The 47,599-nt window shown below is 66.7% G+C and carries 49 protein-coding genes and 1 tRNA gene; 20 read left to right on the forward strand and 30 right to left on the reverse strand.

The window, feature by feature from the left end; all coding sequences use genetic code 11:
* Positions 1 to 1,361 precede the first annotated feature (1,361 nt).
* From NA11_RS36490 to NA11_RS36500, 3 genes are all read right to left on the reverse strand, one after another.
* Entirely contained in the window at positions 1,362 to 2,186 is an 825-nt protein-coding gene (locus NA11_RS36490) for a hypothetical protein (protein ID WP_218023448.1), read from the reverse strand.
* A gap of 45 nt (positions 2,187 to 2,231) precedes the next feature.
* Positions 2,232 to 2,756, reverse strand: coding sequence for a hypothetical protein (locus NA11_RS36495; protein WP_069166646.1), 525 nt, complete (start codon positions 2,754 to 2,756; stop codon positions 2,232 to 2,234).
* Positions 2,757 to 2,996: 240 nt separating this feature from the next.
* Positions 2,997 to 3,215, reverse strand: coding sequence for a hypothetical protein (locus NA11_RS36500; protein ID WP_069166647.1), 219 nt, complete (start codon positions 3,213 to 3,215; stop codon positions 2,997 to 2,999).
* Positions 3,216 to 3,679: 464 nt separating this feature from the next.
* Between NA11_RS36500 and NA11_RS36505 the strand changes: the two genes are divergently transcribed.
* The gene (locus NA11_RS36505; RefSeq protein WP_069166648.1) at positions 3,680 to 4,831 is read left to right on the forward strand and encodes a helix-turn-helix domain-containing protein; all 1,152 of its coding nucleotides are present in this window, start codon (positions 3,680 to 3,682) and stop codon (positions 4,829 to 4,831) included.
* A gap of 221 nt (positions 4,832 to 5,052) precedes the next feature.
* Here the strand turns inward: NA11_RS36505 and NA11_RS36510 are convergent.
* Positions 5,053 to 5,125 (reverse strand) — tRNA-Ala (locus NA11_RS36510).
* A gap of 121 nt (positions 5,126 to 5,246) precedes the next feature.
* On the opposite strand from NA11_RS36510, the gene NA11_RS36515 reads away from it, so the two are divergent.
* Positions 5,247 to 6,656, forward strand: coding sequence for a DUF222 domain-containing protein (locus NA11_RS36515; RefSeq protein WP_069166649.1), 1,410 nt, complete (start codon positions 5,247 to 5,249; stop codon positions 6,654 to 6,656).
* Positions 6,657 to 7,542: 886 nt separating this feature from the next.
* Here the strand turns inward: NA11_RS36515 and NA11_RS36520 are convergent.
* From NA11_RS36520 to crcB (NA11_RS36550), 7 genes are all read right to left on the reverse strand, one after another.
* Positions 7,543 to 8,346 carry an SAM-dependent methyltransferase gene (locus NA11_RS36520; RefSeq protein WP_069166650.1) on the reverse strand — a complete coding sequence of 268 codons (804 nt, stop codon included), beginning with the start codon at positions 8,344 to 8,346 and terminating at the stop codon, positions 7,543 to 7,545.
* A gap of 104 nt (positions 8,347 to 8,450) precedes the next feature.
* Positions 8,451 to 9,152 (reverse strand): DsbA family protein, encoded by a 702-nt coding sequence (locus NA11_RS36525; protein ID WP_245746464.1) that lies wholly within the window; start codon positions 9,150 to 9,152, stop codon positions 8,451 to 8,453.
* 112 nt (positions 9,153 to 9,264) lie between these two features.
* A complete protein-coding gene (locus NA11_RS36530) occupies positions 9,265 to 10,638 on the reverse strand; it encodes an MFS transporter (protein WP_069166652.1) in 1,374 nt (457 codons plus the stop codon).
* Between the two features lie 7 nt (positions 10,639 to 10,645).
* Positions 10,646 to 12,286, reverse strand: coding sequence for a phosphoglucomutase (alpha-D-glucose-1,6-bisphosphate-dependent) (gene pgm, locus NA11_RS36535; protein WP_069166653.1), 1,641 nt, complete (start codon positions 12,284 to 12,286; stop codon positions 10,646 to 10,648).
* Positions 12,287 to 12,333: 47 nt separating this feature from the next.
* Positions 12,334 to 12,696 carry a fluoride efflux transporter CrcB gene (gene crcB / locus NA11_RS36540; protein ID WP_069166654.1) on the reverse strand — a complete coding sequence of 121 codons (363 nt, stop codon included), beginning with the start codon at positions 12,694 to 12,696 and terminating at the stop codon, positions 12,334 to 12,336.
* Positions 12,693 to 13,055, reverse strand: a complete 363-nt coding sequence (locus tag NA11_RS36545; RefSeq protein ID WP_069166655.1) for a DUF190 domain-containing protein — start codon at positions 13,053 to 13,055, stop codon at positions 12,693 to 12,695. Before NA11_RS36545 ends, crcB (NA11_RS36540) begins: the two co-directional genes overlap by 4 nt.
* Positions 13,056 to 13,060: 5 nt before the next feature.
* On the reverse strand, positions 13,061 to 13,462 hold the full coding sequence (gene crcB / locus NA11_RS36550) for a fluoride efflux transporter CrcB (protein ID WP_084655380.1): 402 nt from the start codon (positions 13,460 to 13,462) through the stop codon (positions 13,061 to 13,063).
* Between the two features lie 341 nt (positions 13,463 to 13,803).
* Here crcB (NA11_RS36550) and NA11_RS36555 point away from each other — a divergent pair, with 341 nt between their 5' ends.
* Positions 13,804 to 14,979 carry a lipase family protein gene (locus NA11_RS36555; RefSeq protein ID WP_069166656.1) on the forward strand — a complete coding sequence of 392 codons (1,176 nt, stop codon included), beginning with the start codon at positions 13,804 to 13,806 and terminating at the stop codon, positions 14,977 to 14,979.
* Positions 14,980 to 15,058: 79 nt separating this feature from the next.
* On the opposite strand, the gene NA11_RS36560 is transcribed toward NA11_RS36555, so the two are convergent.
* The gene (locus tag NA11_RS36560; protein ID WP_069166657.1) at positions 15,059 to 16,558 is read right to left on the reverse strand and encodes an MFS transporter; all 1,500 of its coding nucleotides are present in this window, start codon (positions 16,556 to 16,558) and stop codon (positions 15,059 to 15,061) included.
* A 118-nt stretch (positions 16,559 to 16,676) separates the two neighbouring features.
* On the opposite strand from NA11_RS36560, the gene NA11_RS36565 reads away from it, so the two are divergent.
* The gene (locus NA11_RS36565; RefSeq protein WP_069166658.1) at positions 16,677 to 17,351 is read left to right on the forward strand and encodes a TetR/AcrR family transcriptional regulator; all 675 of its coding nucleotides are present in this window, start codon (positions 16,677 to 16,679) and stop codon (positions 17,349 to 17,351) included.
* Positions 17,352 to 17,404: 53 nt separating this feature from the next.
* The gene (locus NA11_RS36570) at positions 17,405 to 18,700 is read left to right on the forward strand and encodes a D-arabinono-1,4-lactone oxidase (RefSeq protein ID WP_069166659.1); all 1,296 of its coding nucleotides are present in this window, start codon (positions 17,405 to 17,407) and stop codon (positions 18,698 to 18,700) included.
* A gap of 3 nt (positions 18,701 to 18,703) precedes the next feature.
* Here the strand turns inward: NA11_RS36570 and NA11_RS36575 are convergent, their stop codons facing one another.
* Positions 18,704 to 19,447: an SIR2 family NAD-dependent protein deacylase gene (locus NA11_RS36575; RefSeq protein ID WP_069166660.1), complete on the reverse strand. Its 744-nt coding sequence runs from the start codon at positions 19,445 to 19,447 to the stop codon at positions 18,704 to 18,706.
* Between the two features lie 124 nt (positions 19,448 to 19,571).
* Here NA11_RS36575 and NA11_RS36580 point away from each other — a divergent pair, with 124 nt between their 5' ends.
* The 3 genes from NA11_RS36580 (at position 19,572) to NA11_RS36590 (ending at position 21,713) form a co-directional block, all read left to right on the forward strand.
* Positions 19,572 to 20,483, forward strand: coding sequence for an oxygenase MpaB family protein (locus NA11_RS36580; protein WP_069166661.1), 912 nt, complete (start codon positions 19,572 to 19,574; stop codon positions 20,481 to 20,483).
* Between the two features lie 344 nt (positions 20,484 to 20,827).
* Complete coding sequence (locus NA11_RS36585) at positions 20,828 to 21,241, forward strand: arsenate reductase ArsC (RefSeq protein ID WP_069166662.1); 414 nt, start codon at positions 20,828 to 20,830, stop codon at positions 21,239 to 21,241.
* Between the two features lie 70 nt (positions 21,242 to 21,311).
* Positions 21,312 to 21,713 carry a VOC family protein gene (locus NA11_RS36590; protein ID WP_069166690.1) on the forward strand — a complete coding sequence of 134 codons (402 nt, stop codon included), beginning with the start codon at positions 21,312 to 21,314 and terminating at the stop codon, positions 21,711 to 21,713.
* Here the strand turns inward: NA11_RS36590 and NA11_RS36595 are convergent.
* On the reverse strand, positions 21,644 to 22,450 hold the full coding sequence (locus NA11_RS36595) for a helix-turn-helix transcriptional regulator (protein ID WP_069166663.1): 807 nt from the start codon (positions 22,448 to 22,450) through the stop codon (positions 21,644 to 21,646). The genes NA11_RS36590 and NA11_RS36595 overlap by 70 nt on opposite strands.
* A 117-nt stretch (positions 22,451 to 22,567) precedes the next feature.
* Positions 22,568 to 23,071: a hypothetical protein gene (locus tag NA11_RS36600; RefSeq protein ID WP_069166664.1), complete on the reverse strand. Its 504-nt coding sequence runs from the start codon at positions 23,069 to 23,071 to the stop codon at positions 22,568 to 22,570.
* A 173-nt stretch (positions 23,072 to 23,244) separates the two neighbouring features.
* Here NA11_RS36600 and NA11_RS36605 point away from each other — a divergent pair, with 173 nt between their 5' ends.
* From NA11_RS36605 to NA11_RS36630, 6 genes are all read left to right on the forward strand, one after another.
* Positions 23,245 to 24,015, forward strand: coding sequence for a dienelactone hydrolase family protein (locus tag NA11_RS36605; protein WP_069166665.1), 771 nt, complete (start codon positions 23,245 to 23,247; stop codon positions 24,013 to 24,015).
* Positions 24,016 to 24,228: 213 nt separating this feature from the next.
* A complete protein-coding gene (locus tag NA11_RS36610; RefSeq protein WP_084655373.1) occupies positions 24,229 to 25,620 on the forward strand; it encodes a bifunctional lysylphosphatidylglycerol flippase/synthetase MprF in 1,392 nt (463 codons plus the stop codon).
* Between the two features lie 9 nt (positions 25,621 to 25,629).
* Positions 25,630 to 26,577: a threonine/serine dehydratase gene (locus NA11_RS36615; RefSeq protein ID WP_069166666.1), complete on the forward strand. Its 948-nt coding sequence runs from the start codon at positions 25,630 to 25,632 to the stop codon at positions 26,575 to 26,577.
* Between the two features lie 104 nt (positions 26,578 to 26,681).
* Positions 26,682 to 27,221 carry a thioredoxin family protein gene (locus NA11_RS36620; protein WP_069166667.1) on the forward strand — a complete coding sequence of 180 codons (540 nt, stop codon included), beginning with the start codon at positions 26,682 to 26,684 and terminating at the stop codon, positions 27,219 to 27,221.
* Positions 27,222 to 27,235: 14 nt separating this feature from the next.
* A complete protein-coding gene (locus NA11_RS36625) occupies positions 27,236 to 28,168 on the forward strand; it encodes a hypothetical protein (protein ID WP_084655374.1) in 933 nt (310 codons plus the stop codon).
* Positions 28,169 to 28,224: 56 nt separating this feature from the next.
* The gene (locus NA11_RS36630; RefSeq protein WP_069166669.1) at positions 28,225 to 28,938 is read left to right on the forward strand and encodes an SGNH/GDSL hydrolase family protein; all 714 of its coding nucleotides are present in this window, start codon (positions 28,225 to 28,227) and stop codon (positions 28,936 to 28,938) included.
* Here NA11_RS36630 and NA11_RS36635 read toward each other — a convergent pair.
* The 3 genes from NA11_RS36635 to NA11_RS36645 all read right to left on the reverse strand — a co-directional run bounded on the left by NA11_RS36635 (position 28,932) and on the right by NA11_RS36645 (position 31,403).
* Entirely contained in the window at positions 28,932 to 29,546 is a 615-nt protein-coding gene (locus NA11_RS36635) for a dihydrofolate reductase family protein (protein ID WP_069166670.1), read from the reverse strand. The genes NA11_RS36630 and NA11_RS36635 overlap by 7 nt on opposite strands.
* A gap of 80 nt (positions 29,547 to 29,626) precedes the next feature.
* The gene (locus NA11_RS36640) at positions 29,627 to 30,349 is read right to left on the reverse strand and encodes a class I SAM-dependent methyltransferase (RefSeq protein ID WP_084655375.1); all 723 of its coding nucleotides are present in this window, start codon (positions 30,347 to 30,349) and stop codon (positions 29,627 to 29,629) included.
* Positions 30,350 to 30,446: 97 nt separating this feature from the next.
* Positions 30,447 to 31,403 (reverse strand): GlxA family transcriptional regulator, encoded by a 957-nt coding sequence (locus NA11_RS36645; RefSeq protein WP_069166671.1) that lies wholly within the window; start codon positions 31,401 to 31,403, stop codon positions 30,447 to 30,449.
* Between the two features lie 153 nt (positions 31,404 to 31,556).
* On the opposite strand from NA11_RS36645, the gene NA11_RS36650 reads away from it, so the two are divergent.
* Positions 31,557 to 32,018 (forward strand): hypothetical protein, encoded by a 462-nt coding sequence (locus NA11_RS36650; RefSeq protein WP_069166672.1) that lies wholly within the window; start codon positions 31,557 to 31,559, stop codon positions 32,016 to 32,018.
* 36 nt (positions 32,019 to 32,054) lie between these two features.
* On the opposite strand, the gene NA11_RS36655 is transcribed toward NA11_RS36650, so the two are convergent.
* The 4 genes from NA11_RS36655 to NA11_RS36670 form a co-directional block, all read right to left on the reverse strand.
* Entirely contained in the window at positions 32,055 to 32,438 is a 384-nt protein-coding gene (locus NA11_RS36655) for a ribosomal subunit interface protein (RefSeq protein ID WP_245746465.1), read from the reverse strand.
* Positions 32,439 to 32,526: 88 nt separating this feature from the next.
* Positions 32,527 to 33,183: a VC0807 family protein gene (locus NA11_RS36660; RefSeq protein WP_069166674.1), complete on the reverse strand. Its 657-nt coding sequence runs from the start codon at positions 33,181 to 33,183 to the stop codon at positions 32,527 to 32,529.
* Between the two features lie 121 nt (positions 33,184 to 33,304).
* The gene (locus NA11_RS36665) at positions 33,305 to 33,643 is read right to left on the reverse strand and encodes a hypothetical protein (protein WP_141718047.1); all 339 of its coding nucleotides are present in this window, start codon (positions 33,641 to 33,643) and stop codon (positions 33,305 to 33,307) included.
* Between the two features lie 228 nt (positions 33,644 to 33,871).
* The gene (locus NA11_RS36670) at positions 33,872 to 34,291 is read right to left on the reverse strand and encodes a hypothetical protein (protein ID WP_141718048.1); all 420 of its coding nucleotides are present in this window, start codon (positions 34,289 to 34,291) and stop codon (positions 33,872 to 33,874) included.
* Between the two features lie 148 nt (positions 34,292 to 34,439).
* Here NA11_RS36670 and NA11_RS36675 point away from each other — a divergent pair, with 148 nt between their 5' ends.
* Positions 34,440 to 37,460, forward strand: a complete 3,021-nt coding sequence (locus NA11_RS36675; RefSeq protein WP_069166677.1) for an ATP-binding protein — start codon at positions 34,440 to 34,442, stop codon at positions 37,458 to 37,460.
* Positions 37,461 to 37,525: 65 nt separating this feature from the next.
* On the opposite strand, the gene NA11_RS36680 is transcribed toward NA11_RS36675, so the two are convergent.
* From NA11_RS36680 to NA11_RS36690, 3 genes are all read right to left on the reverse strand, one after another.
* Positions 37,526 to 38,674, reverse strand: a complete 1,149-nt coding sequence (locus NA11_RS36680) for an Rv3169 family protein (RefSeq protein WP_069166678.1) — start codon at positions 38,672 to 38,674, stop codon at positions 37,526 to 37,528.
* 76 nt (positions 38,675 to 38,750) lie between these two features.
* The gene (locus NA11_RS36685) at positions 38,751 to 39,659 is read right to left on the reverse strand and encodes an EamA family transporter (protein ID WP_069166679.1); all 909 of its coding nucleotides are present in this window, start codon (positions 39,657 to 39,659) and stop codon (positions 38,751 to 38,753) included.
* A 199-nt stretch (positions 39,660 to 39,858) separates the two neighbouring features.
* The gene (locus NA11_RS36690) at positions 39,859 to 40,209 is read right to left on the reverse strand and encodes a hypothetical protein (protein ID WP_141718049.1); all 351 of its coding nucleotides are present in this window, start codon (positions 40,207 to 40,209) and stop codon (positions 39,859 to 39,861) included.
* Positions 40,210 to 40,331: 122 nt separating this feature from the next.
* Here NA11_RS36690 and NA11_RS36695 point away from each other — a divergent pair, with 122 nt between their 5' ends.
* On the forward strand, positions 40,332 to 40,742 hold the full coding sequence (locus NA11_RS36695; protein WP_069166681.1) for a pyridoxamine 5'-phosphate oxidase family protein: 411 nt from the start codon (positions 40,332 to 40,334) through the stop codon (positions 40,740 to 40,742).
* Between the two features lie 72 nt (positions 40,743 to 40,814).
* A complete protein-coding gene (locus tag NA11_RS36700) occupies positions 40,815 to 41,213 on the forward strand; it encodes a helix-turn-helix domain-containing protein (protein ID WP_084655376.1) in 399 nt (132 codons plus the stop codon).
* 3 nt (positions 41,214 to 41,216) lie between these two features.
* Here the strand turns inward: NA11_RS36700 and NA11_RS36705 are convergent, their stop codons facing one another.
* Positions 41,217 to 41,810 (reverse strand): ClpP family protease, encoded by a 594-nt coding sequence (locus tag NA11_RS36705; protein ID WP_069166683.1) that lies wholly within the window; start codon positions 41,808 to 41,810, stop codon positions 41,217 to 41,219.
* 2 nt (positions 41,811 to 41,812) lie between these two features.
* The gene (locus NA11_RS36710) at positions 41,813 to 42,415 is read right to left on the reverse strand and encodes a ClpP family protease (protein WP_069166684.1); all 603 of its coding nucleotides are present in this window, start codon (positions 42,413 to 42,415) and stop codon (positions 41,813 to 41,815) included.
* 118 nt (positions 42,416 to 42,533) lie between these two features.
* Here NA11_RS36710 and NA11_RS36715 point away from each other — a divergent pair, with 118 nt between their 5' ends.
* Positions 42,534 to 43,028 carry a GNAT family N-acetyltransferase gene (locus tag NA11_RS36715; RefSeq protein WP_069166685.1) on the forward strand — a complete coding sequence of 165 codons (495 nt, stop codon included), beginning with the start codon at positions 42,534 to 42,536 and terminating at the stop codon, positions 43,026 to 43,028.
* On the opposite strand, the gene NA11_RS36720 is transcribed toward NA11_RS36715, so the two are convergent.
* Entirely contained in the window at positions 43,025 to 44,203 is a 1,179-nt protein-coding gene (locus NA11_RS36720) for an acyl-CoA dehydrogenase family protein (RefSeq protein ID WP_069166686.1), read from the reverse strand. The genes NA11_RS36715 and NA11_RS36720 overlap by 4 nt on opposite strands.
* A gap of 89 nt (positions 44,204 to 44,292) precedes the next feature.
* Positions 44,293 to 45,042: a helix-turn-helix transcriptional regulator gene (locus NA11_RS36725; protein WP_245746466.1), complete on the reverse strand. Its 750-nt coding sequence runs from the start codon at positions 45,040 to 45,042 to the stop codon at positions 44,293 to 44,295.
* 22 nt (positions 45,043 to 45,064) lie between these two features.
* Between NA11_RS36725 and NA11_RS36730 the strand changes: the two genes are divergently transcribed.
* Entirely contained in the window at positions 45,065 to 46,795 is a 1,731-nt protein-coding gene (locus NA11_RS36730) for a recombinase family protein (protein WP_084655378.1), read from the forward strand.
* Between the two features lie 10 nt (positions 46,796 to 46,805).
* Here NA11_RS36730 and NA11_RS36735 read toward each other — a convergent pair whose 3' ends face one another.
* A complete protein-coding gene (locus NA11_RS36735; protein ID WP_069166688.1) occupies positions 46,806 to 47,120 on the reverse strand; it encodes a hypothetical protein in 315 nt (104 codons plus the stop codon).
* Positions 47,121 to 47,599: the final 479 nt, after the last annotated feature.

The following is a 47,599-nucleotide window of genomic DNA, read 5'->3' on the forward strand; positions in this document are numbered from 1 at the left end:
CAACCAGGGTCACCGACCAGGTGGTCCGTTTTGAGTTGCCGCGCGGTGGTCATTTTTCACGTGCTGCCGACAGACTCGACGTTCATCACGGCTCCGCTCGCTCATCGAGAACCATCCGGCGTTCTTCGACCAGCTTGGGTCGAGCACGTCGGCGGACTCGACACCGGTCCACGCTGCACTCCAAGTGCACCTGCATCGCCAGATGGGCTTGCTCGGTGCGTGTGTCCGAAGTTGTCGCTGGAGTCGAGGATCGCGATGTGGCCGACGCGATGGCTGTCCGCGAAGCGCTTCGCGACACCTACCCCACGTAGGCGTTGATGTACCGGTCTGCTCAGGGTGCTTGTTGTCACGCAGTCGCGGTTCGAGGAGCCTCATTGTTCAGGTGCGACACCTGCCGTTAGAGCCACCGCGAGAACGGGATGCAAAGCCCCACAACATCAACCGGATGTTTCATCGACTGCGCGAGAATGCCCATGTGCCACAGGTCCGGGTGCATGACCTTCGCCATTCTTGCGTTGTTCACGAATGGAGTGGAGGGCGGCGACGATACAACGCATCTTGCGGCACAGCGCGATCGGGGTGACCCCGGGCATCTACATGGAGGTGATCGAGTCGGTGAAGCGCGATGCCCTGGACTCGATGGGGGTTCTGTTCGATTCTTCGGCCGACGACCCTGCGATGTGAACTGCCGTCACCGATGTCGTCAACCGGATGAACATGCCACCCGAAATACGAAAAGGCCAGATCCGGAAAATTGCCGGACCCGGCCAGTGGTATGACTTTGCAGCGACCGATCCGAGCCAAAAAGGCCGAGAGATCCGAGACAGCCTCGAGCGTGGCCTTGTGAGGCAAGCCCCGCAGGGGCGCGGCAGCGCTCAAGGACAGACGAGCAGGGATCGGCGACGTCCTAGGTCCGTACCGATGGTTACGAGTGCGATCAGCCGAAGATGAGGCCGAGACGGTCGTGACGAGAGCGGTTCGATCCTCATCCTGGTCGCACACCAGGTGCTGCCCGGAGCGGAGGGCGGGCGCCCTGGGCGGCGCGTAGCGCGCCGCTCTTGATCCAGTAGAGGTGAATTCGGCAAGTTCTCTTAGTTGGGTTTCTGGTTTTCTCTTTTCTTTCTTCTCACTTCCAGGGCTCCCAAACTCTTCATCTGTTCTGCTTGGCCCATCAAAAGGGTTGCGGCACAATATTCTTCGCGAACCCGACCGTGTGCCCACCCCTGTCGCGACGCGACGGGTCAGGACTCTGGCACGTGGGCCGGGATCGGGCGATCCGAATCCCGACAGGAGTTTTGCAGTGCGTGTCCCTACCTTCTCTGGAGAAGATGGGGCATATTCGGGTGTTAGCCGCTGAACCATCACCGCTCGCGCTCTATGCCGCGGGTGTCCCGTCCATCCCTGCCATGGCCTTGAACCCGCGCCGCCTGCCCTGGCTGCGTCTCTACAGCCAGCTCGGGAGCCTGTGCTTGGCCCAACTGATACAGCCGTGCTACCTCGGGCGGCAGCAACGCTAGTTCCGCTGCCCGCCGTTGTTTGGCATATTCTAGTTCCGCGCTTCGTTGTTTTTCGGTCTCAACGCGTTCCGGAGCGGATTTCTCGGGTGCTTTATCGGGCGCTGGTAGACCGATACCGAACCGTTCCTGAAATTGCTTTACTGCTTCGAGGGCGGCTGTGCGCTCGGTTTTCTCCCGCTCGGTTTTCTGCGCTTCGCGAGCCTTAGCTCGCTCGGCTTTTTCCCGTCGCTCTCGGCGGATGACTTCGGGCGCCGCCTGCCTGCCGCGCTGCGCCGCCTCTCGAAGCTGGTTAATGCTATCGCCGAATTCTCGCCGTAGATCCATCAGCAGTGTCCGATACTTCGGCGACATCTGCTCACCAGCAACTGTTCGAACACGGAGCGTTTCGATTACACCCTTTGCAAGAAGTTCGCGATCTTTTTTCAGCTCCCGAATGTCGTTCTTACTGCCGGTTTGACCCGACTTGTCTTCGATGGCATGAATCTTGCCGTACTCGTCTGCCCTGGCCTTGTCGTAGTGCCGTGGGCCGAGCGACGTGGCGTGCCTGTCCGGTTGCTGCACGTAACCGTTCTGACGATCGTGGAATAGGTGTTCTATGCCGTTCTCGAAGACTCTCCCGCGAGTGGGATTATCGTGTGGATCGCGGATTTTGTCGTACTCGTCGGGCATGACGGTGCCCACCCCCGAATGTCAGGTTCGAGCTAGAGTGTTCGACTATGCTCCGTCACGCGACGCAGCATAATCGTCTGCAAATTCACGTAACATATCCGCCATACCGGAGAACATCCCGCCGTCGGCCGGATCGTAGTCCTCGATCATAAGTTTCATCAACCCGAAAGCGGTATCGCCGTCGGTGTCGAATCCGTATTCCAAAAGCGGATTGACGTGGTCATAGAATGAATTCTCGCGGCCGAACCACTCGTAGTCCTCCCAATGAGCGCCCGCGAACGTGATGAAGCATTCGCCTAGAAAGCAGATGAATGCGTCAGCCATATCGGCACGCTCGGGCTCCATCGCGGTAGCCATATCCGGGAACAGGTCAGCGACAGCGGCATCTAGCTTCGCCAATTCCGGATCGCCTTCGTGCCACGGTGCAGCCGGAATCTCACGCAATCCGGCGTAATCCAAGAATTTTCGCACCTGCGCCATGCGCCGATCAGAGTCGACCCATTTACCCCACTCGGTTTGCTCGACCGGAACACCGAGATCCAGCACTATCTGTTGCTCGTCGTGCCCCATGCTTCCGCCTCTCTCGTAGCGGCCCCCAACAGGCCAGTGTCCCGCGTCCACGGGTCAAGGTACAAGCTGATCACGCTGAGCTCCGGTGTTCCTCGGTCGTGGCGTCCGGGCATTGGGCGCGGATGAATCGTTCACGTGCCGTATCGAGTTGATCGAACAGCGGCCCGTGCTGCGGCTCCCCCGCAGCGTTCCACGCTTCTACAGCATTCCGGAACTGCTGTAGCTCGAGCTCGTAGACCTTCATGGCCCTTCGTACAGTCGCTCGTTCGGGAGTCGACGCAAACCGGTTGTGTCGCCGAGGACTACGTCGATCCGATCGAAATAGTGGCACCGGCGCTGCTCCTCGACGAAGAACAGCGCCGAGGTGAGGCAGGCAGCGAAGTCCAACCGTTCGCCCCGCAGAGTGACGGCCAGGTGCACGTCCGGTTCTTCGGGGTGCGGAGACGACTCGACGTTCATCACGGCTCCGCTCGCTCATCGAGAACCATCCGGCGTTCCTCGACCAGCTTGGATCGGGCACGTCGGCGGACTCGGCACCGGTTCACAGTGCATTCCAGATGCACTTGCATCGCCAGATGAGCTTGCTCGATTGTCATCGGCCCTGGGTCGGCGCGACACGACCAAACAGGCGCATACCGATTGTCAACCGTCGGCAATTCCATTGTCGGGCAACCGATGTCACGAGCCATGCGTTTCTCGCGTTCGATCTGGTCAACGGTGAGATTGCTATCAGGCATCGCGTGAGACCCCCTGTGCAGGACGGTTTTTGGTGTACCCGGCCCTCCGGTCATTCAAGGTGCGGCGGCTCTGTCCGAGGAGCGCCTACCGGGTACCAATCCAGACAACCACCGCCAACGTCAGCAGAGGGGCACGTTGGTGTCCACATGCGTCTACAAACCTTTAACGGCCGTTAAGCTGGGACAGTGGAGCCCGACGCCACTATCACCGACGGTGCCCAACTCCGTGCTGCCCGTGAGGCTGCCGGGTTGAGCCTGTCGGCGCTGTCGGCTCGCACGCACTACAGCAAGTCATTGCTCGGTTTGTTAGAAACTGGGCAGCGCCAAATCCACCCCGAGCACGTCAGCGCATACTCGGAAGCGCTGGGCCCTGGCTCGGCACTGTTTGTTGAACCGGCCGATGGCGAACGGGCAGCGGCGGAATGGGTTCACCGGGTTGCAGCGTCAGATCTGGGTCGAGACACACTGAAGCGCTTTGAGCTGTCAGTGGACGACTTGGCTGCGGCATACCCGACTACCCCTCCGGGTGAATTGCTCGTCCGTGTACGCCAGCACCTCGGATACGCCGGACGTTTGATGGCCAGCCGCAAGACTCTGCCACAGCACCGCCGACTACTCGTTACGGTCGGCTGGCTCTCGCTCCTAGCGAGCACATGCCATATCGACCTGGGCGAGTCCTCCGCCGCCGCGGCAAGAGGCCACCTCGCATGGAAACTGGCAGACGAAGCCGGACACCCAGAGATCGCAGCGTGGTGTCTGGAGACGCGAGCATGGCAGCAATTGACCAACGGCCGGTTTGCGGCAGCAGCCGAGTTGTCCCGCTCGGCGCAGACCCTCGCCCCCGAGGGTAGTTCGGCGTTTATCCAAGCGACTGCCCAGGAAGGGCGCACGCTGGCACGGCTAGGCGACAGCAAGGGCACCTACAACGCGCTGCGTCGGGTCGCGAGACTGGTGACCGGACTGAACACTCCCGACCGACCAGAGCACCACTTTCGCTACGACCCTGCGAAGTCGGATGCATACGTGGCCACGACACTGGCGTGGCTAGGTGACCCAGCTGCGGAGTCCTACGCCCGGCACGTACTCGCCGATCTCGCGGGCGCCGAGACTGTCCGGCCTCGTCGAATTGCTTCGGCCAACCTGGATTTGGGGCTCGCCCTAGTAGCGGCCGACAAGCCGGACGAAGCGGCGAATGTCGCGCTTGCGGCTGTCACGTCAGGCCGATTGGTTCCATCGAACTACTGGCGTGTGTCCGAAGTTGTCGTCGGGATCGAGGACCGCGACCCGGCCGACGCGATGACTGTCCGCGAGGCGTTTCGAGACACGTATCCCACCTAAGTGCTGGTTGCGCCCTCTGCTGGGTGTTGCCAGGAGATCATCGCACTGCCCGAATTCGCAATCGAGATACACACTGCGGCAGCAGCAGCATCGGACAGAGCGGTCAACGGCGGCGAGTGAGCGTGGACGCGTCGGTCGGCTTAGTTATGAATTAGTTGGAAGTTCGGCCGTCACGGGGACGGTTCGAAAAGCAAAAATCCCAGCCTAAGCTGGGATTTAAGTGGAGCTAAGGGGACTCGAACCCCTGACCCCCACACTGCCAGTGTGGTGCGCTACCAGCTGCGCCATAGCCCCGAGTGGTTGCTTTCAGGTTTCCCTGACTGCCTGAACGAAGTTACACCACGGGTGTGGCGGCGGCCAAATCGCCATGAATCGGGGGTGGCGGCGGGGCGGGCGGCGTCGTAGACTCGAACGCATGTTCGAAGGAAACGATCTCTCGGCGATGGACTTTCAGGCCATGAGCGACGAGGGGCTGATCGATGCCCTTCGGACGGCACATGGGACTTCGGCGGCCGCGCAGGCTGCGGAGGTGTTCGCGGTGCGCGAGTTGTATCGGCGGCATCGGGCGGTGAGCGCGGAGCCTGGGCCCGGCGGGGTGCGGGCGGGCGAGTTCGCGGCGTCCGAGGCGGCGGTGGCGTTGCGGATCGACGAGGGGTCGGTTGCCGCGATGATCGATGTCGGTCTGGCGCTGGAGGATTGGTTGCCGCGCACGCGAGCGGAGTTCGCGGCGGGGCGGATCGATCTGGCGAAGGTGCGGGTGATCATCGAGAACACACGTGCGGTGGCCAGGGATGTGCTCGCCGAGTTGGAGCCGAGGTTGTTGGAGACCGCGGCGCGGACTACGCCTGCGCGGTTGCGGCAGGCGGCGCGACGGTGGACGGCGCGGTTGGATCCGGCTGGGGCGCAACGGCGTCGGGAGCGGCGGCAGGAGGATCGCGACGTTCGGATTCGGGCGATGCAGGACAGTATGGCCGTTTTCGACGGGGTGTTGCCCGCGCCGGGTGCGCAGACGGTGGCGATGCGGCTGCGGGAGATGAGCTTGCAGGTGTGTGCGGCGGATCCGCGGACGATGCCGCAGCGGCGGGCGGATGCGCTGGTGGCGCTGGCCGATGGGTCTGGGCGGTTGCGGTGTCTGTGCGAGCGGGGTGAGCGCTGTCCGAAACGGGATGTCGCGAGCGAAACGCCGCGCAGGCCGCTGATCCAGATCGGGATACCGGCGGACACGATGCTCGGAATCACCGAGGCGCCCGCGTTTTTGGCCGGGTACGGGCCGATCGATGCGGCGCTGGCGCGGCTGCTCGCCGAACATGCTCGGTTCCAAGTGATTCCGGAGCAGCCGGATACCGGTGCGCTGGCGGCGCAGGTGGATCGGGATGTGCGGGCAATGGATGGCATGTGCCGGTTTCCGGGGTGCACGATGCCTGCCGCCGAATCCGATGTCGATTATCAGGGCCAGTCGATCTCCCGTGCGGGTGTGACGGTGTTGTGCTCGCGGCATCATCGCTTGAAGGTGTTGGCGGACAACAAGAAAGTCCCGTGGTCGGCAACGCAGGCCGACCAGGATCGGCTGCGGTGGACGGCACCGACCGGCGAGGTGCAGGTGACCGTTCGCGAGGGCGCGCGGTATCTGTTCCCGCACAGGGATATTGATGCGCTCGCCGGGACGATCGACGAGCAACCGGAGCGCCAGGCACGCACGCTCCCCGACGATATCGCCTATCCGCTGCGCGGCCACGTCCTGGTGCACCGGCAACTGTGCCGGATCGCGCCGGAAGACGAAATCCCGGACGACGCAACGACTCCCGCGGCCCATCCCGCGTACTGAAAGCTGGCTCGAGATGTGGTCCGAGGAGATGAGGGCATCGGAGACACACCATCGAGCGACCCGGCCGGGTCGTCGACCGTCGGCGGCCCGGCCCACCAGCCAACAAAATCTCGATGCACGGCGGTCCCACCGACTGGGTAGGCGGGACCGCGCCATCGAATGGGCCGAGCCGTCATGTGGTGGACGTGACGGTTCGGCCCGAAGACCAACCGACAGCTCGACGCGCAGCGGACCCGGCCGACCTGGGAAGCACGACCGCGCCATCGAGCGGGCCGGGCCGTCCCGTGGTGGATATGACGGCCCGGCCCACCCGAAACTCGATGTGCGGCAGTCCCGTTGGCTGGGGAAGCGGGAGTGCGGCATCGAGCGTGGCCGAGCCGTCGGCTCGATGGAGTCGACGGCTCGGCCCTCCATCGTCGACTCGGCGTGCGGCGGTCTCGGGGGCCGGGATGTCAGGCCGCGCCGCCGAAGGGGCTGGGCCGTCCGGCGGTGGATGCGGCGGTCCAGCCCCGCTGACCAACCGAATGCTCGGCCCGCGGCGGTCCCGGCTGACTGGGGTAGCTGGATCGCCCGCCGAGCGGGCCGAGTCGTCGACGCGTTCGGTGGCTCGGCCCTCGAGCCGACGCCGCCGGGCACCATTCGACCAACGGAATGCTCGGCGTTCGTGGTCCCGGGGAAACTCGAGGAGTCGGACCATCCGTCGAGCGGGCCGAGCCGAGGCAGGTGGTGTGTCCGGCCCGGCCCCCATCACTCCGCGATGCAAGCACCGGACCATGACCATGACCACGACGCACACGAACTCGAAACCCCGACGGCAGCCTCGGACAAGGAATCGCCCCCGAACTCCATGCGGCCCAGGACAACCGGCGGTCACGCACCGGCGAACTCAGGACTTGACGGCGATCCCGCCGACAATGATCTGTTCGACCAAGCTCAAATTCTCCCGCACGATGCCGTCCGGCCGCCACAGTGTCAGCGGCACCAGACCCGGCTCGACCAGCGGATACCCACGGAACAACCGGGTGATCTCCGCTTCGGTGCGGAAACGCCCGCTGCCGAGGAATTCGATGAACGATTTCTCCAACGCGCGCGACTCCTCGCCCGTGTCGAGGAAGTGCGTGATGAACAGATGACTACCGACCGGCACCGCGTCCAGGTATCCGTCGACGACGTCCTCGGGATTCTCGTCGTCGTGCAGGTGATGCAGCATGCCGACGAGCAAGACGGCGATCGGCTCGCCGAAATCGATGAGCTCCTGCACATCCGGGTGCGCGAGCACCTTGGCGGGGTTACGCAGATCGGCGGTGATGACTCGCGTCTGATCGTTCTCGCCGAGTAGCGCACGTCCATGCGCCAACACGATCGGATCGAAGTCGACGTACACGACCCGGGAACCCGGCTGCAGCGACTGCGCGACCTGATGGGTGTTCTCCATGGTGGGTAGCCCCGCACCGAGATCCAGGTATTGCTGCAGTTTTGCTGTGCCGGCCAGGTAGCGAACCCCACGACCGAGCACCGCCCGGTTCAGTTTGGCGAGTACGTCCACCTCAGGCATGGTTTCCTGCAGGTGTTCGATGACATGTTCGTCGGAAGGGTAGAAATCCTTGCCACCTAGCAGGGCGTCATAGACTCGCGAAATACTCGGCTTGGACACGTCGAAGTCGACTGGCGCCGAATCGGAGCTTGTCATCGTTCACCCTTTACGCGTGGAACTCGGACAGTTGACCGTCTTCGAAAAGCCTAGCTACGCAAGCAGATGACGTGCGGCGCAATGGCCGTTTCTCTCGACCAGGATTACCGGGTGAGTGCGGCTACCCAATCCTCGTTACTCACGTCGATCTTGGTCTTGCCGTCGAACACGGAGGGAGTACCCGCCTTGCCACCCGTCAACACATCGAGTGCGTCGGTGGTGGCCTGCGCCGATGCGCGAGCGCTATCGACCTTGGCGCCGGTGGCGATGCACTGCACCACCGGCTCAGCGGCGCCCGCGACCCGGGCCAGCGCGGCGAGTTCGTCGTTGGAGAGGTCGGCGCCGCCCTCGCTCGGGCGCTTGGTGGTGAACGTCTCGGTGTGGAACTTCGCATACACCGAGCTCGAAACACCTTCGGCCACACACTGATTCGCGGCGACAGCGCGGGTCGAGTAGTCCTTGCTCCGCGAGCGCGGATCGAGGAAGTTCACCAGCCGGTAGCGGACGGCCAGTTTGCCCTCGTCGATCTGCTGGGCGATCTCCTGCCCATAGGTGCGCTCCATGTTCCCGCAGGCCGGGCAGAGCGGGTCTTCGAAGATGTCGATCGTCTTCACCGCACTCGGCTTGCGCAGCAGAATCGAACCGTCCGATTCGAGCACCACGGTCACCGCCGGATCGTGCACCGACCCGTATCCGTCGTTGCGCACCGCGGGCTCGTCGCGCCCCCACGTGATCGCCGCGATCACGATCACCACGATCAATGCGAGGGCCACGGCGCCCAGTGCATAGGTGGTCGTGCTGGACATGGGCCTCGGGGTGTAGTTCGAACGCGATTCGCTCACTCTGCATACTTTGCCGCAACCGCTCGCCGCCATTACTTCCGGCCCGAACAATCGCAGGTCGCACCAGCGGCGCGGATCAGCGGACGATTCGATCGCGACCGGTGGGTTCGGCCTCGACCTGCGTAACCGTCGGCGCGACCGCGGTATCCGCGACCGGCGCACCTGCCACCGCCTGCTCGACCTCGCGGGTCACCAACTGATGCTCGGCACCATCCGCACCACAGATGTGCTCGCACGCATCCGGCACTTCCTCGGTTGCCCGCTGCCGCATCGGCTCAGGCACCACCGCCCATCCCACCGCCGCAACAGCGAGCAGAGCACCGGTCACCGCGAGCGCGAACCCGTACGACGCCTGCTGAGCCAATGCACCGACCGCGACCGGACCGAGCACGGTCCCGAGATCGGCCGCCATCTGGAACCCGGCGAGCACCGGCCCGCCGCGCGCGTTCGGCCCGATGATGTCGGCGACCGCGGCCTGCTGAGTCGGCGTGAACAGGCCTGCCCCAACGCCGGCGACAACCGAGGTGACCAGCAACCACACCAGGTTGTCGGAGATCCCGAGCCCGGCGGTGCCGAGCGCACAGATCAACAATCCGGCGATCAGGAACGGCCTGCGCCCCCACCGGTCGGAGTACCGGCCCGCAAAGAAGAGCACCGCGACATTGCCCGCCGCGAACACGGTCAACGCCACCCCGGCCATGCCGGGCGACTGATGCAGCACCTCGACGACAAGCAGCGGCACCAACGCCATCCGCACGCCGAACACCGCGGCACCGTTGGCGAAGTTCGACAGCAGCACCGCCCGGTACTCCCGCTGCGCCCACCCTTCCCGGAACGACATCATCCGCACGCCGCCCACCGTTTCCGGCGCGGCCAGCCGCGAGTTCCGCAGTGCCAGATAGACGGCCACCGTCACCGCGAGCAACGCCACCGCATAGATCAGGAACGGCACGCGCAGCCCGAGCCCGGACAACACACCACCGACCAGCGGACCACTCACCGACCCGATCAGGAAGCTGGTCGACCACAGTGCCGACACCCGGCCCCGCGCCGCGGGCGGCGACATCCGGATCACCAACGCCAGCGACGACACCGTGAACATGGTCGACCCGATCCCGCCGAGCGACCGCAAAACCATGAGCTGCCAATAACTTTGCGCGAACGCGCAGGCGCCGGTCGACACCGCGACGATCAACAGCCCGCCGAGATAGACCGACCGCTCCCCCAGCTTCTGCACCAGCTGCCCGCTCATCGGCGCGAACAGCAACCGCATCAACGCGAACGCGCTCACGATCGCCGAGGCCGCGGCAACGCCGACCCCGAAGCTGCGGGCGAACTGCGGCAGCACCGGCGCCACCAGCCCGAATCCGATGGCGATGACGAACGCGCCTGCGACGAGAACCCAGATCTCGATGGGTAGCGCCTGCTCGCGTGCCGCCTTGCTGCCCACCGATCTACTATTCACCGGCTAGCGCCTGTCCCACCACTTCCTCCGCGGCCGCCTGCACCTGTGCGAGGTGCTCGGGACCGTGGAACGACTCCGCGTAGATCTTGTACTTGTCCTCGGTGCCGGAGGGACGTGCCGCGAACCACGCGTTCTCGGTGGTCACCTTGAGCCCGCCCAGCGGCGCGCCGTTGCCCTTCGCTCTGGTGAGCACGGACGTGATGGGTTCGCCTGCCATCTCCTTGGTGGTGATCATGTCCGGAGTCAACTTCGCAAGCAGTGCTTTCTGTTCCGGCGTCGCTGCCGCGTCGATGCGCGCGTAGGCCGGTGTGCCGTAGCGACGTTCGAGGTCGACGTAGCGCGCCGACGGGCTCTGGCCGGTGACCGCGGCGATCTCGGCGGCGAGCAGCGCGAGCAGGATGCCGTCTTTGTCGGTGGTCCACACGGTGCCGTCCATCCGGAGGAAGGACGCGCCCGCGCTTTCCTCGCCGCCGAATGCGAGGCTGCCGCTGAACAATCCGGGCACGAAGAACTTGAAGCCGACGGGCACCTCGTGCACGTCGCGGCCGAGCACGCTGACCACCCGGTCGATCATCGACGAGGTCACCACCGTCTTACCGATCTTGGTCAGCGCGTCCCAGCCCATCCGGTTCGCGACGAGATACTCGATCGCGACCGCGAGGAAATGGTTCGGGTTCATCAGCCCACCGTCGGGCGTGACGATGCCGTGCCGGTCGGCGTCGGCGTCGTTGCCGGTGGACAGGTCGTAGTCGTCCTTGATCGCGATCAGCGACGCCATCGCATACCGCGAGGACGGATCCATCCGGATCTTGCCGTCGCCGTCGAGCGTCATGAACCGCCAGGTCGGGTCGACGAACGGGTTGACGACCTCGAGCTCGAGGTCGTAGCGCTGCCCGATCTCTTCCCAGTAATCGACGCTCGCCCCGCCCATCGGGTCGGCGCCGAGCCGGATGCCTGCGCCGCGAACGGCGTCCAGGTTCAACACGTTCGGCAGATCGGCGATGTAGTGGTCCAGGTAGTCGTAGCGCTGGACGTTGGTCGCCAGCGCGTGCGCCAAGGTGGTGCGTTTGATGCCTGCCAGCCCGTTGTTCAGCAGTTCGTTGGCGCGGGCGGCGATGGCGTCGGTGGCGGTGTTGTCGGCCGGACCACCGTGCGGCGGATTGTATTTGAAGCCACCGTCGCGTGGCGGATTGTGCGACGGCGTGACAACGATGCCGTCGGCCTGATTCCGGGTGCCGCCCCGATTGTGGCGCAGCACAGCATGACTCAACGCAGGCGTCGGCGTGTACCGGTCGCGGGCGTCGATCATCGCGGTGACATCGTTGGCGGCGAGCACCTCGAGCGCGGTCGTCATGGCAGGCTCGGACAACGCGTGGGTGTCCCTGGCCAGGTACACCGGACCGGTAATCCCGCGCGTCGCACGGTATTCCACGATGGACTGGGTGATCGCGAGGATGTGCGCCTCGTTGAACGCGGTGTCCAGGCTCGACCCGCGATGCCCCGAGGTACCGAACACCACCTGCTGCGCCGGATCCGACGGATCCGGAATACGGCTGTAGTAGGCCGTGACCAGGTGTGCGATGTCCTCCAGGTCGGTGGGACGCGCGAGTCGCCCTGCTCGATCATGGGCCACGCTCGGGTCTCCCTTCCGTATCGACGGCGCCCTGCTCGTCATCAGGATCATGTCGACAACCACTGCGTTGTCGACGCGGCGGCGAAGACCGCGGCCAGGCTGACCGCGACACTGATCACGATGTTGCCGACGGCGTAGGCGTAGGCGCCGTCCGCCACCAGCCGGATCGTCTCGTAACCGAACGTGCTGAACGTGGTCAGCGCGCCGCAGAAACCCGTACCGGCGGCGGCCAGCAGCCAGTTGCCCGCACCAGCGCCGATCAATCCACCGAGCAACGCCGAACCGACAATGTTAACGGTCAGCGTGCCCAGCGGCAGCACGGAATCGAAACGTGCTGATACGACACGATCTACGAGGTATCGGGCGGGCGCGCCGAGCATCCCGCCGAGCAGGATGAGCAGAACGGTCATCGGGCGGCTCCCTGCCACAGCTCGAGTGGCGAGAGAGCGACGTTGATGGTGGTGAACAGCTCGGCGTTCTGCTCGACGAAGGAGCGCAGCCGCTCCGGTTCGTCGACGAGAATCAGCATCAGGGGCAGATGATCGGCCATGTCGAGGATTCGGGTGGTGTGGATGCGCGAGGACGCGCCGTAGCCTTCGATGCCGCGCCACACGCTGGCCCCGGCCAGTCCGATGTCGCGGGCCCGGCGCACGATCTCGTGGTACAGGGGCGAGTGCCGCCATTTGTCGTCCTCGTCGAGCAGCACTGTCAACCGCGCAGCCGGCTGCCACCGTCCCGCTTCGCTCGCGTGGTCGGTTCGTTCGCTCACTATCCCTACCCCCTTCCGTCGTGCCGTTGCCGTTGCCGCCGAGCAAGTCCAGCTATCCACCGTGTCATGCCCATGGCGAGCGCGACAGCCCCCAGCGATGCCACCACCGATCCCCCGAGATAGCCGAGCGCCTTGGCGACGGCACCCGATTCGAGAAGTCTACGAACCTCGAGGGCGTAGGTGGAGAAAGTGGTGAAGCCGCCGAGCACACCGATGCCGAGAAAGGGGCGTAGCAGTCTGTGGGCTACCCACACTTCGGTGACCAGAACCATCAGGATCCCAATGGCAAAGCATCCCATGACATTGACCGCTAACGTCGACCAGGGCACCTGCCCCTGGCGCACCGGCCAGCACTCGCCGAAGCCGTAGCGGGCCAGCGCGCCGAGCCCGCCACCGAGCGAGATCACCAGGAGCACTGTCGGTTCGACCAATGGGGCACGGCCCACGTGCTGACCTCTCGACCCGAACGCCACCTGCGTAATGCTATCGGTTGTACCGGACGGTCCGTTCAGCAGGACCCGGGCGCGCTACAATAACGAACAGCGTTGTTCGTTGACATATCGTGCAGTTCCGCGTACGAATGCCCTGAAGGTTTGGCCGAAGTTGTCTCCATCCCCCACTTACTCAGGTCGGAGCAATGATGGCGGCACGACGAGCACACTCGACAGCGCACCCGGAGACGGCTGATCCGCGCCGCCCGGGGCGTCAGCAAACGCCCGGCAGACGACAGCTAACCGTCGGAAGGACCTTGCGGCGACTCTCGGTGGTCGCGCTCGCGGCGGCCGCGGCCGGACTCGGTCACCTGGCGCCCGCGGTGGCGGCGCCCATCTACCCGATCCCCGACGGCGACAGCTTCTACTGGGCGCCGCCGGATGTCGGGAACTACCAGCCGGGCGACGTCATGCGCAGCAGGACGGTGCCCGCGGCCGGATTCCCCGGCGCCACCGTGTGGCAGCTGCTGTACCGGTCGAGCAACTCGGCGGGCGACCCGATCGGCGCGGTCACCACGCTGCTGCTGCCGCCCGGCGGCGGCATGAACCGTCCAGTGGTCTCCTATCAGCCCATGGTCAACTCGCTCGGCATGCGGTGCGCGCCCTCGCACAGCATCTTCGACGGAGGCATGCAGGAAGCGCCCGCGCTCAACCTGCTGCTCGCTCGCGGGTGGGCGGTCGCGGTGCCCGACCATCTCGGACCGGTCAGCGCCTACGGCGCCGCGAAGCTCGGCGCCAGGCTCGTCCTCGACGGCATCCGTGCCGTAAAGCGCTTCGGCCCAGCCGATCTCGGGCTCAGCCCGGTCGGCATGGCAGGCTACTCCGGCGGCGGCATGGCGACCGGTTTCGCCGCGGCGCTCGCCCCCGAGTACGCACCGGAGCTGCCCCTCGTCGGCGCGGCCCAGGGCGGCGTTCCGATGAACATCGGCAAGCTGGCCCAGGATGTCGGGATGGCGCCCAACCCGCTGTTCGGCCTCGGCTTCGCAGCGGCCGCCGGCCTCGAGCGTGAGTACCCGAACGAGCTCCAGATGGACCGAATCCTCAAGCCGGCCGGTTTCGCCCTGCGCAACCAGCTCGCCAACGCCTGCACCAAGGAGATCATCGACTCGGGGGCGAACAAGAGCTTCGGCGATGTGTTCATCGGCGCCATGGACGCCGATCCCGTGGTGATCCGGGTGCTGCACGAGAACAGCATCGAAACCTTCCCCGGTGTGCCGCGCATCCCGATCTACGAATGGCACGGCGCGTCCGACCAGGTGTCACCGCAGTTGGTGCGAGAGGTCGTCGGGAGGTACTGTGCCGCAGGCACTCCGGTGCTGCTCAATATGGTCCCCGGCGCCGATCATGGCACGGCGATCGCCGCGGGCGCGCCCGCCGCGTTCGGCTATCTCGCCGATCGCTTCGCAGGTTTGCCCGCACCGAGTAACTGCTAGAGAGTTCACTGCTCGACCACACACAGCACAGCGCCCGCGTTCTTCTTTGAACGCGGGCGCTGTGTATTTCCGGCGGAACTCAGTGCACGATGACCGGTTCGCCTTCCGACGGCGCAGGCACCGTGTTCGGCATCAGCACCGCGGTGATCACCGCGCCGACCACGAAAATCGCGGTGGCCCACCAGAAGCTGGTGGTGTAGCTCTCGATCGCGGACTGCGCCACGGTCAGCGGGTCCTGCGCCCGGCTCGCCAGGTAGTCGGTCGCCGCCGAGGCCGCGATGGTGCTGAGCAGCGCCGTGCCGATCGAGCCACCGACCTGCTGGCTGGTGTTGATCATCGCCGAAGCCACGCCTGCGTCCTCGTGGTGCACGCCTGCGGTTGCGCCCTGGAACGCGGTCGACATGGCGCCACCGAGGCCGAGGCCGAGCAGGATCAGCGCGGGCAGCACGTGCGAGACGTAGCCGGTGTCGAGACCGATCTGGGTCAGCCACGCCATGCCGCCTGCGGCGACCAGGAATCCGACGGACATCACGATCTTCGGGCCGACCTTCGGCAGCACGAGCGACGGAACCGTGGTGGAGGACACCACCATCGCCGCGACCATCGGCAGGAACGCCAGGCCGGTCTTGATCGGCGAGTAGCCCATGCTCAGCTGCATGTAGTAGGTCAGGAACAGGAAGATCGCGAACATGCCGATGCCCATGATGAACACCGTCAGGAACGAACCACCCCTGGTGCGGTCCAGCACGATGCGCAGTGGAAGCAGCGGATGCGCAACCCGGGTCTCGATCACCACGAACGCCGCGAGCAGCACGGCGCCACCGATGAGGAAGGCCAACGTGACCGGGTTGGTCCAGCTGGTCGACTCGGCGTGCGAGAAGCCGTACACGATGCCGAACAGCGCTGCGGTCACCACGACGGTGCCCGGGATGTCCAGCCTCGGTCGCTCGTTGGTCACATGCTTGGCGAGCAGCAGCACCGCGCCGACCAGCGCGACGGCGGCGAAGGCCAGGTTGACGAACATCACCCAGCGCCAGTTCGCCCATTCGGTGAGCATGCCGCCGAGCAGCAGGCCGATCGCACCGCCTGCACCGGCCACCGCACCGAAGATGCCGAAGGCCTTGGCTCGTTCGGACGGCTCGGTGAAGGTCACGGTGAGCAGCGACAGCGCGGCGGGCGCAAGCAGCGCGCCGAACACACCCTGTCCGACGCGGGCCGCGACCAGCATCTCGAAGCTGGTTGCCGCACCACCGACCGCGGAGGCGCCCGCGAAACCGATCAATCCGATGATGAAGGTGTTGCGCCGACCGAAGAGGTCGCTGAGTCGGCCGCCGAGCAGCAGCAGGCTGCCGAACGCGAGCGCGTAGCCGGTGACCACCCACTGGCGGTCGCCGTCGCTGAAGCCGAGGTCGCGCTGCGCGGCGGGCAGGGCGATGTTCACGACGGTCGCATCGAGGACGACCATGAGCTGTGCCACGCCGAGTACGGCGAGCACCCACCAGCGCAGCGCATGCGAGCCGCGACGGCCCTGATCTGATTTAGCGGGGGCGGGTGCCCCACGGTCGAACGTGGTAGTCATTTGTCCCCTTTGTCTCGAGTCTTGATGCGGAGTTAGCGCCTCCGGTTACCAAGAGAAAGCTACCACCATAACGGAGACAATGCCTCCGGTTAATCCCGATACAAGGTAGGATGACACTGTGAATCACGCCACGGCCGTCTCTCCGCCCCGCCGCCTGCGTGCCGATGCCGCGCGAAATCAGCAGCGGATCATCGCCGCCGCGCGCGAACTCTTCGCCGAGCACGGACTCGAGATCACTCTCGACGACGTCGCCGAACGCGCAGGCGTCGGCGTCGGCACGGTCTATCGTCGCTTCGCCAACAAAAAAGAGCTGATCAGCGAGGTCTTCGAACAGAACATCGATGATTTTGCCGAGGCGACCGAAGCGGCCCTGCAGAACGCCGATCCGTGGTTCGGATTCGTGGAGTTCGTCGAATATGCCTGCAGGCACATGGCGGTGAACCGCGGCTTCAGCGAGGTGATGCTCGAACTGGAGGACGGCAATATCGACCGCTTCGTCACCGTGCGCGACCGGATCAAGCCGAGGGTGACGGCCATCGTCGATCGCGCGCGCGACGCGGGTGCGCTGGCCCCCGGCATCGTGCCGCACGACGTGTTCGCGCTGATCCACATGGTCGACGGCCTCGCCGACTTCGCCAAGCCGGTCAATCCGGACGTCTGGCAGCGGTACATGGCGATCGTCCTCAACGGCGTGCGCGCGGACGGCACGCCACGCCAGCCACTGCTGGTGCCGCCACTCACCGACGACGAGGTCGAGCGGGCCAAAGGCGCCTGCGGAGGACGCCGAAGGTAACAACTGCGTTATAGAAAGCCCGCATCACCGGGCCATACCCTACAGTTGGTCACATGACCAACTCGTGGGTGAACTGGGCTGGCGATCAACGGTGTGCTCCGGCATCCATCGCGACGCCCCGCACGTCCGATGAGCTTGCGGAGATCCTCGCTCAGGCGGGCGATGCGGGTCAGACGGTACGCGTCGCAGGCGCCGGGCATTCCTTCACCGACGCCGTGCTCACCGACGGCGTCCTGGTCGACCTGGCCAACCTCAACCGCGTCCTCGACGTCGACACGGCCACCGGCCTGGTCCGGGTCGAGGCGGGCAGCACCCTCAATGCCGTGAGCAACGCGCTGCACGGGCACGGCCTCGCCTTCCCCAACCTGGGCGACATCGACGTGCAGACCGTGGCGGGCGCCACCGCCACCGGCACCCACGGCACCGGCGCCACCCTGCAAAACCTTTCCGCCGCACTGCATTCGATCGAACTGATGCTTGCCGACGGCAGCCGGGTGGAACTCAACGCCGAGACCGACCCCGATGGCTGGCGCGCGGCGCGGGTCAGCGTCGGCGCGCTCGGCGTCGTCACCGCAGCGACGCTGCAGCTGGTGCCGTCGTTCGTGCTCGAGGGCGTGGAGCGGCCGGTCCCGGTCGCGGACGTCCTCGACGACCTGGACACCCACATCGACAACAACCAGCACTTCGAGTTCTACATGTTCGCGCACAGCCCGCTGGCGATGACCAAGCGCAACAACGCCGTCGATCTGCCCGAACAGCCGCGCGGTAAGGCCGTCGACTGGTTCGCCGACATCCTGATGTCGAACTACACCTTCGACGCGCTGTGCAAACTAGGCCGTTGGCAGCCGCGGCTGGTGCCGTGGATCCATCGCGGCGCCGCCTACGCGGGCAGCTACCGCCGCCAAGTCGACCGGTCCTACCGGGTTTTCGCGTCCCCGCGACTGCTGCGCTTCACCGAGATGGAGTACGCGATCCCGCGTGCACATTCCGCCGAGGCGATCCGCGCGATCAAAGCCGTCTCCACGAAGTTCGATACGCCCATGCCGATCGAGGTGCGCTGGGTCGCGCCCGACGACGCGTTCCTCTCCCCCGCGACCGGCCGCGAAACCTGCTACATCGCGGTGCACCAGTACCGCGGCATGCCGTACGAGCCGTACTTCCGCGCCTGCGAGGCGGTGTTCGACTCCTTCAACGGCCGCCCGCACTGGGGCAAGCGCCACTTCCAGACCGCGGACACGCTGCGTGAGCGCTACCCGGACTGGGATCGCTTCGCCGAGGTCAGGCAGCGCTTCGACCCCAAGGGCCGGTTCAGCAACGCATATCTCAACCGGGTGCTCGGCAGCGTGTGATCGCTAGCCGAGGATCTCGGCGACAAGGCGCGGCACCGCGGTGCCGATGGGTTCGCGGACGATTTCGGTGGCCATCGAGTCATACGGTGTCGGTTCGGCATTGACGATAACCAGGTCGGCGCCCGCGTCGACGGCGATGGCGCACATCGACGCAGCAGGCTCGACCTGCAGCGAGCTGCCGATCGCCAGGAAGATGTCGCTGGTCTGTGCGGCGAGCGCGGCCGCGACCGTGGTGCGCCGGTCCATCTGCTGGCCGAACATGATGGTCGCGGCCTTGAGCACGCCGCCGCAGCTGGGGCACGGCGGGTCCGCTTCGCCCGCCGCGACGCGGTCGAGCGTGGCCGCCATCGTGGTCTGGTAGTCGCATTCGACGCAGACCACCTCGAACATGTTGCCGTGGATCTCGATCACCCGGTCGGCGGCGAATCCGGCCCGCTGGTGCAATCGATCGATGTTCTGGGTGATGATCGTGACCGCGCGCCCGGCCCGTTCCAGCTCGACCAGCGCCGCATGCGCGGCATTGGGTCGCGCCTGCCAGGCGGGGTTGTCCCGCCGAGCCAGCCAGGAGCGTTGCCGCAGCTCGGGATCTGCGAGGTAGCTGTCGTAGGTCGAAAGCAGTTCGGCGATCGGGTCTTTCGTCCAGACGCCGCGCGGGCCGCGGAAGTCGGGAATGCCGGAGTCGGTGGAGATGCCTGCGCCGGTGAGCACTCCGATGCGGCCGTCGCGGCGGCGCCACTCGCTCGTCATGCCACCAATCTAGGGCGCGCACGATCAGTGCGCCGGTCGCGCTCGTTTCGCGCTACCAAGACGATGAGAGAATGCTACTCTAATCATCTCATCGATTTAGCAGTGTTGATCAAAGGAGATCACGATGACCGCGTCCGCCGCACTCGAGCCGACCAGCACGCGATCGCTGCCCCAGCGCCGACCGTTCACACCAGGCAGCCGCCTGTGGGACGAGACCGGCCTGATCACCTTCTCGCTGACCGCCGGATCGGCGTTCCTGCTGCAGACCATGGAGCCGAGCATCTCCGCGGTCGTCGACGAGCACTCCACCTTCCGCACCGATCCGATGGGCAGGGCCGTGCGCAGCATCGCGTCGGTGATGATGTGGGTCTACGGCGGCGAGGACGCACTGGCCGAGGCGGATCGGCTGCGGGCCATGCACGCCTCGCTCAACACCACCGACGCGCACGGCACCAGGCACAAGGCACTGGCCTCCGGCCCATGGGCTTGGGTGCTGCACACCGGAACGTTCGCGTTCGCCGAGAACGCGAAGTACTTCTCCCGCAGTCCGCTCACGGAGACGGAGAAGGAAGCGGTCTTCCAGGAGATGGTGCAGTTGATGCGCAACTTCGCGGTGGCGCCCAAGGAGATTCCGGCGAGCTACGCCGAATTCGAGACGTTCTTCGCCGACACCGTGGCGAATCACCTGGTGGCCACCGATACCGCGCGCGACTACCTGCGGGTGATCCGGTCCGTCGCACCGCCGAAGCAGTTGCCCCGGGCATTCGCGCCGCTGTGGCGCGCGGTCGTCGCCCCCGTCGGGCGGATGCAGTACTTCGTGACGGTGGGCACGACCCCCGACGTCGCGCGCGCGAAGCTGGGACTGACCTGGACCGAATCCGACGAACGCAAGTTGCGTGCGCTCGGCTGGGTGCTGGCGCGGACCGTTCCGCTGCTGCCCGAACGGGTGCGCTACTTCCCCATCGCGTTCGAGGCACGCCGCCTCGAACGGGATCGGCTGCGGTTGCGCAAGCTGATCGACTTCCGCCCGATCTGAGGCGGCTACCTCCTCCGCGCCGCGGCCGAGATCGGTCGCGGCGCTGTATGCGTTGTGTAGCAGCGACTTTCGCCGCAGGAACACGAACCGTCCAGTTCGGAATCAGGCACGGCGGGGCAACCTTCGCAAACCGCTGCGCGGCAACAACTTCGAGCCATCGGACGGTGGCCGACCGGCACGGCGGCGGACGTCTGTGCGGACGACCACAAGTCCCCCGTAACGATCCGCGCCACGCTGGTATACGTATCCCGTACGCTTCGACAGCGTTTCGGTCCCAACACGCCGGATGAGCCTCATCTGGCTGCGCATATTCCGCTCCGCTCTGCTCACCGAAAGGCGCATCTATGCCCCACAAGCCCAGCGTGCTGTTCATCTGCGTGCACAACGCAGGCAGGTCGCAGATGGCCGCCGGGTTTCTCAGCACGCTGGGCGGCGATCGGATCGAAGTCAGAACGGCGGGCACCGAGCCTGCCGCCGCCCTCGACCCCGTCGCCGTCGCCGCGATGGCCGAGCTCGACATCGACATCTCCGGCAACATCCCCAAGCCGCTCACCATGGACGCGGTCGGGCTCTCCGACGTGGTGGTGACCATGGGCTGTGGCGACGCGTGCCCGTTCTTTCCCGGCATCAGCTACCGCGACTGGGTGCTGCCCGATCCGTCCGGGCAGACCATCGAGGTGCTGCGCCCGGTCCGCGATCGGATCCGGATTCTGGTCGAGAACCTGATCGCCGAACTCGTCCCTGCCCTCGCCCGCTGACCGCGGGGCGAGCGCGGCGCGGTCCGATTTGTTCAAGACCGCGCCCGCGGTCGCTGGTTACCGTCGGGACATGACTCCACAACTCGACGTAATCGGCATCGTGGTCCGCGATATGAGCGCCTCGATCGCCTTCTATCGCCGCCTCGGCCTCGACTTTCCCGAAGGGTCCGAGCAGCAGCCGCACGCCGAAGCGGCGCTCGCCAACGGACTGCGGGTCGCGCTCGATACCGATGCCACCATCAAGTCCTTCCACGCCGAGTGGGAACCGCCGAGCAGCGCGGGCCGGGTCGGCTTGGCCTTCCGCTGCGCGGATCCCGCCGAGGTCGATGCGGTCTACGCCGACATGGTCGGTGCGGGCTACCCGGGCGAGCTGAAACCGTGGGATGCCTTCTGGGGCCAGCGCTACGCCGTGATCCTGGACCCGGACGGCAACGGCATCGACCTGTACGCCGCACTGCCGACCGCAAGCTGATCGTCCACGGGCACCGCGTCACTCGATCGAGTCAGTACCTCCCCCAACGGCATTCCGGTGAGGTCACGCACCTCTCGCGCCAGGTGGGCCTGGTCCGCGTACCCGGTCGAGGCCGCGGTCTCGGCGAACGACATTCCGTCCCGCACCCGCGCGACCGCACGTTGCAGCCGCAACACCCGCGCCAGCGTCTTGGGTCCGTAGCCGAACGCCGCCAGCGAACGCCGATGCAGCAGTCTGGCATTCAGGCCGACGGCCTCGGCCGTCGCACCGACCGTCCAGCCGTTGTCCAATGCCGCGACCACTCGGCGCAGCAGCGGGTCCGGTGGCGCCACCTCACGTGCGCGCCGCAGCGCGAGCCGCTCCAATCCGACCACCGGATCATCGGCGTCGGCGAGTTCGTCCGCCAGCCGCCGCGCCACCGCCGACGACCACACGTCCGCGAGTTCGACTCGCTGATCGCGCAACTCGTGCGCGGGCACCCCGAGTAACGCGGGTGCCGTCCCCGGAAAGAACCGCATCCCGACGTATCGCGTCCCCACCGCAACCTCTGGATGGTGCGCTGCGCTGTCCGGCCCGGCGATCACCAACCGCCCGCCTACCCACAGCAGGTCGATGCACCCGTCCGGCAGCACCGGCATCCCCGCATCCAGCGCGGTCACCGTTCGCGTCCACACCACCGCGCGGCCGAACCGTGACGGCCGCTCCCGATACCCCTGACCATCCCAGGCATCGTCCACCCTCTCGACGCTACCGCCACCCTCCGACACTGTCCGAGGCAAAGCCGCACAACGACATGTCAACCGGCGGACACGACCCAGCAGGGCGCTTCCGAGAGCGTGCCCTTCGGATATGGGTCAGCGCGCGGCGGGGACCGGGAAGACGCCGCGCGGCACGACCCGGATAACCGGGCTCGGGTGGGCGGCCGCGATTTTCGAATCGGGATCTTTACAGCCGACGGTGACATCACCGATCGGGGCTGACGAAAATGTCCAGACCGTCATCCAGTCCTTGCCATTCACCGATTCGGTCTTCTTCACGTCCGAGGACCGGAGATCTTCGTTCCGGCCGGAACTGTCTACCACCGTGCAGCGCAACCCGTTTGCGGCCTGCCCCCAGTCAGCGGGCACCCGGATATCCATCACCGCGTCGGCGGGTATCGGGACATTCTTGGTCTCACCGAGCGCGATTCGCACACCGTCGCCCGCTGCGTTGTCCGTGCCAGGATCCGGCGTGGTCGCGGCGTCCGAACTCGACGAGGTCGCACCGCTCGACGTGGCCTTGTTCGCCGACTTGTCGGCGGCGCAGCCCGCTAGCGCGACAACGACCAACGCGGGAACCACCAGCCAGATCCGTTTCACAGGTCAACCTCTCGTCGCGCCGATACTTCAAGCGATTGCTACGGAGATAGAGCATGACAACTTCGGAGACGAATGAAGACTACACACGCCCGAAAACACCTAATTTATTCGGTATTTTGCCGGAGTAATCTTGGCTCGTTCGTTTGTCACCATTCATGCGGAGGGCCTTGCTGATGACTGCACCTGTCGTGTTCCGGACCGTCGATATCGCGCTGGCCGATGGCACGGCCGACGCCTACTTCGCGCATCCGGACGACGGCGCACAGCATCCAGGACTACTGCTCTATCCGGACGCGTTCGGGCTGCGACCGTGGCTGCGGGAGATCGTGGAGACCATTGCCTCGGGTGGCTTCGCTGTGCTGTCGCCCAACATCTTCTACCGTTCCGGCCGCGCCCCGGTGCTGCCGATGCCCGACTTCGACCTCCCCGACGCGCACAGCGCATTCTTCGAGGCACTCGCTCCGCTGCGGGCAGCGCTCACGCCGGACAAGGCGATGCAGGACGCGCAGGGCTATCTCGACTGGCTGGCCGCCGACGCCGCAGTGACGCCAGGCCCGCTGGCCGCGGCGGGCTATTGCATGGGCGGCAGGCTCGCGCTGCGCACCGCCGCGACGCTCGGCGATCGGATCGGTGCCGCGGCCAGCTTCCACGGCGGCTTCCTCGCGGCCGACGACCGGCCGGACAGCCCGCACCACGATGCGGCGGGCATCACCGCGGAACTGTTCATCGCGCACGCGGACCAGGATTCGTCGATGCCGGCCGACCAGATCGCCGGCCTCGAGCGGGCACTCGACGCGGCGGACGTGCGGTATACGTCGGTGGTCTATCCGGCGGCGGCACATGGTTTCACGATGCGAGACACCCCGGCGTACAGCGAGGAGGCGTACCACCGTCACCTGCGGGATCTTCTCGGCCTGCTGCATCGCCGCTTCGACGCGGAATAAAGCCCCCATCATCGGATGTTTCGGCTGGGGTCGGTACCGACTCCAGCCGTACGGCCGGATTGTGCCGTTGTGCGACCAACCGGCCGGTTCGGAAACCCCGTTGCTTCCAGAACCGCTGGTTCCGCATAGTGTTGTCGGTAGGCGATCATCGGGAGGACCACATGGCGAAGCTGGTGTGGATGGAGGAACGCGACACCGGGGCGGAGATCAGGCGTGGCTGACGAACGCAGCGCGGCCGCGGCGGTGCCGCGCTACTCGACACTGACCGGGTATCGACAGGCCGCATTCACCACGACCTCGTTCACCAGGCCCGTCTTCATCGGCGCTGCCCTTGTGGTCAGCATGGCGCTGGTGTATTCGGCCAATCATGACGCGCACGAGGGCGTGAACCACGCATGGTTCGTCGGCGTCGCGCTGGCCGGTGTGTTCGTGGCCCGCGGCCTGCACCTGCGCAGGCCGATCACCTTGCCGCACGTCGCGGTCGCGGTGCTGGTGCTGGCGATCGCCCATCTCGCCTATCGCGCCGAACATCCCGGCTACGGATTCGTGCTGCTCGCCTCCAGCGGCTTCCTCCTGGTGCTGCCGCAGTCGAGCAGACCGCAGCCCGAACAGCTCTACCGCGTCGCCGAGCTGGTCGGCCGGACCGAACGGGACCCGCTGGCGCCGTTCGCCTTGCACTCCTCGAAAACCTATTTCTTCAACGAGAATTCGACCGCGGCGATCGGCTACCGCACCCGCTTCGGCATCGCCGTGGTGGCGGGCGACCCGATCGGCGACCGGGTGGCGTTCCCCGCGCTGCTCACCGAGTTCTCCGAATTCGCGATCAATCAGGGCTGGCGCATCGCGGTGCTCGGCGCGAGCCCGCACCTGGCCGACCTGTGGCGCCGCCGGGCGCTGGAACACCGTGGGCTGCACGCGGTTCCGATCGGACGCGACGTGGTGATCGAGGTCGACGATTTCGCCATGGTCGGCAGGAACTACCGCAATCTCCGCCAAGCCGTCAGTCGCACCCGCAATTTCGGGGTGAGCACCGAGATCGTCGACGAGTCCGCGCTGACCGACGCGCAGCGGGCAGGCCTGCTCGCCATCGTCGACGAATGGGGCAGGGGCAGGCAGACACGCGGCTTCTCGATGATCCTCGACCACCTGCTCGACGGGCGGAACCCGAACATGCTGGTGGTCATGGCGAAGGACGAGGACGGAACCCTGTCCGGCTTCCAGCGTTACGGCATCTCCGGGCGCGGCCGCGAGCTCAGCCTCGACGTGCCGTGGCGGCGCAAGGACGCCCCCAACGGCCTGGACGAGCGGATGATCATCGACCTGGTCGAGTACGCGCGCAAGCACGACATCAACCGGATCTCGTTGGCCTTCGCGCCTTTTCCCGAGCTGTTCGCCGAGAAGGAGAAGTCGCGCACCGCGAAGCTGATCTATCGGCTTGTGCACCTTGGTGATCCGCTGATCCGGCTGGAGTCGCTGTATCGTTTCCTGCGCAAGTTCCACGCGCTGTCGGACCAGCGGTATGTGCTGATCCGCTGGCGCGAGGTCATCGTCGCGGCCGCGGCTCTGCTCACGCTCGAGTTCGCGCCGCATCGCCGAGAATACTGAGGAACGCCCGTGGAACTGTCGCACGGCGACATCAAAGCAGCCGTCGAGCGAGTCGCGGGACTGGTCAGGCCGGTCGCGCTCGCCCCAGCCGACGAGGGTGCGGGGCAGCTGTGGTTCGCGCTGGAAATGCTGCAGCACACCGGCAGCTTCAAGGTGCGGGGTGCGCTGAATTTTCTACTCGCGCATCGCGATAACGGCACGCTGCCCCCGGCTGGTGTGACCATCGCCTCGGGTGGCAATGCCGGGTTGGCCTGCGCATGGGCGGCTCGCGGACAGGGCGTCACCGCAACGGTGTTCCTGCCGACCACCGCGCCGAAGGTGAAGGTCGATCGACTCGCCTCCTACGGCGCCGACGTCAGGCTGGTCGGCACGCAGTACGCCGACGCGCTCGCGGCCAGCCGGGAATTCGCGGCAAACACTGGCGCTTTGCTCTCCCACGCCTACGACAACCCGCTGATCGCCGCGGGCGCAGGCACGCTGATGACGGAGATCCACGAGCGCCTGCCCGACCTCGACACCGTGGTGGTTGCGGTCGGCGGCGGCGGGCTCTTCGCCGGAATTGCCACCGCCGCAGACCATTACGGCGTCCGCACGATCGCGGTCGAGCCGCGGAACTGCCGCGCCCTCAACGCGGCGCTCACGGCGGGACAGCTGGTCGATGTCGACGTCGATTCGATCGCCGCCGACTCACTCGGCGCCCGCCGCGCCACCGCATTGGCGTTGACCGCCGCGCAGACCTACGACGTCACCTCCGTGCTCGTCGACGACGCGGACATCGTCGCGACCCGCCGCGCCCTGTGGGACGACCGCCGCCTCGCCGTCGAATACGGTGCCGCGACCGCGCTCGCCGCACTGGGCGGCGGCGACCAGCAACCCGTCTTCCGACCCGAACCCGGCGAGCGGGTCTGCGTCATCGTGTGCGGCGCGAATACCGATCCGTCCGATTTGGCGAGGTAACCGCGTCGCGCGAACAGCGGTGACCTCCACGGAAGTCCGGCGAGACCGAGGCAGCGGGGCTACGCTCGTCTCGTCTTCGATCCCGACGGAAGGCACCGTCCGCCATGGCGCTTACCTCCCTCATGGTTCCCCTCGGCGCGCCGGCACCGGATTTCTCGCTGCCGGACCTCGATCAACGCCGGTACGCCCGCACCGATTTCGAGAACGGGCCAGGCCTGTTGGTTGTTTTCACCTCGAACCACTGCCCTTACGTCAGACACCTCGAGTCGGCACTCGGTGAGGTCGTCGACGCACTCCCCATGCCGACGGTGGCGATCTGCACCAACGACGCCGCCAACCATCCCGACGACGCCCCGGTTCGCCTCCGCGACCAGGCTATTCGCGCTGGTTGGACCTTTCCCTATCTCATCGACGAGTCGCAGGACGTCGCCCGCGCCTTCCGGGCCGTGTGCACCCCCGACTTCTTCCTCTACGACCCGAACCTCGCGCTCGCCTATCGCGGCGCGTTCGACGAATCCACGCCTGGCAACGGAAAGCCAGTGACCGGCAACGAGTTACGCGCCGCGATCGAATCCGTGCTCGACGGAAGACCGGTACCGGAACCACAGCGCCCGAGCATGGGCTGCTCCATCAAGTGGCGTTGAAACACTGAAAGGGGGTGGGGACATTGGCGACAATCGTCCTCGTACACGGCATCGCACAGGAACAGGCCGCCGCCGACACACTGGAGGCGCAATGGCTGCCGGGGCTCGCAGGCGGGGTGCGCAACCACGACGACCTGGAGCTCGCCGATCGCCTGTGGCGCAACGGATTACCCGGCGACATCGCGACCAGGATGGCGTTCTACGGCAATCAGTTCCTTGCCAAGGGCGCGCAGGGCGCCGCGGTGGGCGAGCTGACCGACGAGCAGCTCGACTTCATGGAGCGGCTGGCCGAGGTCTGGCTGGCGACGGCGGCCGAACACGCAGGCGACCAACGCGATCTGATCACCGCCCAGCGACTGGTCGCCGAACCGTCGCCGGATGATCGCCCGCAGGGCCCGAAAGCCGCACTGCGCCCGGCACTCAACGCGCTGGTCCGGCTGCGCTGGTTCGCGCCGTTCGGGATCGGGCTCGCCGAGAAGTTCGTGGTGCGCGCGTTGTCTCAGGTCACCCGCTACTTCACCGACGACGCCGTGCGCGAGTACGCGCAACAGCAGGTCCTCGCCCTGGTCGGTCCGGAAACCAAGCTCGTTGTCGCGCACTCCCTCGGCTCGGTTGTCGCCTACGAAGCGCTGCATCGGACCGAGCAGGAGGTGGCGTTGCTGACCATGGGCTCGCCGCTCGGCCTGCGCACCGTCATCTACGACCGGCTCCGGCCGCAGCCGACCACGGTGCCGAAAGCCGTTGCCAGCTGGCACAACCTGGTCGACCGTGACGATCTGGTCGCCGCGCATCTCGACCTCGCGCCGTTCTTTCCGCCGTTCCCCGGCGCGGACATCGCACCGGTCACCGAGGAGCCACTGGACAACGGCGCGAGCCCGCACGACTCCACCCACTACCTGACGAAGGCGATCACCGGCGGCATTGTCGCCAAAGCGCTCGCGTCCTGAACGCAGGCGTCACAAACCACTTGAGATAAGCATACATACGGACGTATGTTGGTCTCATGACCTTGGCGCTCCCCACCACCGAAGAGACCGATCCATTCTGTCTGCCGCCACTGGCGGCCGCGGCACTGCTGCACGACGCACCATGGCAGCGTTTCGCGGTGATCGGCGACAGTCTCTCGCTGGGCACCTGCGATCCGAGCCCCGGCTACACGACGCTCGGCTGGTCCGATCGCGTCGCCGACGTGCTGCGCCGAGTGAATCCCGCACTCGCGTATCTCAATACCGGGCAGATCGGCACCACCACCGCGGAAACCCTTCGGCATCAATCGGATCCGCTCCGCGAGTTCGCCCCCGACCTGCTGTACCTGCCCTGCCCCGCCAACGACATCGTCCGCCGCACCCCTGATTACGACGAGATCGAGCGCAATCAGCGCGACATGTACCGCATGGCGTCCGCCACCGGCGCCGAGCTGATGACCTTCACCCTCGGCAAAGCCTATGTGGTGCCGGTATTTCCGGACTGGACCGACCGGGTCCGCCGCATCAACGACCTCACCAGGGCGATCGCACGGGATTACGACGCGATAGTGATCGACATGTGGGACCACCCGATCCACGATCGCCCGAATCTGTTGAGCGCGGACCGCCTGCACTTCTCCGCGTCCGGACAGGCGGTCCTCGCCACCGAGGCCATCAAGCAGCTCGCGCACCGGCTCGCCGCCACCGGGGCGCGCACCGTCGAGGACGGCCCGCGCCCCAGCGCCTACTGATCGCCGTCGGGCAGATGCACTTTCGCATCGTCGTAGGTGGCGGTGCGCAGCTCGTCGGCCCGGGCGTAGACGAGATTGAGCACCCCGGTGGCGAAGGTCTGCGACGAGAGCAGCTGCAGCGGGATCGCTGCCTCGCTGCTCTCGAACAGGCGCGCACCCTTGCCGACGACGATCGGATGCACCAGCAGGTGCAACTCGTCCAGCAGCCCGGCGTCGAGCAGCTGGCGCACGACCGACACCGAGCCGCTCATGCCGATATCGCCGCCCTCCTCGTTCTTCAGCGCGGTGACCGCGGTGACGAGATCACCCTTGATCACCTCGGAGTTGCGCCAGGTGAACTGGAGATCCTGGTTCGAGACCACGATCTTGCGGGTGTCGCCGAGCTGCTTGGCGAAGGGCGCGTCCGCACCGCCTGCCGCCTCGCGGTCCGGCCATGCGCCCGCGAAGCTGTCGTAGGTCTTGCGGCCGAGCAACAGGGTCCCTGCGCTCCCGAGCTGTGCGTCGACCGCCTGACCCATCTCGTCGTTGAAATACGGGAAGTGCCAGTCCTGCGGGTCCTCGATGACGCCGTCGACCGAAATGAACAGACCTGCGGTGATTTTTCGCATCGCCCAACTCCTGGATCCGTGGTGTGTGTTGCCTGATCCGACGGCGCGGCGCGCAGAAATTCATCGGTCGCGGTGTCGGGTCAGACCCGCTCAGCCTCCACTACCCAGATCGGCAGCAACAGCCCACCGTCGGCATCGAACTCGAACTGCGCACCCGCACCCTCGGGGAGCATGGAGTCACGGATCGCCGCGGGCGGCGAGATCGCGGTCAGCTTGTCCGCGCGCAGTTCGGTGAGGCGCCAGTCCGGGGCGCGGAAGGTGGCGCGCAGCTCCTCCTCGGCGATCGCGAACGGTGCATACGCCTCCGCAAATTCACTTTGGCTGAAACAGAATTGGATCAGCCGGGCGCCAGGCCGCATCACCCGCAGCAGCGCGGCGACGTGCGCGACCCGCTGCTCGGCGTCGAGACAGTGCGCGAGCGCGCTGCTGACGACGGTGTCGAACCGCTGGTCGTAGCCGGTGAGCACGGTCGCGTCCGCGACGGCGAACGCCACGGTCACGCCCTGGGCGGCCGCGCTGGCGCGCGCCTTCTCGATGGCCGTCGGCGCGAAGTCGAGGCCGGTGACCCGGTGGCCGAGCCCGGCCAGGTAGATCGCGGTATCGCCTGGGCCGCAACCGATGTCGAGCACGTCGCCGGTGATCCGGCCCGTGCGTTCGATGTCGACGAGCAGCGGCTGCGGCCTGCCGATCTCCCACGGCAACCGGTCCATGACGAGGCCTTCGACCAGCGTCCCGCGCTGATAGGCCTGCTCGAAATCAATGGTTGATGGGTCGATCTGAGGTGTTGCGTCACTCTCGGTCATGTGGACCAGTCCCTCGCCTAGATGGTGGATCGGGAAATTCGACGGATGAATCCTATCGAGAAACGGAGGCAAAGTCTCCGTTTTGACGCGACATTTATCAGTTGCTCGTCCTGGAGCCGTGGAAGGCGGTGCGGTAGCTGTGCGGGCTGGTGCCGACGACGCGCTTGAAGCGGTCACGGAAGGCGGTGGGTGAGCCGAAACCGACCTGGCCTGCGATCCGGTCCACCGGATGCCCGGTGGATTCGAGCAGGTATTGCGCCTGGCGAATCCTGGCGCGCAGCAGCCACTGCAGCGGCGTGGTCCCGGTCTGCTCGCGGAAACGGCGATTGAGCGTGCGGGTGCTCATCCTGGCCTCCGCGGCGATGTCGTCGAGGGTCAGGTCCTTCGCCGAATTGTCCTGCATCCACCGCATGACCGGCTCGAGCACCGAACCACGCGGGGTCGGCGGCTGGTCGTGCACGATGAATTGCGCCTGTCCCCCTTCGCGTTCCAGCGGAACGACGGACCGTCGCGCCACGTCGGCCGCGACCGCGGACCCGTGATCGCGACGAATCATGTACAGGCACAGGTCGATTCCGGCGGCAGCACCTGCCGAGGTGAGCACCCTGCCGTTGTCGACGTAGAGCACGTCCGGATCCACATCGATGGCGGGATAGCGGGCCGCGAACTGGGCGGCCGCCGACCAGTGCGTGGTCGCCCGCTTGCCGTCGAGCAGGCCGGTCTCGGCGAGCACGTAGGCGCCGACACAGATCGACGCGATCCTGGTACCCGCGGCCGCCGCCTGCCTGAGCGCGTCGAGCACCTCGTCGGGCACCGGCAACGTGGCCTCGGAACGGCCGGGCAGGATGATCGTGTCCGCGCCGACCAGCCCGGACAGATCCCATGGCACCCGCACGGTGAACGCCCCCGCATCCACGGTCGGCGTCGGCGCACAGACCCGCATTTGATAGGCGGCCCTGCCGTCCGGCAGCCTGGCGCAGCCGAACACATCGACTGGTGTCGTCAGATCAGAGGGAATCACCCGGTCCAGCGCGAGAACAGCCACCACGTGCATGGCTCAAGAGTAGGGGCCAACCGGATTCCAGCCAAGACCTCTGTAGTGCAGACCAGCGATAAATCGCCATGTCACAGCAGGTGGCGAGAATCGACCGGTGTATGGCTGTTTCGCCCATTTCCCCGACGGCATGATCGCCGTTAACCTGCCGCTGTGACGAAGTTCCTGCTCTCGGTCCACGTGCTGGCCGTGATCCTTGCCGTCGGTCCGGTGACGGTCGCGGCAAGCATGTTCGCGCCGACGACGCGACGCGCGCTGGCCGGCGCCGAGGTCGAGATCAATCACGAACCCGCCATCCTCGGCACCCTGCACCGGATCTGCCGGGTGTACGCCTACCTCGGGATCCTCGTGCCCATCTTCGGCGCGCTCACCGCGCTCAGCCTCGGCGTGCTGACCGATACCTGGCTGATCATCTCGATCGGCCTGACCGCGGCCGCCGCCGCGGTGCTCGTGCTGCTCGTCCTGCCCGGCCAGCAGAAGATTCTGGCCGACCTGACCGGGACGACGCCGACGCTGATCCGGCGCCTCGGCATGGACACCGGCATCTTCAACATCCTGTGGGTCGTCGTCACGGTGCTGATGATCGTGCGCCCCGGATCGACGACCGGCGCCTGATTTCGCTGCGCCGCACCAGCACTCGCGACCAGGGCGCTACTCCGATGCCATGTGCCGGATCGACGCGCCACCCTTGGCGTGATGCAGCTTGCCGAACCGGCTGTCGAGCAGGTGCGCCATGCTCTCGGCCGCACCACGGATCGCCTCTTCGATGGTCTCGGCACGATGGGTGACCGCCACCGGCTGCTGACCCGTCGGCCTGGCCTCGAGCACACACTGCTTGTCGTCGGGCCCACCCTTGTTACCGTTCTGGTCGGTGAGGTGCGCCTCGACCCTGGTCAGGTGTTCGCTGAACCGTTCGAACACGGCGGTGATCTCGGCTTCGGCCTTGTCGATCAGGCCCTCGCCCCCGTGGATGCCGCTTCCGGTGTTGATCTGGATCTGCATAGCTTTCTCCATTCCGTTGGTAGCAAACTCCACGAAACCGACACTACCCCCGCCACTTCAGTGGTCGAGGTCATAGCGCGACGGCCCGGGTCCGTGGCGGACCCGGGCCGTGTTGCTGGTTTCAGCCGCGGGCGTTGCGCTTGGCGACGCGGGCGGTGATCACCGTGAGCGGCACGATCGTCGCGACCATCAGCACCGGCGACAGCCAGGCCATGGTGTGGATCGGCAGCTGGTAGGCGAGCACCACCCGCACCACCGCCTCGGCGATCAGGCCGCCGCCCCACATCATGGCGAGCACGCGGAACGTCCGGCGCGTCGTGGCCTCGGTCCGGTAGGCATCTTCCAGACCTGCCAGCCGAGCCGGGCCGCCTGCGGTGGCCATCTTGCGGGCGGCCAGGTAGGTCAGCGGCTTGCCGACCAGAATGCTGATCAAGAACGCCGAGCCGATCAGCGCGGTGCCCGCGGAGTCCTTGGCGATCAGCATTCTCGGGTCGCCACTGATGAACGAGGCTGCGAGCCCGAACACGAAGACGGCCAAGATGATGGCGGGCAGTGCCTCGAGACGCCGCGACCGGATCGTCTCGACAAGCAGCAACGCCCCCGAAAGCACCGTTCCGGCAAGCAATCCGGCGAAATCGCTGTAACCGAGGGCGTGCATGCCGAAGTAGGCGCCGACCGGAATCGCGACGTCGCGGCCGATCGAGGCCAGCAGGTGCAACGGCTTGAAGGCCGGGGCGGGCTGCTCGACCGTGGTGGTTTCGACTGCGGTGGTGGTCATCGGATGCTCCTCGTCGGCGTTTTCAGCGGTGCGCTACGAGAAATGACGCTACGGATCCCGGCCCGCGCGCAGATCTGTCAACCATCACGACTGCGGCATGACAGTTGTCATGCCATGGCGCTCAATCCCACAACGCCGCAACGGCAGTCTGATAGTCGCTCGATTCCAGTGAACCTCGACCGGTGGCCAGCAACCACCGCTCCACCGCGCGATCGGTGTCGATCCGGTACGAGCGCTGGTCGCCGCGGGCGATCTCGATGACGCCACGCTGTACGCGCAGCACCTCCTCGTCGGACAGCTGCGCGACGAAACCCCGGTAGGCACTGGCGTTTTCGATGCTGCCCGCGGCCGAACGCGGCGCGGCGGCGATCAAGCCGTGCAGCTGCGCCTCGTCCCCCGGCGCCAACCGCCACCTCGGATTCGGTCTGTCGGAATTGATGTCGAGTTCGATCCGGATCACGTCCACTCCCCTGGCGCCGAGCGGCCGGGACCTGGGTCGGCATCGACCGGCCCGTGCGGAGTGTGCGACATCACTGTTCTCCTCACGGGCGCCCGGCTTGGGAGATGGTAGCCCTGGTTCGGCGCCGCGGCCAGCTAACGAAATCCGGTGCCCGCGAACACTTCACCACCGGTGTGAACGAATGCCCAACCGGGGGTTCCCAGGACTGTGCGGATTGCTGAATCCGGTTCAACCGCCGAAGACGTTGCAGCCCTCTGCCACGTGCACGCCGCGGCCGACGTGCACGTCCATGCTCGCAACGATGCTGAAGTCAGGCGACTGCACCGCGCTGATCGTGTGCGGCCCCTCGGTGGCGGGCACCCAGTTGACCAGCGCGGTGCCGCCGGACGGCGCGACAACGGCGAACCGCACGCCGTTGTCGTAGAAGGCCACGGGCTGCACCACGTCGGTGACTGCGGCACGCGCCTGATACGTGCAGCCGGTCCCGTAATTCGTCGACGAGCCGACATTGAGCCCCGGATGGATACTCACCTGGGTTGCGACGGCCCCCGCGGTCGGCACGACACACACCGTCGCCGCCGCCGCGACCCCGAACACCCCTACTACGACACCGACTCGTCCGCGCATCCCGCTGGTCCTATCCGTCATGTACTCGGTCCTGGTTCCGGCCGCCGGGCACCGCGCACCGGCGAGCTGGTTAGCTAGCATCCTCACTCCAGACGGTCGGTTTTCGGGGCCGAACCGGCGAACCTGTCCAGATCACAGCCTCGACGCGCGGTGCGGCAGGCTGTAGCACGTGCGTGTGTTGCTTTTGGGTCCGTTCGAGGTGCGGGATGCGGACGACCTACCGGTCGAGATCCCTGGTGTCCGAGTGCGGGCGTTGCTGGCGCGGCTCGCGATGGCGGCGGGACGGGTGGTGTCGGCGGACACGCTGATCGACGCGATCTGGGGCGAGCAGCCGCCCGCCAAGGGCGCCAACGCGCTGCAGGCCCTGGTGTCACGGGCTCGGCGGGCGATCGGCACCGATCTGGTGGAGGGGCGCGCACCCGGGTATCGGCTCGTGATCGATCCCGTCGACGTGGATCTGATCCGGTTCGAGCGGCTCGCGGCGGCCGGCCGCGCCACCGGCGACCTGGCGACGCTGCGCGAGGCCGACGCCTTGTGGCGGGGTCCGGCACTCAGCGACCTGGTCGAACTGCGATTCGCGGCCGAGGCGGCGACGCGGCTCGACGAGTTGCGCTTGGCGACCGCCGAGCAGCGACTCGGCCTCGAAGTCGCGGCGGGCCGGGATGTGCTGGCCGAGGCGCGTGCGCTGGCCGAGGCACATCCGCTCGCGGAACCCTTGCAGGGCTTACTGATTCGTGCGCTGTACGCGACGGGTCGGCAGGCCGAGGCGCTCGACGCCTACGAGCGGGTGAAGGAGCGCCTGGCCGACGAGCTCGGCGTCGACCCCTCGCCCGAGCTCGCCGAACTGCACCTGGCCATCCTGCGGCAGGAACCGGCAAGGCCCGAACGCCGGTCGAACCTGCGGGCGCAGGTGACGAGCTTCATCGGACGTGCCGACGACGTCGCCGAGGTGGCGGCACGGCTCGGCTCCGCCCGCTTGGTCACCCTCACCGGGCCCGGCGGCGCGGGCAAGACCAGGCTCGCCGTCGAAGTGGCCGAACGAGCGACGAGCACGGTCTGGTTCGTCGAGCTGGCCGCGGTGACCGATGCGGCGCAGGTCGCCTCGTCGGTGCTCACCACGATCGGCGTCCGCGAAGTCGGCCTGCTGGAACAACCGAGCGGCGACCCGGCGTATCGGTTGACCCAGTTCCTCGCCAGGCGGGAGACGTTGCTGGTCCTGGACAACTGTGAGCACCTGATCGACGCGGTCGCCGACCTGGTCGACCGGCTGCTCGGCGCCTGTCCCGGGCTGCGCGTGCTCACCACCAGCCGGGCGCCACTCGCGATCGGTGGCGAACACCTGCACCAGCTCGGCCCACTCCCCTGGCCGGACACCACCACCGGTGCACCCGAAACCTTCCCCGCAGTACAGCTTTTCGTCGAACGTGCGACCGCGGTGCGCCCCGACTTCGCGCTCACGCCGGACAACACCGCCGACGTCGTGGAGATCTGCCGCAGGCTCGACGGCCTGCCGCTGGCGATCGAATTGGCGGCGGCTCGCCTGCGCACCTTCGCCGTCGCCCAGATCGTCACCAAGCTCGACGATCGGTTCGCGCTGCTCGGCCGGGGCAGCAGGACAGCGGACGCCAGGCATCGCACTTTGCGCGCGGTCATCGAATGGAGCTGGGCTCCGCTGTCGGAACCCGAACGCGCGCTGGCGATGTGGGTCGCGGTGTTTCCCGCAGGTGCGACGCTCGACGCGCTCGACGAGCTGGATCTGCTCACCGATCTGGTGGACAAGTCGCTGGTCGAACGCAACGGCGAGCGCTACCGGATGCTGGAGACGATCCGGTCGTACGCGCTGGAGCGGCTGGCGGAGTCGGGCACCGAGGCAACCGTGCGCGCCGATCACGCGCAGTACTTCCTGCGGATGGCCGAGACCGCCGAGGCCGAATTGCGCACCGCCGCGCAGCCTGCCGCGTTGGCCCGGCTCGACGCCGAACGCGACAACTTCTCCGCCGCACTGCAATTCGCGGTCGACACCGCCGATACCGAGCTCGGGCTCCGACTGGTCGCCGCGTTGTTCTGGTACTGGACGCTGCGCGGCATCCACACCGACCGGCTGCGCTGGATGCGGGCGGTGCTGGCGATTCCCGCCGAAGTCGACGAGCGCCTCGTTGCCGTGCGGACCGTGCTCGACGGGCTGCTTCGCTACGAAACCGGGTCCACCGAGGAGGGGCTGCGCGCTGTGGCCGCGGGGATCGCGCTGCGCACCCCGGACTCACTGGGCCGCACGGTTCTTCTTGTCGCGCCCGCGTTTCTGGACACGCCCATCGACACCGTCGAACCGCTCCCCGGCGAGTTTCCCAGCTGGGAGCTCGGTGTCCTGCTCGTGCTCTCCGCAGAGGATATCGAGCAATTGACCAAGGCCAGAACGGCATTCGAGGAGGCGGGCGATCGGTTCTGGCTGGCCTCCACCCTGCGCCTGATCGGCGAGCACCACCTGCGCGACGGCGACCCGCACGCGGCCGTCGCCGCACTCGGCCAGGCCACCGAGGAAGTCGAGAAGCTGGGAAGCGCAGCCGATTCCGCGGCCGCATGGGCCGAGCTGGCCACGGCACTCGGCCGGGTCGGCGAACTCGACCGCGCCAAGGACGCGGTGGCACAGGCGCAGCGCCATGCCGACGCCGACGGACAGCCACGCACCGACGCCTACGTGCAGCTCGCACACGCCGAACTACTACTGCGCCTTGGTGATCACCCCGCAGCACTGCGCACCATCGACCACACCGAGTCAGGTCTTCCGAACACCCCATTCGGTCACCGAACCCGCCTGTGGTGCACCGTTTTCCGCGCGATGATCGCCCTCTCGACGGACGACCCAGGCACGACGCGGCGGACCCTCGCGGCCGCCGACTTCGACCACGTGCAACCCATGGACCTGGCCGGAATCGCCCACCTCTACGCCGCATTGGCGGTGCACGACGGCGCACCGACCACGGCAGCCGAGTTGGTCGGCGTCGCAGCCGCCCTGCTCGGCGTCGAGGACCGCCGCGGCTACGACAATCTGCTCGCCCCGGCCGACCGCGCCCGCACCCAACTCGGCGCGCAGGCCTTCGCCGCAGCATTCGACCGCACGGCACACCTGTCCCCCACCGCCGCAATCGGATTCCTGCGCCTGCACGCCGATCAGGAAGCCACACAACACTAGGGCCCTTTGTCGATGTCCGGCTGAGACTTCTCAACAAGCGCTAGGCGAGCCGAGGACCGCACGGCTCACATGAACGTCGACTCCTTTGTCAGCCCAAGAGATTCGTCGCCGCCGGTGGTGATCGGCTGGCAGTTGCCGATGCCGGTGGCGCCGGTGGAGTCGGTTACCCGGACCACGGTGTCACGGATTTGATGGAGGCGGCGCGCGGATTCGGGTGTTGCGCAATCCGGGATGCGTTCACCGTCGACGTGCACGCCGGGACCGAGCCACGAACCGTGATGCTTGCCCTCGAATCCGAAGTAGAGCCCGGCGCCGAGATGAAACCCGGTGTCCGACACGGCCGTAAGCCGCAGGACCCGCTCGATACCGTCCTCGGTGGTCGCCAGGATCTCCCCGCCGCGCAGCCGCCGATTGTCCGGGTCGAAGGACAGGTCGGGCACCAGGTCCTTCCATTTCTCGAACCGGCCGTCGGTGTGCTCGACGCCGCCCATCACCGTCTTACTGAAGAATCCGTCCAGCTGAATGATCTGGTAGTGCAGGTGCAGGCCGTAGCGGGTGCCGTCGGGCCGCGTCATCAGGATCGGCGCCCAGATCATCCGGAACGACACCTCCGGCGGCAAGTCCATCGACTCCACGTCGCCGAGCGGCGACCCGACGTCGTAGCGCACACCCCAGGAGTGGTCCCTGGTCGACACCCACCCGTCGAAGGTCGTGCGCACGCCGTCGATGCTGATCCACCCGGAGGCGGTGCCGATCTGGTGATATCGCACCAGATCCGACATCACCCGGTACCCACGCCGCATATGCGTGCGGTCCTCCAGCTGCGCGGGCAGCGCCGCTTCGAAGACCCAGTCGAAAGCCACCGGTTGACAGTCGTTTTCGGCAAGCCGGAACCGAATCGTGCGCAGCGGCTCCACGATCTCGTAGTCGATCGGTCCCACCGCGAGTGTTTCCGGATCGGGCGCCAGCGTGCGGCTGCCACGCACGGTGATCTGCTCGACGCCACGCGAGATCCCCGCATACCCGTCGAGCACGTTGCGATTCTTGTACTGCCCCATGCCGAAACCGAGCTGCAGCGACCCGTCCGGCGCGCACGCCATCGCGCACACCTTCTCGGTCCACGCCAGGTCGCTGGTGCCGACCGTGGCGACGGTATCGACGATCTGATGGTTGAAGCCTTCGTCGGCGGGGCCGAGCGGTCCGATCGGATTCACACCGCTCGTCGTAACACGCGCCGCGCAGGGCGGTCGAGCACCGATCCCGGCCACCGGGCGCGAAATCGGCCGGCTATCAACTCTTCTCGGCCGTGCGTGTGGCACCGGCCGAGGCGGCGACCACACAGATGACACCGACCCACTGCGGGATGTTCATGAACTGGCCGAGCACGAGCAGTCCGGCCAGCGCCGCGACCGCGGGCTCCAGGCTCATCAGCACGCCGAACACCCGGGGCGGAATGCGCCGCAGCGCCTCCAGTTCCACCGAGTACGGCAGCACCGACGACAGCATCGCCACCCCGAAGGCCACCGCGAGCACGGCCGGATCCAGCAGCGAACTTCCCGCGTCGATGATGCCGACCGGCGCCATCAACACCCCGCCGAACGCCATCGCGAGGGCGAGCCCACCGCCACCGGCGGTCTGCTCGCCCATGGCCGCGCTGAGCAGGATGTAGGCCGCCCACAGCGCCCCGGCCGCCAGCGCAAGCAGCACGCCGAGCCACTCGACCTCGCCATCGGCCTGGGTCAGCAGGACGACTCCGCCGCCTGCCAGCACCGCCCAGACCGGGTCGATCCACCGCCGCGATCCGGCAAGCGCGACGGCGAGCGGGCCGAGGAACTCGATGGTCACCGCCATCCCGAGCGGAATCCGGTCGATCGCCTCGTAGAAGGACAGGTTCATCAACGCGAGCACCGTGCCGTAGGCGAGCACCACCGGCACCGCTCGCCGTCCGATCCGCAACGCGGACCGCCAGAACACGAGCAACACCACCCCGGCGAACACCAGGCGCAGGCTGACCGCCCCCGCCGCGCCGGTCGAGGCGAACAGCTGTTTGGCGAGTGCCGCGCCCACCTGCACGCTGACGATGCCAGCCAGGACCAAAGCCGTCGGCGGCACGCCACCGAGCCCACGTTCGGCGACGGCGCGCCAGGCGGACCCTACTCGTCCGCCCGATGCCGACCGTTCGACGTCGATCGCGACCACGCCTCAACCCTCCATCCGACTCGCACAGATCGAAAACCATCATGCGCACCCCGGCTCCCCCACGCATCTCCAGCCAAACACAGCAGTACGACAGGAATCGGGTTGCCCTCGACGGAAGGCGGAAACATGCGCAACAGCAACGAACGTCGGAAGGGTAGGGCGATATTCCGCTGCGCCTGCTCAGCGTCCGGTCCGCGGATCAGCGGCGACGGATCCGACCGGGCAGCAATCGGCCGTCGATCTGCGGCGCCGCCTGGCTTTCCCCGGCGAGCGCGAGCATGGCGAGGCCGGTGTCCCGAATGAGCATGTCGAGGTCGTCGATGAGGGCGTTGACGGTGTCGCGCACGACGGGTGGCGCGGCCGGGTCGATGGCATCGAGCACGTGATGCAGTTGCAGGCCGACATCGAAGAGGTGCCGCACCAGCCGATCGCTCGCCTCCGCGAATTCTGTGCTGTTGCCGGACGATTCGATGGGGGTCGGGACGGGGCGGCGCGGAAGCAGCACGCGTGTGGAACTCCCCGTGTACCCGATCCGCGCGGAGTACGGCATGTCCGCCTCCTCGTCAGTGCGTAGGTTAGACAGCCAATCCTCATTTTACGGACGCTGTCTCAATTCTTGCCATCACGGTTCATGCCCCAAAACCGATCCGCGACAGGTGGGATGATGAGAGCATGCCCGCCCACCGCGCAAGCGAGACGCGTGAGCTGTCGGTAGAGGACTCGTTGGACCTGCTCCGCAGTGTTCGATTCGGCCGCATCGCGTTCTCGCGGCATGCACTACCCGCCATTCGGCCTGTCTGGCACACGGTCGTCGACGGCTGCATCGTGATCGCCGCGGACCCGGCCATGATCCGCACCCTGCACAGACAGGTGGTCGCCTACGAGGTCGACACCATCGATCACCAGACGCATCTCGGCAGATGCGTCATCATCACGGGCATCGCGGACACCGTCACCGACAAACAGGAGCTCGCCCACTTCCAGCGCAGGCTGCACCCGGAGACGATCGTGGACAGCCAGTTGATCATGATCGATCCCGACATCATCACCGGCATCGAGTACCTCGGCCGCAACGGCGCCTGACCCCGCGTCCTCCGGTTCCGCCGAGGGTGAACATTGTTCGGCCCCGGCCCGTGAGATGCCAGACTCGTCGATATGGCAGCAACAGAGGATGGTGTGGTCGTCGATCTCGCCGCGCACCGTCGTCGGGAGCTCCGGCCGGAGCCCGTCGACGCGGCGCCGCCGTTGCTGCGCACCGTCTACGGCGAGGTGCTGCGGGACGAGCGGCGCGATCAGGACCGCACGCTGGCCGACGTCGCCACCCAGGTCGGGATGTCCAAGCAGTACCTGTCCGAGATCGAGCGTGGCCGCAAGGAGCCGTCCTCGGAGATGCTGCACTCGATCTGCGGCGCGCTCGGCCTGCCGGTCGAGTCCCTGCTGTTCCGGGGCGCCCGGAGGCTGGGCGCGCTGCGGCAATTGCGCCGCCGCCCAGTCGCTCCGGTTGCCCCAGTTGCTCCGGTCTCCGGGTCGCGCGTCGAACTGCGGGCGGCCTGACCGCTACCGGTCGCGGGTCAGGATCAGTTCGTCGGCCAGACCGTAGTCGACGGCCTCCCGCGCGGTGAAGACGCGGTCGCGCGCGGTGTCCTTGCGCAGCTGCGCGACCTCCTGACCGGTGTGCTTGGCGAGGATCGCCTCGGTCTCCGCACGCACCCGCATCACCTCCGCCGCCTGCAGCGCGAGGTCGGAGATGGTGCCCTGCCCCTGCGCCGACGGCTGATGCAGCAGCACCCGCGAATGCGACAGCACATACCGCCGCCCCGGCGTGCCTGCGGCGAGCAGCACCGCGGCGACCGACACCGCCTGGCCCATGCAATACGTCTCGATGGGCGTCCGCAGGAACTGCATGGTGTCGTAGATCGCGAGCATCGCCGTGTTCGAACCACCCGGCGAATTGATGTACAGCCCGATCTCGCGATCCGGCGACTCCGCCGCCAGGTGCAGCAGCTGCGCCATCACGACATTCGCGACGCCGTCGTCGATCTCGGTGCCGAGGAAGATGATTCGCTCGTTGAGCAGGCGGCTGAAGACGTCGAAGGAGCGCTCGCCGTTCGGGGTCCGCTCGATGACATGCGGAATCGTGTACTGGCCCATGATCACAACCCCGCTCGGCGTGCGTTGCTGAACGGCGCGATCTTGGCGAAGCTGTCGGCGATCTGGTCGACGATGCCGTACTCGAGCGCTTGCGCGGGCGTGAACCAGCGGTCACGGTCGCTGTCGGACTTGATCTCCTCGATCGAATGCCCGGTCTCGGCCGCCAGGATCTGCTCGGACTGCAGCTTCATGTATTCCAGGTTCTCCGCCTGGATCGCGATGTCCATGGCCGTGCCGCCGATCCCGGCCGACGGCTGATGCATCATGATCCTGCTGTGCGCCAAGCTGATTCGCTTGCCCTTGGTGCCGGATGCGAGCAGCACCTGCCCCATGCTCGCGGCGAATCCGACGGCGACGGTGACCACGTCGTTGGGCACCAGCTTCATCGTGTCGTAGATGGCAAGCCCGGCGAGCACGGATCCGCCGGGCGAGTTGATGTAGAGGACGATGTCGCGCTTGGCGTCCTCACTGGCGAGGAGCACCAGTTCGGTGCAGGCCCGTTCGGCCATCGCGTCGTCGACCTCGCCGGTCAGCAGGATCGTTCGATGGCGGAACAATCGGTCGGCTAGTTGGCCCCGGTAGTCCAGGTGCGATGTTTCGATCATGGTTCAGGTGTAGTGCCGATCGAGGGGCAGATGACGCTGTGTCTGCCGAGGGCAGACGGCACCGGGACCACGGGTCATTCCACACCGACTGACCGGTCTGAATTGCTACAGTGCCTGGATGATCGACGGTGACGTGGCGCTGCGTCCGGCCCGCCCCGAGGACGTGACAGCGATCGCGGAAATCTGGTACGCGGGCTGGTGCGACGCCCACCTGGGCAACGTCCCCGACGAGCCGATCGCGGTCCGCCCGCGCGATTCCTTCGACACCCGTGCGGCCCAACGCATCCCGGACACCACCGTAGCCACGGTGCGCGATGTCGTCGCCGGCTTCGTCATTGTCCTCGACGACGAGGTCGATCAGGTCTACGTTTCCGGCGACCACCGAGGCAGCGGCATCGCCGTCCGCCTGCTGGCCGCCGCCGAGCGGTGCGTCAACGCCAACGGCCACGACAAAGCCTGGCTCGCGGTCGTTCCTGGCAACACCCGTGCCCGCGCCTTCTACGCCCGCAACGGTTGGTCCGACGAGGGCTTGTTCGTCCACGATGCCCCCGGCCCGGCAGGCCCCGTCGACGTGCCGTGCCACCGCTACGTGAAGTTCGTCGCCGAAGCCTAACGCTCGCCGAGCACCAGCGGGAACTCCGGTCTGCCGCCGAGCAGGAAGGCGCCTGCGGACTGGATCATCTGGTCCTGCGCGATGAGATGCGTTGTCATGGTGCTCATGTCGCGCAGCCAGCCGTCGAGCGGGCTCGCCTGGTAGACCGAATCGGTGCCGACCAGTTCACAGAGCCGGGCGACGATGCGCCGGCAGGCCCGATAGCAATGCGTGCGGGTCAGCAGCGTCTGGATCCGGATGTCCGCCGGAAGTTCGGCGAAGCGCTTGTCGTCCAAGGCATCCCAGAGGGTGCGCAGGCTGTCGACCACCGCGCCGCGCGCGACGACGTATTCCATCTCGCACTCGCCGAGAATGTATTGGGCCCGGTAGTTGTCCGCCCATTTCTGGCCGGTGGCCGCCACCACCTTGCCCGCGGCGAGCTCGCGGACGTGGTCGAGCGCGGCCCGCGCCGCACCGAGCGGGATGCCTGGCATCGCCCTGGCCAGCGTCTCGGGTTGGGCGAGTTTGCCGGTGCTGCTTTTGGGTTCGTAGAGATCGAAGCAGTGCCGCTCGGGGACGAACAGATCCTCGACCGCGTAGTCGTTGCTGCCGCTGCCGCGCAGACCGGTGCTGTCCCAGGTGTCGAAAACCTGGACCTGATCGCGGCGCATGAAGTACAACTTGGCGATCGGAGCGCCGTCATCGGTGGTCGCCATCCGTGCGCTGTCGTATACCAGCGCGCCGCCGACCACGAGGTCGGCGTGGTCGATGGCGCTGCCAAGTTTCCAGCGACCGGTCAGCCGATATCCGCCGGGTACTCGCTCCGCGCGGCCGGCGGGGGCGATGAATCCCGCGGTGATCAGGTCCCGGGTCGGCATCAACTCTGCCAGCGCCTGCTCGTCGAGGAACCCGGCGTAGATGCCGGTGGCCGACCCGATCATCGCGCACCAGCCGGTGGCGGTGTCGCCATAGGCCAGCGCCTCCAACACCTCCATCTGCTCCAGCGAGGTGAGTCCGGGCCCACCGAGCTCGGGGCTGAAAAACATGGCGTAGATGCCGATCTCACGCAGCCTGGCCACGATGTCGGCCGGAAGTCGGCGCGCCGCTTCGATTTCCGATCGTCGCTTGGCCAACTCGGGAGCGAAGGCGCGGGCCGCCTCCAGATACGCGGTGGACGACATCTTTTCCGCAGTCATCAGTCCACGATCGCCCCGGAACGCACACCCGGCAAGGTACGGTCCGCCAGCCGGACCAACTACCCGCACGAATCCGCACCGGATCTCGGCTACTCGTGTGCTCGTGCGGCGGCGTCCTGGAACTCCGGGTCGCCGGTGGCGATCATGCTGCCGAGCAAGGTCAGGGCGCGTTCGGAGGGAGAGCCGGGTTCGGCGTGGTAGGCGATGAGCATCTGACCGGGCGCGCCGTTCACCGCGAATGTCTCGTAGGACAGCGTAAATTCACCGACCATGGGGTTGGCGAACCGCTTGACGCCCGCAGTCTTCGCGCGAATATCGTGCCTGGCCCAGAGCTGGCGGAACTCCTCGCTCTTCAGCGACAACTCGCCGACCAGATCGGTCAGCCTCGGGTCGTCGAGGTCCGTGCCCGCACTGGCTCGCAGGCTGGCCACCGTCTCCGCGGCGTGCACCGACCAGTCCGGATACAGGCAGCGCGCCTCCGGGTCGAGAAACATCATCCTGACCTGGTTGACCCCCGGCACCGAGCACGAATTCACCGCGACGGCAAGCGGATCGGCCACGAGCACGTCCAAGTGCCGACCGAGCACCAGCGCAGGAGTGTTCGGCCACGCGGCCATCAGCGTGGTCAATCCCCGGCTCGCCCGTTCGGGACGATGCGGCGCACGCCTGCGCCGCGCCACCGGCCTTGCCAGCTCGCGCAGATGCGCGGTGGCCTCGTCGTCGAGCGCGAACACCCGCGCCAACGCGGTCACCACCTGCTCGGACGGATGCTTGTCCCGCCCCTGCTCCAACCGCACGTAATAGTCGGCGCTCATCCCGGCGAGGAGGGCTTTAAGCACTACATACGAGTAAACTGGGGTTATGACACGGACGAAGCGGCAAGATGACTTGGCTTGGTTGGTGGAGATCAATGCGATGCTGGCTGCTGAGGTGGCTGGGGTGGACCCGGCGTTGTGGGTGTATGGGTACGTGCGGATTTCGCGAGACGAGAAGGATCGCGCCGAGGGGACCCAGTTGCAGGCGAAGAATCAGGTGGCCTACGCCAAGCGCAAGGGTTTGCCGTTGGCGCAGATCTTTTGCGACAACGACATGTCCGGTGCCGACACCGAACGGCCGGGGTTGCGCAAGGTCCTGCCTTTGGTGTCGGCGGGTCCGTCGAAGAAGGTTCTTGCGCGTGATGTGGCGCGTTTGACCCGTGATTACGACTTGGGCAACGAGTTGATGAAGCTGGGCCGTGATCGCGAGGTGCGGTATGTGTTCGTCAAGGACACCGATTACGACCTGACTTCCGGAGCGGGCCGCAAGAATTTCATGGTGAAGGTGGCCGAAGCGGCGGAGTACCGCGAGACCAACACCGAGAACCTGTTGGATCGGATGAGCGAGGAAGCCGCCAAGGGTGTGATGCAGGGCGGTTCGCGCCGATTCGGATACGGCAAAGTTGTTGGCACGCACCCACTGTCGGGTGACGACATTCTTGATCGATGCGCGTTGCGCGACAGCGAGGTTGCGGTGCTGTGTGAGGGCCGGGACCGGGTGATCAACGGCGAGTCCCAGACCGCGATCATCACCGATTGGAACGCACGCGGGATCACCACGTCCGAGGGTGCGTTGTGGGCGGTCGGCAAGTTGTCGCATCTGCTGTTGCTGGAAGCCTATGTGGCCTACGACTTGGGCGAGCATTCCGACGCCACGGGGGCGCGGTGTGAGTGCTTGAACAATCCGGAGGGCAACGGGATTCGCGTGCATGAGCGCACCGGGACGCGACATCGCGCACAGTGGCCCGCCGTCTTCACCCGCGACGAGCACGACGCGATGCGGGTGGGATTGCGAGCCCACTCCCGCGCGAAGAATCCCGACAAGCCGCGTCAGCGTAACGGCGAATACTGGATGACCGGCTTGGCCGAATGCGGCGGAACCTTCCCCGAAGGCAGCGAGCGCGCCGGGCAACCGTGTGGCGCGTCGCTGATCGGGTCGAAGCTCACCCGTGCCCGCAAGAACGGGGTAACCGAGCAGCGCCGCTACATCTGCCGGGCCAAGGATTCGCGCAAGCAGGTGTGCGGATGCGGGAAGGTGTTCCGTGACGCGGGAGCGCTGGAGATGTTCGTTGCCGAACAGGTGATAGCCGCCTACGAGGATCCGGAGATCCTGGCGCGCTTCGAACGGGGCAACGACAACACCGAACAGATCGCGGCGTTGCAGAAACGTATCGAGGTCACCGCCGGGAATCTGGACGCCGAGACCGACAAGCGCACCGCGATCCTGTCCGGGGCTGGAGACGAGTACGACTTGCGCGTGGTCGATCGCACCATCGCCGGACTCAAACAGTTGTTGAAAACCCTTCGTAGCGAGCAGGACTCGTTGCGCAGCGCCCAAGCGTTGGCGGTGCTGGCCGATATCGGCTCCACTCCGGGCGAGCTGCGGGCGGCATGGGAGACCAAAGGTTCGCGATGGCGGCACGAGGCCACGGCACGGCTGGTGGAGAAGGTGATCGTCAAACCGGCCCAGGTGTATGCGGCCAAATGGGAAGACCAGAACGGCAAGACCTGGCGTTTCGATGAGCACTCGGTGGAAATCCAGTGGCGTGAACTCTGAGCCTGGCGCGCTATCGGTCGCTCTCATCGGGCTGGCCGGGTTCGTGGTCGAGGGTATCGAAGGTGTGACGCAGGAACAGCGCCAACGATTCGATCACGGCCGGGTTGTCGATCCGGGGTGAAAGCCCTTGCCGCACCCTGGCTTCAGCGACTCGCCGCCGGGTTTGTTCGCTGGTCGGCCCTACCCGCATCCCGCGTGGCAGCCCCGAGGGTTGCTCGCCGTTGTCGGGGGCCGCGCGCGGTGATCGCTTCTCCTTCGCGCTGATGTGCGGTTGCCGATCGCGGGCGGTTCGGCGGGGCTTGCGGGGGCGGTTGTCGCGGGTCATGCGACCACACCGGACCCACCGGCGTCCGCGCGCGCATTGCTGTCGGGTGACATGACTGAACTCCTTCTGTGATCGGCACGTCAGTCCCCGGCATGCATCGATTCCAGTATGCCTGTACATCGACAGTGCCGTCGTAGCCCGGATTGAGCACCCGAGGCTCCCACCGGTTCGTGCGGGCCGCGCCCGGTGGTCCCGCGCCCCCTTGCGCTCCGCCGCCGCGTCGGCGCGCGCCGGTTCCACCGGACTCCACTTCCCCCACTCCGCTCATGGGCGCTCACCCTGCGCACTCATCAGCTACCGCCCCTACACCCACCATCCACCCCCTCGCTCCTATCCCTCACCCGCGCACCCATTCTCACCCACCTACTCTCATACCCCACCCCCGTATACCCTCACTGCGCAATGATCAGACATCTTGCATCTCGGGGTGGTATCGCCTCGAAAATCGTTGCGTTCCGATATCTTTAAGGTTTGCTTCC

This window comes from Nocardia altamirensis NBRC 108246 (assembly GCF_001612685.1).
In the GTDB taxonomy this organism is placed as follows: Bacteria; Actinomycetota; Actinomycetes; order Mycobacteriales; family Mycobacteriaceae; genus Nocardia; species Nocardia altamirensis.

What these genes read in the sequence shown, in the direction of transcription:
- NA11_RS36710 (WP_069166684.1), bottom strand. Translation starts at nt 42,415, where the DNA reads ATGATCGAAACATCGCACCTGGACTACCGGGGCCAACTAGCCGACCGA.
- NA11_RS36580 (WP_069166661.1), top strand. Translation starts at nt 19,572, where the DNA reads ATGACCGCGTCCGCCGCACTCGAGCCGACCAGCACGCGATCGCTGCCC.
- NA11_RS36590 (WP_069166690.1), top strand. Translation starts at nt 21,312, where the DNA reads ATGACTCCACAACTCGACGTAATCGGCATCGTGGTCCGCGATATGAGC.
- NA11_RS36690 (WP_141718049.1), bottom strand. Translation starts at nt 40,209, where the DNA reads ATGCCGTACTCCGCGCGGATCGGGTACACGGGGAGTTCCACACGCGTG.
- NA11_RS36660 (WP_069166674.1), bottom strand. Translation starts at nt 33,183, where the DNA reads ATGACCACCACCGCAGTCGAAACCACCACGGTCGAGCAGCCCGCCCCG.
- NA11_RS36735 (WP_069166688.1), bottom strand. Translation starts at nt 47,120, where the DNA reads ATGACCCGCGACAACCGCCCCCGCAAGCCCCGCCGAACCGCCCGCGAT.
- NA11_RS36730 (WP_084655378.1), top strand. Translation starts at nt 45,065, where the DNA reads ATGACACGGACGAAGCGGCAAGATGACTTGGCTTGGTTGGTGGAGATC.
- NA11_RS36695 (WP_069166681.1), top strand. Translation starts at nt 40,332, where the DNA reads ATGCCCGCCCACCGCGCAAGCGAGACGCGTGAGCTGTCGGTAGAGGAC.
- NA11_RS36560 (WP_069166657.1), bottom strand. Translation starts at nt 16,558, where the DNA reads ATGACTACCACGTTCGACCGTGGGGCACCCGCCCCCGCTAAATCAGAT.
- NA11_RS36670 (WP_141718048.1), bottom strand. Translation starts at nt 34,291, where the DNA reads ATGACGGATAGGACCAGCGGGATGCGCGGACGAGTCGGTGTCGTAGTA.
- NA11_RS36715 (WP_069166685.1), top strand. Translation starts at nt 42,534, where the DNA reads ATGATCGACGGTGACGTGGCGCTGCGTCCGGCCCGCCCCGAGGACGTG.
- NA11_RS36605 (WP_069166665.1), top strand. Translation starts at nt 23,245, where the DNA reads ATGACTGCACCTGTCGTGTTCCGGACCGTCGATATCGCGCTGGCCGAT.
- NA11_RS36645 (WP_069166671.1), bottom strand. Translation starts at nt 31,403, where the DNA reads ATGCACGTGGTGGCTGTTCTCGCGCTGGACCGGGTGATTCCCTCTGAT.
- NA11_RS36575 (WP_069166660.1), bottom strand. Translation starts at nt 19,447, where the DNA reads ATGACGAGCGAGTGGCGCCGCCGCGACGGCCGCATCGGAGTGCTCACC.
- NA11_RS36515 (WP_069166649.1), top strand. Translation starts at nt 5,247, where the DNA reads ATGTTCGAAGGAAACGATCTCTCGGCGATGGACTTTCAGGCCATGAGC.
- NA11_RS36630 (WP_069166669.1), top strand. Translation starts at nt 28,225, where the DNA reads ATGACCTTGGCGCTCCCCACCACCGAAGAGACCGATCCATTCTGTCTG.
- NA11_RS36525 (WP_245746464.1), bottom strand. Translation starts at nt 9,152, where the DNA reads ATGTCCAGCACGACCACCTATGCACTGGGCGCCGTGGCCCTCGCATTG.
- NA11_RS36520 (WP_069166650.1), bottom strand. Translation starts at nt 8,346, where the DNA reads ATGACAAGCTCCGATTCGGCGCCAGTCGACTTCGACGTGTCCAAGCCG.
- NA11_RS36570 (WP_069166659.1), top strand. Translation starts at nt 17,405, where the DNA reads ATGACCAACTCGTGGGTGAACTGGGCTGGCGATCAACGGTGTGCTCCG.
- crcB (WP_069166654.1), bottom strand. Translation starts at nt 12,696, where the DNA reads ATGACCGTTCTGCTCATCCTGCTCGGCGGGATGCTCGGCGCGCCCGCC.
- NA11_RS36585 (WP_069166662.1), top strand. Translation starts at nt 20,828, where the DNA reads ATGCCCCACAAGCCCAGCGTGCTGTTCATCTGCGTGCACAACGCAGGC.
- NA11_RS36700 (WP_084655376.1), top strand. Translation starts at nt 40,815, where the DNA reads ATGGCAGCAACAGAGGATGGTGTGGTCGTCGATCTCGCCGCGCACCGT.
- NA11_RS36620 (WP_069166667.1), top strand. Translation starts at nt 26,682, where the DNA reads ATGGCGCTTACCTCCCTCATGGTTCCCCTCGGCGCGCCGGCACCGGAT.
- NA11_RS36720 (WP_069166686.1), bottom strand. Translation starts at nt 44,203, where the DNA reads ATGACTGCGGAAAAGATGTCGTCCACCGCGTATCTGGAGGCGGCCCGC.
- NA11_RS36500 (WP_069166647.1), bottom strand. Translation starts at nt 3,215, where the DNA reads ATGAACGTCGAGTCGTCTCCGCACCCCGAAGAACCGGACGTGCACCTG.
- NA11_RS36640 (WP_084655375.1), bottom strand. Translation starts at nt 30,349, where the DNA reads ATGACCGAGAGTGACGCAACACCTCAGATCGACCCATCAACCATTGAT.
- NA11_RS36635 (WP_069166670.1), bottom strand. Translation starts at nt 29,546, where the DNA reads ATGCGAAAAATCACCGCAGGTCTGTTCATTTCGGTCGACGGCGTCATC.
- NA11_RS36495 (WP_069166646.1), bottom strand. Translation starts at nt 2,756, where the DNA reads ATGGGGCACGACGAGCAACAGATAGTGCTGGATCTCGGTGTTCCGGTC.
- NA11_RS36490 (WP_218023448.1), bottom strand. Translation starts at nt 2,186, where the DNA reads ATGCCCGACGAGTACGACAAAATCCGCGATCCACACGATAATCCCACT.
- NA11_RS36705 (WP_069166683.1), bottom strand. Translation starts at nt 41,810, where the DNA reads ATGGGCCAGTACACGATTCCGCATGTCATCGAGCGGACCCCGAACGGC.